Genomic DNA, 53,862 nt, shown 5'->3' on the forward strand with positions numbered 1-53,862 from the left:
GCCGACACCCCCGTCATCACCCTCGACGCCCGCCGCCGCGACAGCGCCAAGAGCGCCCTCATCACCCTCGTCGAACACGCCCTGCTCGCCCGGCTTCGGTGATCGCGCACGACCGTGGCCCGCGGGACTTCGTGCGAAGTCCCGCGGGCCACAGGCATGTCGGGCACCGGCCGGCCCGGGCCGGCTACTCGGTCGGCTCCAGGCCGGCCCGGATCAGGCCGTAGGTGTACGCGTCCTCCAGCGCCAGCCAGGAGGCGGCGACCACGTTGTCGGCCACGCCCACCGTCGACCAGGTGACGGAGCCGTCGGTGGACTCGATCAGCACCCGGGTCTTGGAACCGGTGCCGTGCTGGCCCTCCAGGATGCGGACCTTGTAGTCCACCAGCTCGAAGGTGGCCAGCGGCGGGTAGATGCCCTCCAGGGCCGCGCGCAGCGCCTGGTCCAGCGCGTTGACCGGGCCGTTGCCCTCGCCGGTGGCGATCCGGCGCTCGCCCTTGGCCCACAGCTTGACGGTGGCCTCGTTGCCCGTGAAGCCCTTCGGGCCCTGCTCGCTGATGGTCCGCCAGGACTCCAGGGTGTAGAAGCGGTCCCGGCTGCCGCGCGCCTCGTCGCGCAGCAGCAGCTCGAAGGAGGCGTCGGCGGACTCGTAGGTGTAGCCGAGGTTCTCCTGCTCCTTCACCTTGGCCACCACCCGGCCGGCCAGGTCCCGGTCGCTGGAGAGGTCGTAGCCGAGCTCCTTGCCCTTGAGCTCGACGGAGGCCCGCCCGGCCATGTCGGAGACCAGCATCCGCATGGTGTTGCCGACCCGCTCGGGGTCGATGTGCTGGTACAGGTCCGGGTCGACCTTGATCGCGGAGGCGTGCAGGCCCGCCTTGTGGGCGAACGCCGAGAAGCCCACGTACGGCTGGTGGGTGGAGGGGGTCAGGTTGACCAGCTCGGCGATCGCGTGCGAGATCCGGGTCATCTCGGCCAGCCGGCCCGCGGGCAGCACCCGGCGGTCGTACTTGATCTCCAGCGCGCCGACCACCGGGAACAGGTTGGCGTTGCCGACCCGCTCGCCGTAGCCGTTGGCGGTGCACTGCACGTGGGTCGCGCCGGCGTCCACCGCGGCCAGGGTGTTGGCCACCGCGCAGCCGGTGTCGTCCTGGGCGTGGATGCCGAGCCGGGCCCCCGTCCTGGCCAGCACGTCGGCGACGATCTCCCGGACGCCGCCCGGCAGCATCCCGCCGTTGGTGTCGCAGAGCACCACCACGTCCGCGCCGGCCTCGTGCGCGGTGCGGACCACCGACACGGCGTACTCGGGGTTCGCCCGGTAGCCGTCGAAGAAGTGCTCGCAGTCGATGAACACCCGCCGACCCTGCGAGTGCAGGAACTCGACGCTGTCCCGGACCATCTCCAGGTTCTCGTCCAGGGTGGTGCGCAGCGCGAGCTCCACGTGCCGGTCGTGCGCCTTGGCCACCAGGGTGATCACCGGGGCGCCGGAGGTGACCAGCGCGGCCAGCTGCGGGTCCTCGGACGCCTTGCCGCCGGCCCGGCGGGTGGCGCCGAAGGCGACCAGCCGGGCGTGCTCCAGCTCCAGCTCGACGGCGGCCCGGGCGAAGAACTCGGTGTCGCGCGGGTTCGCCCCGGGCCAGCCGCCCTCGATGAAACCGACCCCGAACTCGTCCAGGTGCCTGGCGATGGCCAGCTTGTCCGCCACCGTCAGGTTGATGCCCTCGCGCTGCGCTCCGTCGCGCAGCGTGGTGTCGAACACGTGGAAACTGTCGTCGGTACGGGTGACCTCGGTCATGACCCCTGGTTCTCCGTTTCGGGGAGGTTGGGTACTGCTCTGCCGGACGTTCTCGTCCCGGCTCCACTGTCCATGGTCCCGCGCGCGGTCCCGGTGTCCCCGGGCCCCTTGTGGGGGCCGTCGGCCGGTCCGGGAGAAACAAAAAGACCCCTCGCGGGTGCGAGAGGTCTGCGCGCGGGTCTGGACGCTAGTGGTCGCTCCGCATCGGGTCCAGCGGAAGCGGTCACTGCGGACCGGCGCGCCTGCTGCTAATAATCAGCGAAAGCGAGGACACGCTGGCAGTCTGGCACAGCTTCCGCGATCCGGCCCGCCCGTCTCGGGATGCGAAACGGGGCAGGCCGGCCGGGGTGCGGGATCAGACGATCCGGTGCAGCCAGTGGTGGGTGTCCGGGGTCTGGCCGCCCTGGATGGACAGCAGCGCCTTGCGGAGCTCCATGGTGACCGGGCCGGGCTCGCCGGCGCCGACGGTCCAGTCGGCGGCGGCGGACTTCACCGAGCCGACCGGGGTGATGACGGCGGCGGTGCCGCAGGCGAAGACCTCGGTGAGGGTGCCGTCGGCGTTGGCCTGCTGCCACTCGTCGGTGGAGATCCGGCGCTCCTCGACGGCGTAGCCGAGGTCCGAGGCCAGCTGGAGCAGCGAGTCGCGGGTGATGCCGGGCAGCAGGGCGCCGGACAGCTCCGGGGTGACGATCCTGGCGTCCTTGCCCTCGCCGAAGACGAAGTACAGGTTCATGCCGCCCATCTCCTCGACCCACCGGTGCTCGGCGGCGTCGAGCCAGACCACCTGGTCGCAGCCCTTCTCGGCGGCCTGGGCCTGGGCGACCAGCGAGGCCGCGTAGTTGCCCGCGCACTTGGCGGCGCCGGTGCCGCCGGGGGCGGCCCGGACGTACTCCTTGGACAGCCAGACCGAGACCGGCTTGATGCCGCCCTGGAAGTAGGCGCCGGCCGGCGAGGCGATGATCATGAAGAGGTAGGAGTTGGCCGGGCGGACGCCCAGGCCGACCTCGGTGGCGAACATGAACGGGCGCAGGTAGAGGCTCTGCTCCGGCTCGTTCGGCACCCAGTCCCGCTCCTGGCGGACCAGCAGCTCGACGGCCTCGACGAAGGCCTCCACCGGCAGCTCCGGCATCGCCAGGCGGCGGGCCGAGGCCTGGAAGCGGGCGGCGTTGGCCTCCGGGCGGAAGGTGGCGATGGAGCCGTCGGCCTGGCGGTAGGCCTTCAGGCCCTCGAAGATCGCCTGGCCGTAGTGGAGGGTCATGTTCGCCGGGTCGATCTCCAGCGGCGCGTACGGCACCAGCTGGGCGTCGTGCCAGCCCACGCCCTCGGTCCAGCGGATGGTGACCATGTGGTCGGTGAAGACCCGGCCGAACCCGGGGTTGGCCAGCCGGGCCTCGCGCTCCGCTGCGGGCAGCGGGTGGGCGGAGGGCTTGAGGTCGAACGTGATGGGCGCCTGGGTGGCCGTGCTCATGGCTGATTCCTTCACCGTGGGGTTGGTCCGGGCCGCCACCGCCGCAGATACGTTTCGGCAAACTACACCGGAATGGACGCACAACGGCACGGCCCACTGTCGATACTCGCATCCAGAGGGCCGTGCCGAACAGCTGCAAGCTGCGGTGATGTGCGGTCCGGCCCCGTCAGCCGGAACCGTGTGTTCGGATCCGGCCGGTCAGCCGGCTACTCGGGCGACGAGCGCGTCGCCGACCTGGGAGGTGCCGCGGGCGCCCGAGCGCTCGGCCAGGTCCGCCGCGACGGCGGCCTCGACCGTGGCGGCCTCGGCGGCGAAGCCGAGGTGCTCCAGCAGCATCGCGACCGACAGCACGGTGGCGGTCGGGTCGGCCTTGCCCTGGCCGGCGATGTCCGGCGCCGAGCCGTGCACCGGCTCGAACATGGACGGGAACTCGCCGCTCGGGTTGATGTTGCCGCTCGCGGCCAGGCCGATCCCGCCCGTGACGGCGGCGGCCAGGTCGGTCAGGATGTCGCCGAACAGGTTGTCGGTGACGATGACGTCGAACCGCTCCGGCTGGGTGACGAAGAAGATGGTCGCCGCGTCGACGTGCAGGTAGTCGGTGGTGACCTCGGGGAACTCCCGGCCGACCTCGGCGAAGATCCGCGTCCACAGGTGCCCGGCGTGCACCAGCACGTTGTTCTTGTGCACCAGGGTGAGCTTCTTGCGCGGCCGCGCCTGCGCCCGGCGGTAGGCGTCGCGCACCACGCGCTCGATGCCGTACGCGGTGTTCAGGCTGACCTCGGTGGCCACCTCCTGCGGCGTCCCGGTGCGCAGCGTGCCGCCGTTGCCGACGTACGGGCCCTCGGTGCCCTCGCGGACGACCACGAAGTCGATCTCCGGCTGGCCGGCCAACGGGGACGACACCCCGGGGAAGAGCCGGCCCGGGCGCAGGTTGATGTGGTGGTCGAAGGCGAACCGCAGCTTGAGCAGCAGCCCCCGCTCCAGCACGCCCGACGGCACGCTCGGGTCGCCGATGGCGCCCAGCAGGATCGCGTCGTGCGACTTCAGCTCGGCCAGGACGTCGTCCGGCAGCGTCTCCCCGGTCCGGTGGTAGCGCCGGGCCCCGAGGTCGTACTCGGTGGTCTCCAGCTTCACGTCGGCGGGAAGCGCGGCACCCAGGACCTTGAGGCCTTCGGCCACCACTTCCTGGCCGATGCCGTCACCGGGGACTACTGCGAGACGAATGGTGCGAGACATGCTCGGACCCTACTCCGCCGTCCCAGGTACTGACACCTGCCGTCCACGATGCGGACGGTCAAGTCGGTCCCCACCAGGGGCAGCCGCCCGGCGGAGCCGTTTGGGACGCCACTCCTTCGAGGGAGCGCGTGCGACGCGGGGGGCGCCCGGGGCGTGCTTAGGGCGTGTCTGACCATTGGCGTCGGATCAGGGCGCGGCGTTGGGGTGCGTGCATCGCAAGGCGGAGGAGGGAGTCCATGCGGAGCATCGGCGACCGACGACAACGCGGCGAGGTGCGTGCCCCGGCGTCGCGCACCCGGCGGGAATTGTCAGACACGCCCTAGGGTGGCGGGGTCCGGCGAGGCGTGTGGAACGGGGTGCGGATGGGCGAGCGGCGGCGGGAGGTGCTGGTCTGCGCGGGTGCGGCGGGGCTGGCGATGGGCGGGTACGGGCTGGCGGCGGCGGTGCGCGGGCGGTGGCCGGCCGGGGCGGAGGCGGTCGCCGTGCCGTACCACGCCCACCTGTGGGACCTGCTGCACGGGCAGGCCGCCGGGGACCTGCTGTTCAACTGGAACAGCGGCTACGGGGCCCCGTTCCTGGCGGACTTCTTCGCCTACCTGATGAACCCCTTCTCCTGGCCCACCGCGCTCCTCCCCCGCGACCAGGGCCGGCTCGCCGTCCTCCTGGTCACCCTGGCCACCATCGGCCTGGGCACCGCCCTGATGGCCCGGCTGCTCGGCCGGCTGCACCCCGGCCCCCGGTGGCTGCGGGTGTTCGCCGCCGTCGGGTACGGGCTGTGCGCCTGGGTGCTGGACGTCGGCGGGGCCGCCCCGATGTGGCTCTGGGGCCTGGTCTCGCTGCCCCTGCTCGGCCTGGCCGCCGACTGGTGCCTGCGCGAACGGCACTGGGTGGGCGGCGCGCTGTGCGTCGCGCTCGCCTGGACGGGCAACCTGTACACCGCCGCGCTGGCCACCCTGGCGGCCGGACTGCTGTTCGCCGTCCGGCTGTTCGCCGCCCCGCTCCCGTTGCGCCACCGGGTCCGGGCCACCGGCCGGGCCGTCACCACGGCCATCGCCGGGGTGCTGCTCGCCTCCCCCGTGCTGTTCGTCGCGGTGCTGGCCACCGGCCGGGCCCAGCCGGAGTCCCCGGTCGAGCCGCTGGGCCCGTCCGGTGTCGCCGCCCACCTCTCCCGGCTGCTGCCCGCGGCCCACGGCGGGCAGCAGCTGCCGGACGTGGCGATCGGCGTCTTCGGGCTGCTGGTGGTGTGCGGGCTGCCGTTCAACCGGCGGGTGCGGGCTCGGGAGCGCGCCCTGTGGTGCGCGGCGCTGGTGCTGGTGGCGGTCGGCTTCCTCTGGACCCCGACGGTGCTGGTCTGGCACGGCCTGGCGATCCCGGCCGGCGGGCCGTACCGGGTGGCCTTCGTGCTCAGCGGGCTGCTGGTGCTGGCGGGCTGGGTCTCGCTGGCGCACCGCCCGGACCGGCTCACCGTGCTGGGCGGCGCCGCCGTGGTGGCGGTGATCGCCGGCCTGGCGGCGGGCCGGCCCGCGGTGCGCCCGGCCACCTGGGTGCTGCTGGCCGTCGGCGGCGCCGTCCTGTCGGCCGCGCTGTGGCTGCTGGACCGCCGGCACTCCGACCGGCGGGCGACCGCCCTCGCCACCTGGGTGATCGGCGGGGCGGTGCTGGGCAACGCCGTCTGGTCCGGGTACGCGGCGCTCGGCGCGGTCCCTTCCTCCGGGGTCTCCCCGGCGGCCGTCCGGGCCGGGCACGCGGCCGTCCGGGCGGGCGCCGACTGGCCGCGCGGCCGCAGCGACCCCGGCCCGCACGCCTTCACCCCCAACGACCCGCTGCTGCTGAACGGCCAGGGCGGCGGCTACTTCAGCAGCTACCTGCCGACCGTCACCGCCCTGCTGCTGCACGACCTCGGCGCGGGCTGGACGGCCGGCGGACGGCAGACCGCGAGCGTCACCGACCCGGTCGGGCAGGCGCTGTTCGGCGTCCGCACCCACCTCGACGACGCCCCGCCGCCCGGCTTCACCCCGGTGCGGGCCGCCGCGCCGCCGCTGGTCACCGTGCTGCCGCCGGGCTCCCGGACGGAGACCTCCTCGGTCTGGTCCCGGCAGGAGTCGCTGCTCGGCAGCCAGGTGTACGACGCCCCGCTGCCCGTCCCGGCGGGCGGGCCGGCGCCGGCCCTGCACGGCACCAGCGGCTGGTCGGTGCCGGCCGGCGGGGAGGGCACGGTGTTCACGGCCGCCTGCACGCCGGGCGGGACGGCCTACTTCCACGGGGTCTGGTACCGGGGCGCGGTCAGCGGCCTGGGCACCGACTACCGCAGCGACGGCGAGCAGCCCACCACCGCCGTGCCGATCCACCGGCTGGGGACCGTCCCGGCGGACGGGGTGGTCCGGGTGACGCTGCGGTCGGACGTGGTGAGCCAGGTGCCCGCCCGCCCGATCGGCTGTCTGCGGGCCGGTGCGCTGGAGGCCGCCGTCGCCCGGCTCACCGCGACCGGCGCCACCCGGGTCGAGGCCGGCGGGCACACCCTCACCGCGACCCTCCCGGCGGGTTCCACCGGCACCGCGCTGCTCTCCGTGCCGGCCGCCGAGGGCTGGACCTGCGCGGTGGACGGCGGCCGACGTCTCACCCCCGTCCCGGTGCTCGGCATGATCGGCGTCCCGCTGGGCGACGGCGCCTCCCGCGTCGCCTGCGCCTTCCGCCCGCCCGGCCTCACCGAGGGGCTCATCGTCACCTCCGCCACCGCCGCCGCCCTCGCCCTGGTGGCGGTCTTCGCCCGGCTCTCCCGGCGCCCCACCCGCGTCCCGCGCCGTGACCGCCGCCGGGCGGCCCTGGGCGCCGACGCACAAGCCGGCACGGAAACCGGCCCACAAGCCGGCACATGACGGGGCGGCCCGCCGGAGTCCCGGTGGGCCGCCCCTTCCGCCCGACGGTCAGGGCAGGTCGAGCACCTGGGCCCGCCGCTCGGCCGGGTTGCGGTGGTACAGCAGCAGGAGCCGCGAGGTGTCGCCCGCCGCCCGCCGTACGGCGAGGACGGCGCCCGGGCCCGCCGGGGCCAGTACGGCGGCCGGCCCGGTGAGGCCGGCCCGCGCGGTGAGCGCCGGCCGCAGGACGTCCAGCGGGACGGACGGGCTGGTGCCGCTCAGCCCGATGGTGGAGAGCGCCTCGGCCACGTCCGGCGTCCCGCCCCCGGCGTAGCCGGTCCAGACGCCGTAGCGGACGGCGCTGTGCCCGGGCGCGACGCCGGGCAGGGCGCTCAGCCGGACGGGCAGCACCAGGACGTCGCTGTCCAGCAGCCCGGTGTCGGTGTCGCCCCAGTGGGCGTTGAGCGGCTGGACGTCCAGTTCGGCCCCGGTGCGGGCGTCCAGGGCGCGGGAGACCAGGACGTCGCTACCGCGCAGCCGGTCGGCCTTGAGGATGACGTCGGTGCTGCCGTCCCCGTCGGTGTCCAGCGCCACCCGCACCCCGTACAGCCCCACCGGGGTGGCCGCGGGCGCCCACAACTGCGCGCCCACGTACAGCAGTTCGGAGTCGACGGCGGCGCCGGCCGCGCGCAGGCCGGCGGCCCGCTCGCCGGGGTGCTCGACGCAGACCTCCTCCGCCGGGTCCGGCTCCTTCCCGGTGTCCTTCGGCCGCAGGCCCGCGCCGGGCGCGACCGTCGTGCCGCTGCCGCCAGGCGGGCAGTCGGGCCAGCGCTCACCCTCGCCGCCGAGGGCGAAGGCGCTGACCAGCCCGGGCTGTTCGCCGGGGGCGGCGCGGCCGCCGAGGGTGACCAGGGTGCCGTCCCGGGCGGTGCGGACGGTGGCCGCCGCCGTGAGGTCGCCGGTCGGGCGCGGGGCGGCCAGCACCGGGATCCGCAGCTGCGGGAGCGCGTCGCCACCGACCGGGGTGAGCAGCACCCGGCCGGAGAGCTCGCCCCGGTAGCTGCGGGCCCGGCCGCCCTGCACGGTGTCGATGGTCGGGTCGGGCGCGCGCCCCAGCTCCCCCGGCACGGCCAGGGTGACCCGCACCCGCGCGGTGCCGCCCGCCGGGACGTCCACCCGGGCCGGTGCCACCTGGTAGGAGGCGCCCGGCAGCAGGGTGGCGGCCGCGTACGAGGTGCGGTACGCCAGTGGCGCGTTCGAGGTGTTGCGCACCTCGATCTCCCGGGTCACCGCCGTCGGCCCGCCGACCTCGACCGGCCCGAAGGAGACCCCGACCCCGCCCTCCACGGCGCCCTCCCCCGCCGCGTAGGCGACGGCGGGCGTGCGGACCGCCCGGTCCACCCGGACCCTCCCGGCCCCGGTGCGCTCGGGCCCGTAGACCGGCCCGCTGTGCTCGTCGCCGAGGAAGGTGTCCTCGGTGGTGTTCATCAGCGCGGCCTTGACCTGCTCGACCGGCCAGTCCGGGTGCGCGGCGCGGACCAGTGCGGCGAGCCCGGCCACGTGCGGGGCGGCCATCGAGGTGCCGCTCTCGCGCTGGCCGCCGGTACCGCTGCCGACCAGGCTGGACCAGATGCCCTCGCCGGGGGCCGCCAGGTCGGGCTTGACCACGCCCGGCACGCCGATGCCGCGCGAGCTGAAGTCGGTCATGGTGTCGATCCGGGCCGGCTGGTCCTGGGCGACGGAGCCGTGCAGCGGGTTGCCGGGCGCGGCGAGCCGGACCGTCACCGGCCCGGCGGCCGCGGCCTGCCGCAGCCGCTCGCCGTCGGCGCGCCCCAGCAGTACGGCCGGGATCCGGTCGTCGCCGGAGATCTCGGCGAGGTGGTCGGAGTCGGCGGCGTACAGCGCGCCGATCGCGCCCGCGTCGGCGGCGTGGTCGGCGCGCGGGCCGGAGTTGCAGGCCCGGTCGGCTTCCCGGGTGTGCCAGGCGAGCAGCGCGATCCGCCCCTTCAGCCGCTGCCGGTCGGCCTCGCCGAACTCGGCGCAGCCGTCCGACTGGTCGGCGGGCAGGGCGAGTTCGCCGCTGACGTCGGCGGTGGACCAGCCCTGGTAGCGCTCGCTCCAGTGCCCCGGGACGACCCCGGCCTGGGCGGCGGGGGCGAGCACGGTGACGCCGTCCACGTCGGCGTGGCCGTGCACCGAGGCGGCGACGGTGATCGCCCGGGCGGCGGTGCCGGGGCTGCCGCCGATGCCGTACACGTCGCCGTCGTTGCCCGCCGCCGCGATCACGACGGTGCCGAGCTCGGCGAGCCGGTCGGCGGCCAGGGCATCGGTGTCGTCGGTGCTGCCGAAGTGGCTGCCGAGCGAGAGGTTGACGACGTCCAGCCGGTCGCTCAGGTCGCCGTCGCCGTTCGGGTCGGCGGCCAGGTCGAGCGCCTCGGTGACCCGGTCGGTGGAGCCGTCGCAGCCGAACACCCGGATCGCGTACAGCTGCGCGCCCGGGGCGGTGCCGGGGCCGATCCGGAAGCCGGCCGGGTCCAGCCCGGGCCCGTACGGACCGGTGTACGGGTGGCCGTCCGCGGTGACGCCGTACCCGGCCGCGGTGCCGGCCACGTGGGTGCCGTGCCCGTTGCGCACGCAGTCGATCGGGTTGTCGCCGGGGTGCGGCACCGGCTGGTAGTGCGGGGAGGCCGGGTCGGGGTCGTAGTCGTCGCCGACCAGGTCCTTGCCGCCGACCACCTTGGCGTTGGGGAACAGCGCGGGCGGCGCGGGCCTGCCGCGCTCGACCGAGCGGAACGCCTCCTCGGTGCCCGGGCCGCCGAAGTCGGCGTGGGTGTAGTCGATGCCGCTGTCGATGATCCCGATCCGGGTGCCCCGGCCGGTGCCGGCCGCCTGGTCGCCGGCCCAGACCTGCGGGGCGCCGGTCAGCGGGACGGAGTGGGCGTTGTCGCGCCGTTTGGCGACGATCGGGTGGACGGCCCGGACGCCCGGCAGCGCCCGCAGCGCGGGCAGCCGGTCGGCGGGCGCGCTGACCGCGAGGCCGGCGAGCACGGTGCGGGTGCGGTAGAGCTCGCGGGCGGCGGGTGCCGCCCGGTGGACGGCGCCGGCGAGCCGGTCGAGGGCGTCCCCGGCCCGGGCCCGCTGGGCGGCGCCGGCCCGCGCGGCCTCCCGGCGGACGGCCTCCGGGGGGCGCTGGGCGCGCCGGGCCCAGTCGGCGGCGCGCCGCCAGGCGGAGCCGGCCGCCTCGGTGGTGAGTTCGAGCAGGACGGAGGCCGTTCGGCCCGGCCCCGGCGGTCCGGCGGACGGCGGCCCCGCGGACGGTGGGCCGCCGGCCGCCGGGGTGGCGGCGAGGACGGCGCTTCCGGCCAGCAGGGCCAGGGTGAGGCCGATCCGGGCGGCGGGTCGGCGGACGGGTGGCAGACGCACTGGGCCCTCTCCCCCGGCAGGGGGACTGATCCGCACACCGTGTCGCTGACGCTCGCCCACGCGAACGTCGATCACCCCTCCGAGGGCCCCAAATTAGGATGATCGCGCCGACGGGGACGAGCAACTTCCCTCGGACGGACCGGGGTTGCACTCTACTGGGTGACATCCGGCGCACCCGTACGGCCCATTCGACGGATGAACGCCACCGCCGGGCGGCCCGGCCCGGAGGCGCCGGCCGCTCAGTGGTGGCCGGTCGCGCCGCCGTTGTCCCGGCGGTCCAGCGCACGCTGGAGGGCGGCGGCCGCGAAGGGGTTCCGCTCGACGGCCCGGCGGCGGCGCGGGGCGCGGACCGGGGCGGCGGCGGGGGCGGACGTGGCGTGACGGTCGGCGGTCGGCGACATACCGGGCTCCTTGGAAGCGGCGCTGCGGAGGGCGAGCGCGAAGAGGGGAAAGGGAGCGCGGGAGCAGGGATCGCCTGCTCGTGAAGGCGCACGCGTACACGGGCCGCGCGCCCTGGCTACAGGGGCGGCACACCGTACGGCCCTTCCACGGTACGACCACGCCCCGGCCGTGTCTGCACGAATACTTGGATTTCCTAGTATCTGAGACGGGTCTCACCCGGGAGAACGCAGCGGGGCCCGGACCACCGTCGAACGGTGGTCCGGGCCCTGCCGGGACGGCCCTGGGGCCGGAGGATCAGCCCAGGTCGACCGAGCGCGCGAAGCGGGCGCCGATCTCGGCGGCGATCGCCGAGAGCACCTCCTGCGGGATCTCGGTGTCCACGGTGATGGAGGCCAGCGCGCTGCCGCCGTCGCGGGCGACCTGCATGCCGGCGATGTTGATGCCCGCGTCGCCGAGGTGGCGGCCGAGCACGCCGACCACGCCGGGGCGGTCCTCGTACTTGAAGAAGGCCATGTGGTCGGTGAGCGCCACGTCCACGTCGAAGGCGTCCACGCCGACGATCTTCTGGGTCTGCTTGGGGCCGGCCAGCGTGCCGGAGATGGCGATCTCCTCGCCGTTCCCGAGCGTGCCGCGGACGGTGATCACGTTGCGGTGCTCGAGGCTCTCGCTGGAGGTGGTCAGACGGACCTCGACACCGCGCTCCTGGGCGAACAGCGGGGCGTTGACGTAGGACACCGTCTCCGCCACCACGTCCTCGAACACGCCCTTCAGCGCGGACAGTTCGAGCACCTTCACGTCGTGCTGGGTGATCTCGCCGCGGACCTCGACGTCGAGGCGGACGGCCACCTCGCCGGCCAGCGCGGTGAAGATCCGGCCGAGCTTCTCGGCCAGCGGCAGGCCCGGGCGGACGTCCTCGGCGATCACGCCGCCCTGGACGTTCACCGCGTCCGGCACCAGCTCGCCGGCCAGCGCGAGGCGCACCGAGCGGGCGACCGCGATGCCGGCCTTCTCCTGCGCCTCGTCGGTGGAGGCGCCCAGGTGCGGGGTGGCGACCACGTTGTCGAAGGCGAACAGCGGGGAGTCGGTGCACGGCTCCTTGGCGTACACGTCCAGGCCGGCGCCGGCCACCCGGCCCTCGCGCAGCGCGCTCGCCAGCGCCTCCTCGTCCACGATGCCACCGCGGGCGGCGTTCACGATGCGGACGGTCGGCTTGACCTTGTGCAGCGCCTCGTCGCCGATCAGGCCGATGGTCTCCGGGGTCTTGGGGAGGTGGACGGTGATGAAGTCCGACACCTCCAGCAGCTCCTCCAGCGTGACCAGCTTGACGCCCATCTGCGCGGCGCGGGCGGCCTGGATGTAGGGGTCGTACGCGACGATCTTCATGCCGAACGCGGACATCCGCTGGGCGACCAGGACGCCGATCCGGCCGAGGCCGACGACGCCGAGGGTCTTCTCGCTCAGCTCGACGCCGGTGTACTTGTTGCGCTTCCACTCGCCCTGCTTGAGCGCGGCGTTGGCCGGCGCGATGTTGCGGGCGACGGAGATCAGCAGGCCGCAGGCGAGCTCGGCGGCGGTGACGATGTTGGAGGTCGGCGCGTTGACGACCATCACGCCGGCCTTGGTGGCGGCGGCGACGTCCACGTTGTCCAGGCCGACGCCGGCCCGGGCGACCACCTTGAGCCTGCGGGCGGCGGCCAGCGCCTCGGCGTCGACCTTGGTGGCGGAGCGGATCAGGATCGCGTCGACGTCGGCGATCGCGGTGAGCAGCTCGGTGCGGTCGGCGCCGTTGCAGTGGCGGATCTCGAAGTCGGGGCCGAGGGCGTCGACGGTGGCGGGCGAGAGCTCTTCGGCGATCAGTACGACAGCGCTTTTGGAGGTCACAGTGCTCACGACAGTGGGTCCTTAACTGTCCGGTTCCCCCGGGCACGTAGGTGGCGTGGAGGGCGGGGGAAGGTGGCATGCCGCGTAGGTAGACGCACGACGCTGTGGGCCTGACGCGCACTCGGAGTGTATCGACGGGCTGGGTAGCGGGCTGCTCCCGTCCGGCGAAATCACCCGGACGAGAGCAGCCTACTTGTACAAGGACGTTACAAATTCGGGGCCGGGGAAACGGCCCGGAAGGGGTCAGGCGTTCTCGTTGACCCAGCTCATCAGCGAGCGCAGCTTCTTGCCGGTGGTCTCCAGCAGGTGGTCCTCGTCGGCCTTCTTGTACTCGTTGTACTTGGGCAGGCCCGCCTTGTACTCGGCGATCCAGGTGTTGGCGAAGGTGCCGTCCTGGATCTCGGCGAGGACCTGCTTCATCGCGGCCTTGGTGTCCGCGGTGATGATCCGCGGGCCGGTGACGTAGTCGCCCCACTCGGCGGTCTCGGAGACCGACCAGCGCATCTTCTCCAGGCCGCCCTCGTACATCAGGTCGACGATGAGCTTCAGCTCGTGCAGGCACTCGAAGTAGGCGATCTCCGGCTGGTAGCCGGCCTCGACCAGGGTCTCGAACCCGGCCTTCACCAGGGCGGCGGTGCCACCGCAGAGGACGGCCTGCTCACCGAACAGGTCGGTCTCGGTCTCCTCGGTGAAGGTGGTCTTGATGACGCCGGCCTTGGTGGCGCCCAGGCCCTTGGCGTAGGACAGCGCCAGCTCGAAGGCCTTGCCCGAGGCGTCCTGCTCGACCGCGACGATCGCGGGGACGCCGCGGCCCTCCTCGTACTGGCGGCGGACCAGGTGGCCCGGGCCCTTCGGGGCGACCATGCAGACGTCGACGTCCGCCGGGGGCTTGATGAAGCCGAAGCGGATGTTCAGGCCGTGGCCGAAGAACAGGGCGTCGCCGGCCTTCAGGTGCGGGGCGATGTCGGCCTCGTAGACGTCGGCCTGGATCGGGTCCGGGACCAGGATCATGATGACGTCGGCCTCGGCCGCGGCCTCGGCCGGGGTGACGACGCGCAGGCCGGCCTCCTCCGCCTTGGCACGGGACTTGGACTCCGGCTTCAGGCCGACCCGGACGTCGGCGCCGGAGTCGCGCAGCGACAGCGCGTGGGCGTGGCCCTGGCTGCCGTAGCCGATGACCGCGACCTTGCGGCCCTGGATGATGGACAGGTCGGCGTCGTCTTCGTAGAACAGCTCGGCCACGGGGGCACATCTCCTTGCGTGATGGGGTCCGGGTACGCGGTGTTCACCGTATGCGCACGCGGTGTGGTGTGGGTCTTTGCTTCAGGGATTGAGACGCGGAGGCGCGCTGTTCACGCGCTGCGGTCCAGGGCGCGCAGCGAGCGGTCCGTGATGGAGCGCGCGCCGCGGCCGATGGCGACCAGGCCGGACTGGACCAACTCCTTGATGCCGTAAGGCTCCAGCATCCGGAGCATGGCCTCCAGCTTGTCCGAGCTGCCGGTGGCCTCGATGGTCACCGCTTCCGGCGACACGTCGACGGTCTTGGCACGGAACAGCTGGACGATCTCGACGATCTGCGACCGGGTCTCGTTGTCGGCGCGGACCTTCACCAGGACCAGTTCCCGCTGGATCGCAGCGGACTGGTCGAGTTCGACGATCTTTATCACGTTCACGAGCTTGTTGAGCTGCTTGGTGACCTGTTCCAGCGGGAGGTCCTCGACGTTGACCACGATCGTCATCCGGGACACGTCCGGATGCTCGGTCGAGCCGACGGCGAGGGAGTCGATGTTGAAACCCCGACGGGAGAACAGGGCGGCGATGCGGGCGAGCACGCCGGGCTTGTTCTCGACCAGGACGGAGAGGGTGTGCTTGGACATGGGATTCCTCAGTCGTTCTGGAGAGGGGGACATCAGTCGAGGTCGTCGCCGAAGTCGGGGCGCACGCCCTTGGCGAACTGGATCTCGTCGTTGCTGGTGCCGGCCGCGACCATCGGCCAGACCATGGCGTCCTGGTGGACGATGAAGTCGATGACGACCGGGCGGTCGTTGATCTCCATCGCCTGCCGGATGACCGCGTCGAGGTCCTCGGGGCGCTCGCAGCGCAGGCCCACGCAGCCCATCGCCTCGGACAGCTTGACGAAGTCGGGGATCCGGGTGCCCTGGGCCGGCGGCTCGATGCCGTCGTGGCCGGGGCCGGAGTGCAGCACGGTGTTGGAGTAGCGCTGGTTGTAGAACAGCGTCTGCCACTGCCGGACCATGCCCAGCGAGCCGTTGTTGATGACCGCGACCTTGATCGGGATGTCGTTCAGGGCGCAGGTGACCAGTTCCTGGTTGGTCATCTGGAAGCAGCCGTCGCCGTCGATCGCCCAGACCGCGCTCTCCGGGCGGCCGGCCTTGGCGCCCATCGCCGCGGGGACGGCGTAGCCCATCGTCCCGGCGCCGCCCGAGTTGAGCCAGGTGCCCGGCTTCTCGAACCGGATGAACTGCGAGCTCCACATCTGGTGCTGGCCCACGCCCGCGGCGTAGATCGCCTCGGGGCCGACCAGCGTCCCGATCCGCTCGATGACCTGCTGCGGCGAGAGCCGCCCCTCCGGGGCCGGCTCGTAGCCGAGCGGGTAGGTCTTCTTCCACTCGTCGAGCCGCTCCCACCACTCGGTGTAGTCGCCCTTGTGGCCGGCGTCGAACTCGGCCTGGACGGCGACGATCAGGTCGGCGAGCACCTCGCGGGCGTCGCCGACGATCGGCACGTCCGCCGGGCGGTTCTTGCCGATCTCGGCCGGGTCGATGTCGGCGTGGACGACCTTGGCGTTGGGGGCGAAGCCGTCCAGCTTGCCGGTGACGCGGTCGTCGAAGCGGGCGCCGAGGGTGAACAGCAGGTCGGACTTCTGGAGCGCGGTGACGGCGGGGACGGAGCCGTGCATGCCGGGCATGCCCAGGTGCTGCGGGTGGCTGTCCGGGAACGCGCCGAGCGCCATCAGGGTGGTGACCACCGGGGCGCCGGTCAGCTCGGCGAGGATCCGCAGCTCGGCGGTGGCACGCGCCTTGAGCACGCCGCCGCCGACGTACAGCACCGGCCGCTTGGCGCCGACCAGCATCTTCGCGGCCTCGCGGATCTGCTTGGCGTGCGGCTTGGTCACCGGGCGGTAGCCGGGCAGCGCGGTCTCGACCGGCCAGCGGAAGGTGGTGGTCGCCTGGAGCGCGTCCTTGGCGATGTCGACCAGGACCGGGCCGGGGCGGCCGGTGGCGGCGATGTGGAAGGCCTCGGCGATCACCCGGGGGATCTCGGCCGGGTCGGTGACCAGGTAGTTGTGCTTGGTGATCGGCATCGTGATGCCGCAGATGTCCGCCTCCTGGAAGGCGTCGGTGCCGATCGCCTTGGAGGAGACCTGGCCGGTGATCGCGACGACGGGCACCGAGTCCATGTAGGCGTCGGCGATCGGGGTGACCAGGTTGGTCGCACCCGGACCGGAGGTCGCCATGCAGACCCCGACCCGGCCGGTGGCCTGGGCGTAGCCGGTGGCGGCGTGGCCGGCGCCCTGCTCGTGCCGGACCAGGATGTGGCGCACCTTGACGGAGTCCATCAGGGGGTCGTACGCGGGAAGGATGGCGCCGCCCGGGATGCCGAAGACGGTGTCCGCGCCCACGGCCTCGAGGGAGCGGATGAGCGACTGGGCGCCGGTCATGGTCTCGACGACGTGCTGGGGAGCGGGAGCGTTGGCGGCCGGGTTGTCCCCGCGGCGGGGGGATGCGGCGTGCTCGGTCATCTGCCTGTCTCTTCTCGGGTTTTGCCGACCCGGTGCTGCGGGCCCCGTGCTGCGAGGGTGGGGTCCCGGTCCGGGTCGAGCGCCGGCTCTGCCTCGATCGTCCCGCTCGGTCCGACGGATCGGACGGGCTCGGGCGGTCGAGGCCAGGGGTCTTGCGGAGGTGGAACAGCGTCAGTGCAACAAAAAACCCCTCGTGCCCAAGGGCATGCGAGGGGTGGCGCGTCGGTCTGTCACGAGCAGGGCGTACGAGCCCACTCAGCCGACGCGCCCGCCAAGTACGAGAATTCGGGTGCGCATGGCAACGACCTTCCTCCCGTGCGGGGCGGCGTGTCAAGCAGGTGGGACGACCGTCTCGCCATGCGGACCACCCGGCGGGCCAGTAACGGCACGGTGTTCGGGCAGGTCAGAGCCGCCATGGTGATGTGCGCCACGCCCCGGCGCGGCGTCCGTCCGGCCGCTGCCGCGGCCACTCGTCCGGGTGTCCTCGGGGACGGGCGGGCGGGTGTCGGCGGGCGGGTACGGACGGCGGGCCGACAGCGGTCCGGCCGGGCCCGCCGGGGTGGACACCGGGCCCGGCGGCGTGGCCAGCGGGCCCGGCGGCGTGGCCAGCGGGCCCGGCGGCGTGGCCAGGGGGCCGGTCGGGGTGGGCAGCGGGTAGCCGCGGCGGGCCAGCGCCCGGCGCAGCCGGGGCTCGTCCAACGGCGGGGCGAAGGCCGAACCCTGGGCCTGCCCGCAGCCCAGCTCCCGCAGCGCGGCGACCTGGCGGGGCAGGTCCACCCCCTCGGCGGCGGTGGTCATCCCGAGGTCGCGGCCGAGCCGCAGCGCGTGCCCGGCGAGGGTGCGGCTGAGCGGGGACTCGCCGAGGTCCTGGACGAGCGTGCGGTCCAGCTTGAGCCCGTCCAGCGGCAGCCGGGCGAGCGCGCCGAGCGAGCCGCCGCCCGCGCCGTACCCGGCCAGCCAGGTGGAGACGCCGAGCCCGCGCAGGGCGGAGAGCCGGCGGCCGAGTTCGTCGGCGAGCGAGTCCGGGCCCATCCGGGCCACCTCGATGACCAGTTCGTCAGCGGGCAGCCCGCTGTCGCGCAGCGCCGAGGCCACCGTCTCGTACAGGCCGGGCGAGCAGAGCCGCTCCACCGAGAGCCGGACGGCCACCGGGACGGGCTCCGGCGTGCCGCGGCCCCTGCCGCCGGGCAGGCCGCGCCGCTCGACGGCCGCGCTGACCGCCTCCAGGACCAGCCAGCGGGAGAACCGCGTGGCCGCGTCGCCGTGCTCGGCCGAGCGCAGGAACTCGGCCGGGGTGAGCAGCAGGCCGCCCACCGAACGCCAGCGGGCCTGCGCCTCGACGCCGGTCACCGCGCCGCTGCCGAGGTCCACCACGGGCTGGTGGAGCAGGGTGAAGCCGCCCTCCCGGACGGCCAGCCGCAGCCGCTCCTCCAGCTCCGTGCGGCGCTCCAGGTCGGCCCGCATCGCGGGGGTGTAGAGCACCACCCGGCCCTTGCCCTCGGACTTGGCCCGGTACATCGCCAGGTCGGCGTTGCGCATCAGCTCGTCGGCCGCGGTTCTGGGGTCGGCCGCCGGGCCGCGTTCGGGGGTGCCGAAGGCGATGCCGATGCTGGCGGCGACGCCGAGTTCGGCGCCGCCGATCCAGTACGGCTCGGAGAGGGCGAGGCGCAGCCGCTCGGCCAGCTCCTGGACCTGGAGGCGGCCGAGCGGGCCGCAGACCAGCGCGGCGAACTCGTCGCCGCCGAACCGGGCGACGGTGTCCCCGCAGCGGACGGCGCTCTGCAGCCGGCGGGCCGCCTGCACCAGCAGTTCGTCGCCGACCTGGTGCCCGGCGGTGTCGTTGACCGCCTTGAAGCCGTCCAGGTCGATGAAGAGCACCGCGATCCCGGCGCCCGTCCCGCCCTGCTGGCCGCGGGCGCCGAGGGCGGCCCGCAGCCGCTGGGTGAACAGCGCCCGGTTGGGCAGGTCGGTGAGCGGGTCGTGGAAGGCGTTGTGCTGCAACTGGGCCTGGAGCATGACGCGTTCGGTGACGTCCCGGCTGTTGAGCAGCAGGCCGTCGCGGTGTCTGCTGACGGTCGACTCGACGTACAGCCACTCGCCGGCGCCGGAGCTGATCCGGCACTCGACCCGGGCGGAGGGCTCGGCGGTGCCGGGGCTGCGGTGGGTGGTGAGCCGGACCCTGGCGAGGTAGCGGCGGACCTCGGAGAGCACCCGGCCGACGTCCTCGGGGTGGACCAGGTCCAGCAGGTTGCCGCCGACCAGCTCCTCCGGGTCCCGCCCGTAGACGCCGAGCGCGGCCGGGGAGACGTAGGAGAGCACGCCGTTGGCGCCGGCGATCATGATGACGTCGCTGGAGCCCTGCACCAGCGAGCGGAAGTGCGCCTCCTTGTGGGCGAGTTCCTGCGCCAGCGACAGGTTGTCGAGCAGCATGACGCCCTGCCGGAGGATCAGCGCCAGCCCGACGGTGCAGGCCGCCGCGGCCACCACACGGTCCAACTCCCGTCCGCCGAGGGCGTTGTAGAGAATGCCCGCGGTGCAGACCGCGGCGGCCGCGTACGGGGTCAGCGCGCTGAAGGTGGTCGCCACCCGGCGGTGCGGCAGGCCGCCGGCCGAGGGGTGGTCGCGCAGCGGACGGCGCCAGCGCGGCGACCACGGCGCCCAGCCCAGCAGCAGGCTGCCGGCGAACCAGCCGGCGTCCAGCAGTTCGCCCGAGTGGTAGCTGCTGCGCAGCTCCGGGGAGGTGAACAGGGCGTCGCAGGTGACGGTGACGGCGAGCGCCAGCATCGCGGTGTGCACCGCCGCCCGGTTGCCGTCCCGGCCGCCGAAGCGCAGCCCGACCACCAGGCTGACCAGCAGGATGTCCAGCACCGGGTAGGCCAGGTTGAGGGCCAGGCGCAGCGGTGAGCCGTCCTCGCCGGCCGCGATCCGGCCGAGCGCCAGGCTCCAGCTGAGGGTGAACAGCGAGCCGGCGATCAGCCAGCCGTCGAGCAGCAGGCAGAGCCAGCCGGCCGCCGTGCGCGGGTGCTGGGCGAGCACCAGGACGCCGGTGATGGCGAGCGGGGCGAACAGCAGGAAGGCGTACTCGGCGAGCGAGTCCCGGGGCAGCGGGGTGCGCACGACCAGCTCGTACCAGCCCCAGGTGCCGTTGCCGAAGGCGACCATGAGCGAGGAGAGGCCGAACAGCAGCCAGGCCGGGCGGGCGTGGCCGCCGACCGTGCAGCCGTACACCAGGCAGGACAGCGCGGCCGCCAGGGCCGCCGCGGCCAGCCCGAAGTCGCCCATGAAGACGGACAGTTGGTGCGATCCCCAGCCGGCGGCGGCGCCGGTGGCGTAGGCCACGCAGAGCGCGCCCAGGGCGAACCCGGGCAGCGTACGGCTCACCCCGGGCCGGTACAGCGGGCCGCGGCGGGCGGGTGCGGGCACGTCGGCGGCGGACGTGTCGGTGTGCGGTGCGTCCGGCCGTCCGGTTCCGGGCAGCACCGTTTCGGTGGAGCTCACTCGGCCTCTCCCCCTCCGGCCCGGGGCCTCGCGCCCCGGCCACGGGCCACCGGCCGCGCACCTGTCGGACGTACGCGGTGGCCTGGCGCCCCGTCAGGACGGTGGCCCAGGGGGTGGGCGGCCTGCCGGCCGCCGCACCGTACCGATGCTCCCAAAATGGACCCTACACCAATCCCGTCACTCAATGACACGCACACTCAACTTAGAGTAATGGCGAAAGGGTGGGGAAATGCCCCTGATTCCTACGGATCGGCCCGATTGGCGGCGGCGCGCGGGCAGGGGCTCACGCGGCGCGCACGGGAGCACGCGGCGGCGCCCGAACACCGGTGCCAGGGTGGACGATCCGTGCTGCCGGGGCGGACGGACAGCGGACCCGGACCGGCCGGGGCCGGTCCGGGTCCGTCGTGGCGCCCAGTTCAGTGGGGCCCTGCTCAGCGGGGCCCTGTCCAGTGGAGTCCTGTCCAGTGGAGTCCTGTTCAGCGGGGCCCTGTTCAGCGGCCCGAGGGGGCCAGGTCCTCCGGGAACAGCCGCAGCCGGTGCGCCAGTGCGGCCGCCTCGCCCCGGCCGCCGACCCCGAGCTTGCCGAGGATGTTGGAGACGTGCACGCTCGCGGTCTTCGGAGAGATGTACAACTCCTCGGCGATCTGCCGGTTGGTCCAGCCGCGCGCGAGCAGCCGGAGCACGTCCCGCTCCCGGGGGGTGAGGTTGAAGGAGTCCCCCGCGGCCTGGGCCGGCACCGCGGCCGTCCCCCCGCCCGCCCGGCCGGCCGTCCGCCCGGCCGGGGCGAGGCTCAGCCCGGCCCGCTCGGCCAGCGCGGCGATCTGCCCGCCGAGCAGCCGGTCGCCCCGGGCGGCCGCCAGTTCGGCCGCCTCGCGCAGCAGTTCGGCGGCGGCCTCACGCCGGCCGGCCTGCACCTCGGCCTCGCCGGCCCGCAGCAGGGCGAGCGCCAGCGGGAACGGCAGGCCGGTCGGCCGCAGCGCCTCGACGGCGGCGGCCCACCCCTGCGGGGTGTCCGCGCCCTCGGCGCGGGCCAGTTCGGCCTCCAGCAGCCGGGCCCAGCCGTGGTGCAGCGGTGCCCGGGGCCGCAGTGCGGCGGCGGCCGCGGCGATCGCGGCCAGCGCCCCGGCCCGGCCCGCCTCGGCCTGCGGCAGGCCCCGGCTGTCCGCCTCCACCGCGGCGGCCTCGGCCAGCAGCGGGTAGACGTCGGACTCGTGGCCGAGCCGGCCGTCCTCCTCCAGCGCGGCGAGCAGTTCGGCGCGGGCCTCCAGCGGCCGGCCGCCGAGCGCCGCGAGCCGCACCGCCAGCCGGCTGATCGGCACGCTGTGCTGGACCTGGCCGACCCGGTTGGCCGACCGGGCCTGCGCCAGCATCGTCCCCGCGGTGGCCAGGTCCCCCTTGAGCAGGGCGAGTTCGCCGCGCATCCGGTCCAGGAACTCGGCATGGGTGCCGGTCGGGCTGGCCGCCTCGTAGCCGACCAGCACCTCGGTGGCCTCCCGGGCCCGCCCGAGGTCGGCGAGCGCCTCGACCAGGTTGCCGGTCAGGATGGCGCCGATGTTGCGCAGCAGGCCGTTGCCGTTCGCGTACTCCAGGCCCTCCCGGGCCAGTCGGACCGCGTCCTCGGGGTGCCCGAGTCCGCGCTGCATGCTGGCCAGGTTGTTGATGCCGCGCAGCAGCAGGTCGGGCACGCCCAGCCGGCGGGCCCGTTCGACCGCCCCGGCGAGCTCGGCCAGCCCGCCCTCGGCGTCGCCCTGGACGTCGTAGCGCAGGCCGCCGAGGGTCATCCGGGCGTGCACCTCGACCGAGTGCGCGCCCACCTCCTCGGCGATCCGGATCGCCCGCTCGGCCAGCTCGATCGCCGCCGGGGTGGGCTTCTTGAGCATCGCCGTCCCGGCGCCGAGCGCGAGCACCTCGGCCTGGACCGCGGTCGGCGGCAGGTGCTCCACCAGCCGCAGCGCGTTCGCGATCTCCTCCTCGTCGCCGGAGCGGCGCAGACTGCCCAGCATCCGGGCCCGGTTGATCCGGAACCAGGCCGCGCGCACCGGGTGCTCGGCCTCGTCGACCAGCCGCAGCCCGCGCTTGGCCAGGCTCAGGCCGCGCTCGCGGTCGCCGCAGCGCCGGGCCGCGACCACCGCCTCGGCCAGCACGTCGACCAGCTGGATCCGGTCGCAGTCCCCGTCCGCGGTGCTGTGGTCGCAGGAGCCGGGCGGGTAGGTCTCGGCCCAGTCGTACGGGCGCAGGGTGTGCGCCAGCACCTCCTCGGAGACCAGGTCCCACAGCTCCAGGGCGCGTTCCAGCATGCCGAGCTGCTCGGCGAAGGCGTTGCGGCGGCGGGCCGCGCGGGCGGCGTCCAGGGCCGTCGGCAGGGCGCGGGCCGGATCGTGCGCGTGGTACCAGTAGTTGGCCAGCCGGGCGGCCAGCGCGTCACCGGGGACCAGCTGCGGCTGGGCCTCCACCGCGAGCGCGAACCTGCGGTTGATCCGGTGCCGTTCGCCGGGCAGCAGGTCGTCCGAGACCGCCTCGCGGACCAGCGCGTGGCGGAACCGGTAGCCCTCGCCCTCGCTGTCCGGGCGCAGGATGTTGGCGCCGACGGCCGCCCGCAGCGCCTCGATCAGCGCCTCCTCGTCGTCGTCCAGGACGGCGGCCAGCAGGGCGTGTTCGACGTGCGAGCCGCCCTCGGCGGCGATCCGCACCACCCGCTGGGCCTCCTCGTCCAGGCCCTCGACCCGTACCAGCAGGATGTCCCGCAGCGAGTCGGTCAGCCCGGCGCCGAAGCCGTCCTCGAAGGCGGTGGCCAGCTCCTCGACGAAGAACGGGTTCCCCTCCGAACGGCGGTGGATGCGGTCCACCAGCTGGCGGTCGGGGACGGTGGTGCCGAGGATGCCGGCCAGCTGGGCGGCCACCTCGCGGCGGTCGAACCTCGCCAGCTCCAGCCGCTGGACGGTGCGCAGCCGTTCGAGCTCGGCCAGGAAGGGGCGCAGCGGGTGCCGGCGGTGCAGGTCGTCGGTGCGGTAGGTGGCGACCAGCAGCACCCGGGAGCGGTGCAGGGTGCGCACCAGGAAGGCGAGCAGCTCGCGGGTGGAGCGGTCGGACCAGTGCAGGTCCTCGACGGCGAGGACGAGGGTACGCTCCGCGCCGAGCCGTTCGAACAACCTCGCGGTGTGCTCGAACAGCCGGGCCCGGCTGTACTCGTCGTTGGGTTCGCCGTCCACCTCGCCGAACTCGGAGAGCAGCAGGGCGAGATGGCTCTCGCTGCCGGCCGCGGCGGCCTCCAGTTCGGCGCCCAGCGAGCGGTGCAGCCGGCGCAGCGCGGCGGCCAGCGGCGCGTACGGCAGGCCCTCGGCGCCGACCTCCAGACAGCTGCCGAGCGAGGTGACCGCCCCCTGGGCGGCGGCCCGCTCCAGGAACTCCTCCAGCAGCCGGGTCTTGCCGACCCCCGCCTCGCCGCCGATCAGGACGGACTGCGGGCTGCCGGTGCCCGCGCGGCGCAGCGCGTCGGTCAGCTCGGTGATCTCGCTTCCGCGGCCGACGAAGACGGGGCTGACCGATGTGTGCTGCATGGAGGCGAGCATGCCATAGCCGGTGGGGCCCGGCCGAGGGGTTATCTCCCCTGGCGAACGGCTCGAAGGGCCCGAACGCCCGGAGGGGGAGACGCTCACTCGCAGCGTCTCCCCCTCCGGAGTTCCTTCGGCACCGTCGTGGTGCCGCACCGTCAGCATTCGGGCCGACGCACGGGGCGCCGCTGGAAGCGGGCGGCCACCGGGCGCTGCCGCAGGCGGCGGGCCTCCTTGGCCTCGCGCACCAGGCGCTCGTGCTCGGCGCGGGCCACGAGCTCGTGGGCCTGTTGCTGGAAGGTCTGGTACTCGATCATTTCCGGTTCCCCCTCGGGTTTTCCACTGCGTCCTGCTGACAGGTAAGAGCTTCCTCCGCCAGTGGGGGGTGCCGCATCGGGAGCCTGCCGCATCTTCCGGGGCCCGGATGCCTTAGATCGGGCGCAGATCGGGCGCCAGAAAAGGTTTAAGGCCCCGCCTCACCCAGATACATAGGTGAGGCGGGGCCTTAGGCCTTACTTAGAGGGCCTTAGATGCCTTAGACGCCTTAGGAAGGAAGGGCTGACGACCTAGGCTGCGCCCAGCCGCTCCAGGATCAGGTCCTTCACGCGGGCGGCGTCGGCCTGGCCGCGGGTGGCCTTCATGACCGCGCCGACCAGCGCGCCCACGGCCTGGACCTTGCCGTCGCGGATCTTGGCGGCGATCCCCTCGTTCTCGGCGATGGCCTGGTCGACGGCGGCACCCAGCGCGGAGTCGTCCGAGACCACGGCCAGGCCGCGCTTCTCGACGATCGCGTCCGGCTCGCCCTCGCCGGCCAGCACGGCCTCGATGACCTGGCGGGCCAGCTTGTCGTTCAGCTTGCCCTCGGCGACCAGCGCGGCGACCCGGGCGACCTGCGCCGGGGTGATCGGCTGCTCGCTCAGCTCGGTGCCGGTCTCGTTGGCGCGGCGCGCCAGCTCGCCCATCCACCACTTGCGAGCCTGGTCGGCCGGGGCACCGGCCGCGATGGTCTCCTGGATCGGGCCCACCGCACCGGCGTTGAGCACCGACTGCATGTCCTTGTCGGACAGGTCCCACTCGGCCTGGAGCCGGGCGCGGCGCACCCGCGGCAGCTCGGGCAGGGCGGCGCGCAGCTCCTCGACCCACGCGCGGGCGGGGGCCACCGGCACCAGGTCCGGCTCGGGGAAGTAGCGGTAGTCCTCGGCGTTGTCCTTGATCCGGCCCGAGGTGGTGGAGCCGTCCTCCTCGTGGAAGTGGCGGGTCTCCTGGACGATGGTGCCGCCGTCGGTCAGCACGGTGGCGTGGCGCTGGATCTCGAACCGGGCGGCCCGCTCCACGCTGCGCAGCGAGTTGACGTTCTTGGTCTCCGAGCGGGTGCCGAAGGCCTCGGTGCCGTTCGGGCGCAGCGACAGGTTGACGTCGCAGCGCATCTGGCCCTTGTCCATCCGGGCCTCGGAGACGTCGAGCGAGCGGATCACCTCGCGCAGCTCGGCGACGTACGCCTTGGCGACCTCGGGGGCGCGCTCGCCGGCGCCCTCGATCGGCTTGGTGACGATCTCGATCAGCGGGATGCCGGCCCGGTTGTAGTCGAGCAGCGAGTGGGTGGCGCCGTGGATGCGGCCGGTGGCCCCGCCGACGTGGCTGGACTTGCCGGTGTCCTCCTCCATGTGGGCGCGCTCGATCTCCACCCGGAAGGTCGAGCCGTCCTCCAGCTGCACGTCGAGGTAGCCGTTGAAGGCGATCGGCTCGTCGTACTGCGAGGTCTGGAAGTTCTTGGGCATGTCCGGGTAGAAGTAGTTCTTCCGCGCGAACCGGCACCACTCGGCGATCTCGCAGTTCAGCGCCAGGCCGATCTTGACCGCCGACTCCACGCCGACCGCGTTGACCACCGGCAGCGAGCCCGGCAGGCCCAGGCAGGTCGGGCAGGTCTGGCTGTTCGGCTCGGCACCCAGCTCGGTCGAGCAACCGCAGAACATCTTGGTCTTGGTACCCAGCTCGACGTGGACCTCAAGGCCCATCACCGGGTCGTACGACGCGAGAGCGTCCTCGTAGGAGACCAGGTTCATGACGCTCACAGCGTCCCTTCTCACTTGAAGCTTGGGAGGTACGGGCCCGGCCGCCGCGTCGCGCGGGGCCGGGCCTGGGCGCTTGACTCAGCTCAGCCCAGCAGCACGTCGTCGGAGCCCAGCTGACGCAGCTCGCGCACCAGCAGGGCGGTGCCGGTGACCAGCGCGGCCGCGCCGACCAGGGCGTTGACCAGCTTGAGGGTGTCGCTCTCCTCGCGGGCCTTGCGGACGTCCTTGACGACGGAGATCGCGCCGAACGCGCTGGTGCCGATGGACAGCCACAGGCCGGGCTTGGAGTGCTTGAAGCCCTTCAGCGAGCCGGAGCCCTTGGCCTTCTCGATCTTGCTCACAGTGCCGGTGCCTCCTCCAGCAGGGTGTGCCCCCACTTGTCGTTGAGTGCGGCCTCGACGGCGCCGCCCACGCGGTACAGGCGGTCGTCCGCCATCGCGGGTGCGATGATCTGGAGGCCGACCGGGAGATTGTCCTCCGGGGCCAGGCCGACCGGCAGCGACATGGCCGCGTTGCCCGCCAGGTTCGACGGAATCGTGCACAGGTCGGCCAGGTACATCGCCATCGGGTCGTCGGCGCGCTCGCCGATCGGGAAGGCGGTGGTCGGCGTGGTCGGCGAGACCAGGACGTCCACGCCCGCGAAGGCCGCGTCGAAGTCGCGCGAGATGAGCGTGCGGACCTTCTGGGCCGAGCCGTAGTAGGCGTCGTAGTAGCCCGAGGACAGCGCGTAGGTGCCCAGGATGATGCGGCGCTTGACCTCGGGGCCGAAGCCGGCCTCGCGGGTCAGGGCGGTGACCTCCTCGGCCGAGCGGCTGCCGTCGTCGCCGACCCGCAGGCCGTAGCGCATCGCGTCGAAGCGGGCCAGGTTGGAGGAGCACTCGCTGGGCGCGATCAGGTAGTACGCCGGCAGCGCCAGGGTGAACGACGGGCAGGAGACCTCGACGACCTCGGCGCCCAGCTCGCGCAGCAGCTCCACCGACTCGTCGAAGCGCTGCATCACGCCGGCCTGGTAGCCCTCGCCGGCGAACTCCTTGACGACGCCGATCCGCATGCCGCGGATGTCGCGCATCTTGGCGGCCTCGACGACGGCCGGGACGGGCGCGTCGATCGAGGTGGAGTCCAGCGGGTCGTGGCCGGCGATGGCCTCGTGCAGCAGGGCCGCGTCCAGCACGGTGCGGGCGCACGGGCCGCCTTGGTCCAGGCTGCTGGAGAAGGCGACCAGGCCGTAGCGGGACACCGAGCCGTAGGTCGGCTTGACGCCGACGGTGCCGGTGACGGCGCCGGGCTGGCGGATCGAGCCGCCGGTGTCGGTGCCGATCGCCAGCGGGGCCTCGAAGGCGGCCAGCGCGGCGGCCGAACCGCCGCCGGAGCCGCCGGGGATGCGGGAGAGGTCCCACGGGTTGCCGGTCGCGCCGTACGCGGAGTTCTCGGTGGAGGAGCCCATCGCGAACTCGTCCATGTTGGTCTTGCCGAGGATGACCACGTCAGCGTCCTTGAGACGGCTGGTCAGCGTGGCGTCGTACGGCGGGATCCAGCCCTCGAGCATCTTCGAACCACAGGTGGTCGGGATGCCCTTGGTGGTGAAGACGTCCTTGAGCGCGAGCGGGACGCCGGCCAGCGGGCCCAGCTCCTCGCCCTTGGCGCGCTTGTCGTCCACGGCCTTGGCCGCGGCCAGCGCGCCCTCGGTGTCGACGTGCAGGAAGGCGTTGACCTTCTTGTCGACGGCTCCGATGCGGTCCAGGTGGGCCTGCGCGACCTCGACGGCGGACACCTCGCCCTTGGCGATGGCGCTCGCGGTCTCGGCGGCGGTGTAGCGGATCAGCTCGGTCATATCGGTCAGTCCTCCCCGAGGATCTGCGGCACACGGAAACGCTGCTCCTCGGAGGCGGGGGCGCCGGACAGCGCCTGCTCCGGGGTGAGCGACGGCCGCACCTCGTCCGCGCGCATGACGTTGGTCAGCGGCAGCGGGTGGGAGGTCGGCGGGACGTCCTGTCCGGCGACCTCGGAAACGCGGGCGACCGCGCCGATGATCACGTCGAGCTGCTCGGCGAAGTGGTCCAGCTCTTCGGGCTTCAGCTCAAGACGCGACAGCCGGGCGAGGTGGGCGACCTCCTCGCGCGTGATGCCAGGCATGCAGCGATCCTCAGGGTGAGTTCTGGTGAGACCCGGCGGTGCCTTGCGGGCGGAGCCGGGCCCGGGCAGGAGCAGCCGGGTTCGGCGCTCCGTCCTCGTGGTCTTTGGACCCCATCCTATGGGGCCCGTCCCCTACCCCGGCCAACGAGTGATCCGCGGCGGCCGTCGCCGACACCTGTCACGCGGGTCGCCGACACCTGTCGCGGCCGTCGCCGGTACCCGTCACGGCCCGACGGCGGCTCCCGTCGCGGCCCGGCGGCGGCGTCCGGCGGGCTACTGCGGCCGGGTGCGGGCCCAGCCCTGCGGCTTGATCTCCCGGTGCGCGGCCTGCACCACCTGGGCCACCGGCGGCAGCGTGGGCGGGATGACCGGCGGCCGGACCGGCGGGAGCGTCGTCGGCGGCAGTGCCGGCGGCCTGGCCGCCGGGCCGATCGGCTTGGCGCCCTGGGCCGGCTGGAAGCCGGCGTGCAGCTGGGGCGGCAGGCCGAGCCGCTCCACCGGCGGGGCGCCGGTGCGGTGCACCCGCAGCCAGGCGGTGGCCTGCTCGGCCGGCAGCGCGGCCGACACCAGCCAGCCCTGGACTGCGTCCACGCCCATGCAGTGCAGCCGCTCCCAGGTCTCGTCGTCCTCGACGCCCTCGGCGACCACGGTCAGGCCCAGCGAGTGGGCGAGCTCCACCGAGCAGCGGACCACCGCCGCGTCGTGGTCGTCGGCGACCATCCGGGAGACGAAGGAGCGGTCGATCTTCAGCTCGCCGACCGGCAGGCTGCGCAGCCGCACCAGCGAGGAGTGCCCGGTGCCGAAGTCGTCCAGGGACATCCCGACGCCGTAGCCGCGCAGTTCGGCCAGGGTGTCGGCGGCCCGCCGGGAGTCGTCCAGCAGCAGCCGCTCGGTGATCTCCAGCTGGAGCGCGTGGGCCGGCACCTGGTGGCGGACGAGGTGGCCGGCCACCCGCTGGGCGAAGCCGGGGTTGAGCACGTCGCGCGGCGAGACGTTGACCGCGACCTGCACCTGGAGGCCCTGCTCGCGCCAGTAGGCGAGCTGGCCGACGGCCGCCTCCAGCACGTAGTCGGTGAGCCGCGGCATCAGGCCGCTGGACTCGGCGAGCCCGACGAACTCGTCCGGCGAGACCTTCCCCTGGCCGGGCCGCTCCCAGCGCAGCAGCGCCTCCAGGCCGACCACCCGGCCGTCGAAGGCCACCTTCGGCTGGTAGTGCAGCTGCACCTCACCGGTCTCCAGCGCCCGGCGCAGGTCCCCCAACAGCCCGATCCGGTACGGCGTGTCGGCGTCCTGGGTCTCGTCGTACTGGGCGACGCCGCAGCAGCCGCGCTGGGCGTGGCCCATCGCGACGTCGGCCCGGCGCAGCAGCGACTCGGCGTCCTGGGCGTGCTGCGGGTAGACGCAGACGCCGCCGCTGGCCTCCAGGACGAGCAGCAGCCCGTCCAGCCGGATCGGGGCGGCCAGTTCGGCGATCAGCGCCTTGGCGACCCGCTCCAGGCTGTCCGGGCAGTTGATGCCGGGCAGCAGGACGGCGAACTCGTCGCCGCCCATCCGGGCCACCATCGGGCGGCCGCGGCGGTAGTGCCGGGGCAGGCCGGCGAAGACGTCGTCGATGGACTCCCGGGTGGCGCTGCCGGCCGGGCCGCCGGAGCGCAGGGCCCGGTGCAGCCGGCGGGCGATGTGAACCAGCAGCCGGTCGCCGGCCGTATGACCGAGTGTGTCGTTGAGCGATCGGAAGCGATCGAGGTCGAGCAGGATGAGACCGACGCTGTACCCCTGCTCACACTCCGCAATCGCCTCCTGGGCGGCCAGCAGCAGGGCCTGACGGTTCGGCAGATCCGTCAGCGGGTCGGTCAGTTGGTCGCGGGCGCGGTCCCGGGCGATCCGCCAGGCCGCCACCAGCACCGCCAGGGGCACGGCGAACAGCGGCAGCAACTCGGGTTCGTACCGGTAGACCAGGACGGCCAGCGGGATGAGCGGCGCGGCTCCGGCCAGCAGCACGCCGAGCAGCAGGACCGCACCCGCCACCCCCTGCGGCGGGCGTGTGGGCGCACCGCCGGTCGTACGATCCATAAGCCCTGTCCTCCGTCGGGCCCGCCCCGTCAGGCCGCCTTACGGTGAGGCACCGTGCCGGTACCGACAGCTGCCGGGCATGGAGCGACCCCGTGGAACTCCGGTCCAGCCGGCGCCCCCACCCCTGCTGACACTCTGTTGCGCTCCAGGGTATGCCGGGGTCCACCCGGTGGGCAGACTTTCGGACAACCGGAAACGCGCCACCGCGCCCGGGTGCCGCACAGTGACACAATGCCCGCTTTCACGGTGCGGCACCCGGTGACGTTGCATCAGGACGATAACAACACCGATCCGGTCATCAGCCGATCGGGGCGGCTCCGGATCAGTCCTCGACGGGCTCCCCCGCCGCCTCTCCGGCCTCCTCGGGCTCCGGAAGCCCCAGGTGGGCACGGGCGGCGGACGGTCCGTCGGCGAGCAGGACGGTGAACCCGGCGTCGTCCAGGACCGGCAGGCCGAGCTGAACAGCCTTGTCGTACTTGGACCCTGGATTGTCACCAGCGACCACAAAATCGGTCTTTTTCGAAACCGAACCGGTCACCTTCGCTCCGCGCGAGGTCAGCGCCTCCTTGGCGCCGTCCCGGGTGTGGCCGGCCAGCGTGCCCGTCACCACCACGGTCAGCCCCTCCAGCGGGCGCTCCGCCTCCTCCTCGTCCGCGAACTCCTCGGTGAAGCGGACGCCGTCCGCCTCCCAGTTCCGGAGGACCTCCTTGTGCCACTCCTCCGCGTACCACTCCTGGATCGAGCGGGCGATCGTCGGACCGACCCCCTCGACGGCCGCCAGCTGCTCCTCGCTCGCCTCGAAGATCTTCGTCAGGTCGCGGAACTCCCGGGCCAGCGCCTGCGCGGCGACCGGGCCGACGTGCCGGATCGACAGGCCGTTGACGAACCGCCACAGCGGCCGCTGCTTCGCCGCCTCCAGGTTGTCGATCAGGGCCTGCAGCGACTTCTTCGGCTCGCCCTTGGTGGTGGCGAAGAAGAAGACCTCCTTCTCCTTGCCCGTCTTGTCGTCCAGCTTCGGCATGCCCGTCTTCGGGTCCCGGACCAGCACCTTGATCGGCAGCAGCTTCTCCCGCGTCAGCCGGAAGATGTCGGCCTCGTTGCGCACCGGCGCCTCGGCCGGCTCCAGCGGCTGGGTCAGCGCGGTGGCCGCGACGTAGCCCAGCCCCTCCACGTCCAGGCACTGCCGCCCGCCGAGGAAGGCGATCCGCTCCCGGATCTGGGCCGGGCAGCGCTCCGCGTTCGGGCAGCGCAGATCGATGTCCCCCTCGGCCATCGGCCGCAGCTCACTGCCGCACTCCGGGCAGTGCGAGGGCATCACGAAGGCCTGCTCGGTGCCCTCCCGCAGGTCGTACACCGGGCCGAGGATCTCCGGGATGACGTCGCCCGCCTTGCGCAGCACCACGGTGTCCCCGAGCAGCACGTCCTTGGCCTTGACGATCTCCTGGTTGTGCAGCGTCGCGTACTGCACCATCGAGCCGGCCACCTTCACCGGCTCGGCCAGCACCGCGTACGGGGTGGCCCGGCCGGTGCGGCCGATGCCGACCTTGATCTCCGCCAGCCGACCGGTGACCTCCTCCGGCGGGTACTTCCAGGCGATCGCCCAGCGCGGCGACTTGGAGGTGGCGCCGAGCCGGCCCTGCAGGGCGATCTCGTCCACCTTCACCACGACGCCGTCGATCTCGTGCTCGACCGAGTGCCGCTGCTCGCCGAAGTGCTTGATGAACGCCCGCACCTCGGCGAGCGTCCCCACCACCCTGTTGTGCCGGGCCGTGGGCAGGCCCCAGTCGTGCAGCAGCCGGTAGGCGTGCGACTGGTTGTCGATGTCGAAGCCGACCCGGGCGCCGATGCCGTGCACCACCATGTGCAGCGGGCGGGAGGCGGTGACGTGCGGGTCCTTCTGGCGCAGCGAACCGGCGGCGGCGTTGCGGGGGTTCATGAACAGCCGGATCATCGCCCGGGGCCGCTTGCCCTCCCTGGCGCGCTCCTCGTTCTCCTGCCGGCGCCGCTCGTTCTCCTCCGCGAAGGAGGCGTTGAGCGCGTCGAACTCCTCCGTCGGGAAGTAGACCTCGCCGCGGATCTCCACCAGCTCCGGGACGTTCTCGCCCTTGAGCCGGTGCGGGATCTCCTTGATGGTGCGGACGTTCGCGGTGATGTCCTCGCCGACCCGGCCGTCGCCGCGCGTCGCCGCCTGCGTCAACTGCCCGTTCTCGTAGGTGAGGTTGACGGCCAGGCCGTCCACCTTCAGCTCGCACAGGTAGTGGTAGTCGATGCCGTGCAGCTCGGTGGCGACCCGCTCCGCCCAGGCCGCCAGCTCCTCGTCGTCCATCGCGTTGTCCAGGCTGAGCAGCCGCTCACGGTGCTCGACCTCGGCGAACAGCACGGTGGGGGCCCCGCCGACCCGCTGCGTCGGCGAGTCCGGGGTGACCAGGGCCGGGTGCTCGGCCTCGATCCCCTCCAGCTCCCGCATCAGCACGTCGAACTCGGCGTCGCTGACGACCGGCGCGTCCTGCTCGTAGTACCGGGCCCGGTGGTCGGTGATCTCCGCCGCCAGCTCGGCGTGCCGCCTGCGCACCTCCGCCGGGACGTCCTCCCAGCCCTCGACAGCCGTCACCGCAAGCCCTCCTACGTTCTCATTCCGGGTTGTCCACCAGGCTCTGTGCCGCCCGCGCCGCGGACGACAGCGCCCTGCGCGCGTACGCCGGGGAGGCCCCGGCCAGCCCGCAGGTCGGCGTCACCAGCACGCGACGGCCCAGCAGCTCCGGGGCGAACCCGAGCCTGCGCCACAAGGTCCTGACACCCTGGACACTACCGGCAGGGTCGGACACTGCCTGGTCAGTGGCGGGGACGACACCAGCGAGGATCATCGTGCCGCCCTCCACCGCCTCGCCGAGATCGTCGTCCTGGCGCTCGGTGAGGAGGGAGAAGTCCAGCGAGATCCCGGCGACCCCGGCCCGGCGCAGCAGCGGGACCGGGACGTCCGGCGCGCAGGAGTGCACGACGACCGGCGCGTCCAGGCCCCCGACCACCTCGCGCAGCACCTCCTCGGCGACCTGCCGGTCGACCGAGCGCAGCCGCTGGAAACCGCTCGCGGTCTTCACCGACCCCGACAGCACGGCCGGCAGCGAGGGCTCGTCGAGCTGGAGGACCACCTCCGCGCCGGGCACCCGCCTGCGGACGTCCGCGAGGTGGCGGCGCAGGCCCTCGGTCAGCGAGCCGGCGATGTCCCGGCAGGCACCGGGGTCGGAGAGCGCCTTCTCCCCGTGCTTGAGCTCGATGCTCGCCGCCAGCGTCCAGGGGCCGACGGCCTGGACCTTGACCGCCCCCTGGTAGCCCTGGGTGAACTCCTCCAGCGCGTCCAGGTCCTCGCCGAGCCAGGAATGGGCGCGCCGGGTGTCCCGGCCCGGACGGTCGGTGAACCGCCAGCCACTCGGCTCGGTCTGCGCGAACAGCTCGACCAGCAGGCCGGCGCCGCGGCCGATCATGTCCGCGCCCGGCCCGCGCGCGGGCAGCTCGGGCAGGAACGGCAGGTGCTCCAGTGCCCCGGTGGAGGTCTTGGCGGCCTCCCGGGCGTCGGTACCGGGCAGCGAACCGACACCGGTGGCGGCGCCACGCAGGTCGGGGAAGGGATGTGGGGTGCTCACCCGCCCGAGCCTACTCAGCCGGACGGCCCCGGCGCCGAGCACGGGGCTCGGCGCCGGGGCCGTCGGGGTGGGGCGGGGGTGTCAGTACGACTGGTAGCCGAACAGGTCGACGACCAGGTGCACCGGGGCGCCGCTCGCGTTGTAGAAGGAGACCCTGCCGTCCTTGACCGGGACGACCACCTGGTTGGCGATGGTCTCGCCGGGCAGGAAGTTCAGGTTCGAGGCGTTCGGCGCCACGTCACCGTGCGGGTAGACGGTGAGGTGCCCGTCGGTGCCCGGCTCGGTGACCGTCACGTTCAGGGTCAGCGCGGTGACGTTCGACATGTAGGAGAGCGGGATGTCCAGTGTGCCCCACGCCGGGACGGTACCCGCAGGACGATCGCTCTCCTCCCAGTGGGTGTTCTCCCGGGTGTCGACCAGTCGCTGGGGACCGACAGCGCGGTAGCTGACCTTGCCCTCAGCGGTGTAGTAGCCCGCGAGGTCGGCGATCAGGTGCACGGTGCCGCCGGAGGCGTTGTAGAACGAGACCTTGCCGTCCTTCACCGGCACCGTCACCAGATTCGGGATCGTGCGCCCGGCCGTCCAGTTGAGGTTGGAGGCGCCCGGCGCCTTGTCCCCGTGCGGGTAGACGGTCAGGTGCCCGTCCTGCTCCGGGTCGGTGACCGTCACGTTCATCGTGACGGCGGTGACACCGGTCGCCGGGACGCCCGCGACGGCGGTGACCGGCAGGTCCACGGTGCCCCAGGCCGGAACCGCCTGGGCCGACGGGACGCCGATCGGCGCACGAGTGTCCAGCAGCCGGTTCGGGCCCTCGGCGTGGAACAGCGAACCCTTGGTGCCGTAGTAGCCCGCGAGGTCCGCGATCAGGTGCACCGTGCCACCGGAGACATTCTGGAACGACACCTTGCCGTCCTTCACCGGCACCGTCACCAGGTTCGGAATCGTCCTCCCCGCAGCCCAGTTCAGGTTCGACGAGTTCGGCGCCGCGTCACCGTGCGGGTAGACGGTCAGGTGCCCGGCCTCCTGCGGGTCGGTCACCGTCACGTTCATCGTCACCGCCGTCACCCCTGACGCCGGAACCCCTGCCACACCCGCGACCTGCAGGTCCACCGTTCCACCAGCCGGCACGGCCTGTGCCGCCGGGACGCCGATCGGCTGGCGGGTGTCCAGCAGCCGGGTCGGACCAGCCGGGGTGAAGGCACTACCCACGTCCAGGTTCTCGTAGGCGCCACGGTCCCGGATCCCGCTGCCGGTACCGGTGTTGGCCACCGTCACGTCGTCCACCGCGGAGTAGCCCGCACTGTCGGTCGGCAGCATGCCGGGAGCGTTCTCGTCCGCCGAGTCGACCGTGTGGTCCAGCGGCGCGTCCGGGCCCTTCTGGATCCCGAACGACTGGGCCACGAAGTCGTGCACACCCTGGCTCGTAGCGGCAGTGAACGCCTGCTGGGTGACATAGGCAGTACCGGCCCAGCTGTAGGCCGCACCATCGCTGCGAGAGTCGACCACGTTGTAGTCGACCTTCGTCCCGGCGGTCGCCGCCTGCGCGACGGAGATCCCCGTGGCGTTGGTGGCACTGGCCCCGCAGGACTTTTCGCCATCTGCGGAGGTATCCACCACGTTGTTCTCGACCACCGCACCCGTCGAGGTGCCGTCCAGCACGATCCCGGCGAAGCAGCTCGTGGCCACCGTGTTGCTCACCACGACAGTGTTCGGCGCGTCCTTGACCAGGATGCCGCTCCTGTTGTCCGGGACGTTGGGCGACAGCACGTTGGTAGTCAGCACCGTTCCGGTGGAACCTCCGTCCACCAGAATCGCTGGGCCTGCCGTCATGACGTGGGCGCGCCCGACCACCACCTTGTCGGACCCACCGGTGATCCGAACGCCGGTGCCGCCGGAGATGGTCACGTTGTCGAACACCACGTCCCGGGCGCCGTCCACCACGATCGACGGCTTCTGTTGGCCTGGCATCATCAGCAGGTTCTCAAAGCGGACGTGCTGGGCACCTGTGACGAAGAAGCCGTTGATCGGCTTGGCCCACGTGCCGATCTGGACGCCGACGCCTGGGCTGAGGTCGTTCTTCATCTCTCGGAAGGTGATCGGCGCCTCTGCGGTGCCCGACCGGGTGACGGTCAGGTCCTCGTTGTAGATGCCGTCCGCGATAGCCACCGTCTGGCCCGGCTGGACGGCGGCCGCCGCCGCGCCGATGGTGCAGTACGGGGCCGACTGGGTGCCGCTGCCGCCGTCGGTGCAGTTCGCGCCCGCGGCGTTGTTGACGTAGAGCGTGCTGCCGGCCGCGGCCGCGCCGCTCGCGGAGACGGCCGGCAGGCCGACCGCCCCGAGCAGCGTCACGCCGGCGGCGAGAGCTGTACGGAATCTGGAAATGGGAACCCCCCAGGGCACTTTGAAACACTTGTGACGCATTTCGACCCCCCGGCGTCGGGAATAGATCGTCCGGAGAGCGTCCGGATCATTCCACGGCGCGGGAACCGGCGCCAAGGAGGTTTCCGCGAACCTCCGGACCGGACGGCGACGGCCCCCGGGACCGGGCACGGGGCCTGGTTCCGGGGGCCGTTCGTACGGAGCGGGGTCAGTACGCCTGGTAGCCGAACCTGTCGACCACGAGGTGCAGCGGGGCGCCGCTGGCGTTGTGGAAGGAGACCTTGCCCTTGCTGACCGGGACGACCACCTGGTTGGCGACGGTCTCCCCGGGCAGGAAGTTGAGGTTGGAGGCGTTGGGCACCGTGTCGCCCTGGGGGTAGACGGTGAGGTGGCCCTCGGCGCCGGGCTCGACGGCCGTGACGTTCAGGGTCATTCCGGCGAGGTAGGGGTAGTTCACGAGGTCGAGGGTGAGGGTGCCCCAGGCCGGGACGGGTGCGCTGCCGCCCGGCTGGACGCGGGTGTCCAGGAGCCGCTCGGGGCCATCGGGGTGGTAGCTGATCCTGCCCTCGGCGGTGTGGTAGCCGGCCAGGTCGGCGATCAGGTGCACGGTGCCGCCGGAGGCGTTGTAGAAGGACACCCTGCCGTCCTTCACCGGGACGGTCACCAGGTTCGGGGTGGTCCGGCCGGCCGTCCAGTTGAGGTTGGAGGCGTTCGGGCGCTGGTCGCCGTGCGGGTGGACGGTGAGGTGGCCGTCGGCCTGCGGCTCGGTGACCGTGACGTTCATCGTCACGGCGGTGACGCCTTCGGCCGGGACGCCCGCGAGGCCCGCGACCGGGAGGTCGACGGTGCCCCAGGCGGGCACGGCCGCCGCCGACGGCACGCCGATCGGCGCCCGGGTGTCCAGCAGCCGGGTCGGGCCCTGCGGGTGGAACAGCGAGCCCTTGGGGCTGTAGTAGCCGGCGAGGTCGGCGATCAGGTGCACGGTGCCGCCGGAGGAGTTGTAGAACGACACCGTGCCGTCCTTCACCGGCACCGTCACCAGGTTGGCGACGGTGCGCCCGGCCGTCCAGTTCAGGGCGGAGGTGTCCCACGGGCGGCTGCCGTGCGGGTAGACCCGCAGGTGGCCGTCGACGCCCGGCTCGGTGACCGTGACGTTCATCGTCACGGCGGTGACGCCCTCGGCCGGGACGCCCGCGAGGCCCGCGACCGGGAGGTCGACGGTGCCCCAGGCGGGCACGGCCGCCGCCGACGGCACGCCGATCGGCGCCCGGGTGTCCAGCAGCCGGGTCGGGCCGGCCGGGGTGAACGCGCTGCCGACGAAGGAGCGTTCGGTCGCGCCGCGGTCGCGGGTGCCGCTGCCCGTACCGGTGTTGGGCACCGTCGGGTCGTCGACGGGCGCCCTGCCCTCGGAGTCGGTCGGGAGCATGCCCGGGGCGTTCTCGTCCGCCGAGTCGACCTTGGGGTCCGCCGGCGCGTCCGGGCCCCGGTCCACCAGGCTGGGCGCCACGATGTCGTGCTCCCCCTGGCCGGTGGCCGCGGTGAAGGCCTCCTGCGAGGTGTACGGGCCGCCGGCCCAGCTGTAGGCCGGGCCGCCGCTGCGCGGGTCGACCACGTTGTAGTCGACCTTGCTGCCTGCGGTGGCGTCCGGCCCGACGGTGATGCCGATGGCCTCGGCGGACCTGGCGCCGCAGGCCCGCGGGCCGTTCGCGCTGTTCACCACGTTGTTCTCGACCACCGCGCCTGCCGAGCCGCCGTCCAGCACGATGCCCCGGGAGCAGGGCGCGTTGACGGTGTTGGCCACCACCACGGTGTTCGGGGCGTCCTTCACCACGATGCCGGGCACGGTCCCGGGTCCGGACCCGGGCTTGTACACCTGGTTGGTGGTCACGACCGTGCCGGTGGAGCCGCCGTCCACGGTGACCGCCGGGTCCTGGTAGGAGCCGATCCTGCCGCGTGCGAAGCGCACGTCGGCGGAGCCGTTGGTGACGTGCAGGGTGGCGCCCTCGGCGATGGTCACCTGGTCGAAGGAGACGTCGCGGGCCCCGTCCACCAGGAGGGTGCTCTTCGGGGCCGCGGTGAGGTAGAGGTTCTCGAAGCGCAGGTGGTCGGCGCCCCGGACGGCGAACCCGTTGACGGGAGTCTTCTGGTCGCCGATCATCGGGCCCGAGCCCCCTGGGCCGGTGACGCCGCGGACGGTGATCGGCGCCCCGGCGGTGCCCGACCGGGTGAAGGTCAGGTCCTCGGGGTACGTGCCCTCGCCGATCTCGACCGTCTGGCCGGGCTGGACGGCGGCCAGCGCCGGACCGATGGTGCAGTACGGCGCCGACTCGGTGCCGGTGCCGCTGTTGGTGCAGCCGGTCGTGCGGTGGACGTGGAGGGTGGTGCCCGCCGCGGCCGCGCCGCTCGCGGAGACGGCCGGCAGGCCGACCGTCCCGAGCAGCGTCGCACCGACGACGAGAGCCGTGCGGATTCTGGACAAGAGGAGCCCCCCTGGGCGCTGTTGAGCTTTGGTGACGCTTTTGCCCTCGCTTGATCCGTCCTTGATCGACTTGAGGGCGGAGCGGATCATTCCACAGTCGAACGGTCGTGTCAGTACGTCGCACGGGCCGCCGCCGTACGCGAACGGCCCCCGGAACCGAGCGCGGGGCTCGGTTCCGGGGGCCGTTTTCCTACGGGACGGGGTCAGTACGCCTGGTAGCCGAACTCGTCGACCACGAGGTGCAGCGGAGCACCGCTCGCGTTGTAGAACGACACCCTGCCGTCCTTGACCGGGACGACCACCTGGTTGGGGATCGTCTCGCCGGGCAGGAAGTTCAGGTTCGAGGCGTTCGGCGCCGCGTCACCGTGCGGGTAGACGGTCAGGTGCCCGTCGGTGCCCGGCTCGGTGACGGTCACGTTCAGGGTCACCGCCGCGACGGCCGGACCGTACGGGATCGGCAGGTCGAGGGTGCCCCAGGCCGGGACGGCCGGTGTCCGGAAGCCCGGGTCGCGGGTGTCCATCCAGCGCTGGGGGCCGTCGGGGTGGTAGCTGACCCTGCCCTCGGCGGTGTAGTAGCCGGCGAGGTCGGCGATCAGGTGCACGGTGCCGCCCGAGGCGTTCTGGAAGGACACCTTGCCGTCCTTCACCGGCACCGTGACCAGGTTCGGAATCGTCCTCCCGGCAGGCCAGTTGAGGTTGGAGGCGGTCGGCGTCGCGTCCCCGTGCGGATAGACGGTGAGGTGGCCGTCGGCCTGCGGCTCGGTCACCGTCACGTTCATCGTCACCGCCGTCACCCCGGACGCCGGGACCCCGGCCACGCCCGCCACCGGGAGGTCGACGGTGCCCCAGGCCGGAACGGCCTGCGCCGCCGGGACGCCGATCGGTGCGCGGGTGTCCAGCAGCCGGGTCGGGCCCTGGGCGTGGAACAGCGAACCCTTCGGGCTGTAGTAGCCCGCCAGGTCGGCGATCAGGTGCACGGTGCCGCCCGAGGCGTTCTGGAAGGACACCTTGCCGTCCTTGACCGGCACCGTCACCAGGTTCGGAATCGTCCTCCCGGCCGTCCAGTTGAGGTTCGACGAGCTCGGCGCCGCGTCCCCGTGCGGATAGACGGTGAGGTGCCCGTCGGCCTGCGGCTCGGTCACCGTCACGTTCATCGTCACCGCCGTCACCCCGGACGCCGGAACCCCGGCCACCCCGGTGACGGGCAGGTCCACGGTCCCCCCGGCGGGGACGGGCTGCGCCGCCGGCACGCCGATCGGCTGGCGGGTGTCGAGCAGCCGGGTCGGGCCCGCCGGGGTGAAGGCGCTGCCGACGTCCGCGTTCTCGTAGGCGCCGCGGTCGCGGAAGCCGCTGCCCGTACCGGTGTTGGGGACCTTGGGGTCGTCCACCGCGGCGACGCCGCCGATGGCGGTCGGCAGCATGCCCGGGGCGGTCTCGTCCGCCGAGTCGGTCACGTGGTCCGGCGGCGCGTCCGGACCCTTCTGGATCGACGACGGCGCGACGAAGTCGTGTACGCCCTGGCCGGTGGCCGCGGTGAAGGACGGCTGGTCGCCGTACGCCGTCCCGGCCCAGCTGTAGGCCGCGCCGCCGCTGCGCGGGTCGACCACGTTGTAGTCGACCTTGGTGCCCGCGACGGCGTTCGGCCCGACGGTGATCCCGGTCGCGCGGGCGGTCTGGTCGCGGCACGGGTTCATGCCGTACAGGGCGGTGTTCACCAGGTTGTTCTCGACCACCGCGCCGGTCGAGCCGCCGTCCAGCACGATCCCGGCGAAGCAGGACGAGTTGACGTTGTTGGCCACCACGACGGTGTTCGGCGCGTCCTTGACCAGGACCCCGGTCATGTCGGGCCCGGCGTAGGGCATGAGCGCGTTGGTGGTGACGACCGTCCCGGTGGAGCCGCCGTCCACGGTGACCGCCGGGCCCTGCACCCTTCCGACGTCGCCGTGTCCGAGGAGCACCCGCTCGGAGCCGTTGGTGACGTGGATGCCGGTTCCACCGGTGAGGTAGGCGTTGTCGAAGGAGACGTCACGGGCGCCGTCCACCAGCACGGCCGCCTTCTGGGGGACCGCCGCGACGGTCAGGTTCTCGAACCGGACGTGCTCGGCGCCCCGGACGACGAACCCGTTGACGGGCCTGTCCCCCGTGCCGATCTTGGTGAGGCCGCCGCCGTTGTTCTCGTCGGGCGTCCTGCTGGCGCGGAAGGTGATCGGCGCCTCGGCCTTACCCGACCGGGTGACGGTCACGTCCTCGATGTACGTACCGTCCGCGATGTCGACGGTCTGGCCCGGCTGGACGGCGGCCGCCGCCGCGCCGATGGTGCAGTACGGCGCCGACTGGGCGCCGCTGCCGCTGTCGGTGCAGTTCGCACCCGCGGCGTTGTCGACGTGGAGCGTGCCGCCCGCCGCGACCGCACTGCCCGCGGAGACGGCCGGCAGACCGACCGCCCCGAGCAGCGTCACGCCGACGACCAGCGCTGTACGGAATCTGGACACAGGAGCCCCCCGTGGGCAACTTGAAGCGTGGATGACGCTTTCGACCCCCCGCCGTCCGGAGCCGGTCGGCTGGAAGGCGGAGCGGATCCTGCCACGGCCCGGGGCCCGTGCCAAGACGGATTTCACAGCTCGCGGAAACACGCGAACGGCCCCGGCGCCGAGCGGGGTGCTCGGCGCCGGGGCCGTCGGGGCGGGCGCGGGTGCGCGTACGGGTCAGTACGCCTGGTAGCCGAACAGGTCGACGATCAGGTGCAGCGGAGCACCGCTCGCGTTGTAGAACGAGACCTTGCCGTCCTTGACCGGGACGACCACCTGGTTGGGGATCGTCTCGCCCGGCAGGAAGTTCAGGTTCGAGGCGTTCGGCGCCGCGTCACCGTGCGGGAAGACGGTCAGGTGCCCGTCGGTGCCCGGCTCGGTGACCGTCACGTTCAGGGTCACCGCCGCGGCGTTCGGGATCTCGCCGACCGGAACGTCCACCGTGCCCCAGGCCGGGACGGTGGCCGCCGGGCGGACGCCCGACTCCCAGTAGGTGTCCTGGCGGGTGTCGAGGACCCGGATCGGGCCGGCCGGGCGGTAGCTGACCTTGCCCTCGGTGGCGTAGTAGCCGGCCAGGTCGGCGATCAGGTGCACGGTACCGCCGGAGACGTTCTGGAAGGACACCTTGCCGTCCTTCACCGGCACCGTCACCAGGTTCGGAATCGTCCGCCCGGCCGTCCAGTTGAGGTTCGACGCGTTCGGTGCCTTGTCACCGTGCGGGAAGACGGTGAGGTGGCCGTCGGTCTGCGGCTCGGTCACCGTCACGTTCATCGTGACGGCGGTGACGCCGGTCGCCGGCACGCCCGCGACACCGGCCACCGGGAGGTCGACGGTGCCCCCGGCCGGAACCGCCTGCGCCGCCGGGACGCCGATGGGCGCCCGGGTGTCCAGCAGCCGGGTCGGGCCCTGGGCGTGGAACAGCGAACCCTTGGGGCTGTAGTAGCCCGCGAGGTCGGCGATCAGCTGCACCGTGCCGCCGGAGGCGTTGTAGAACGACACCTTGCCGTCCGTCACCGGAACCGTGACCAGGTTCGGAATCGTCCGCCCGGCGGGCCAGTTCAGGTTCGACGAGTTGGGCGCCGCGTCCCCGTGCGGGTACACGGTGAGGTGCCCGGCCTCCTGCGGGTCGGTGACCGTCACGTTCATCGTCACGGCGGTGACACCGGTCGCCGGGACCCCGGCCACGCCGGCCACCTGGAGGTCGACGGTGCCCCAGGCCGGTACGGGCTGCGCCGTCGGCACGCCGATCGGCTGACGGGTGTCCAGCAGCCGGGTCGGACCGGCCGGGGTGAACGCGCTGCCGATGTCGAGCATCTCGTAGGCACCGCGGTCGCGGAAGCCGCTGCCCGTACCGGTGTTGGCGACCGTCGGGTCGTCCACCGGGGCCTGGCCGCCGCGGTCGGTCGGCAGCATGCCCGGGGCGGTCTCGTCCGCCGAGTCGATCCGGTGGTCGACCGGGGCGTCCGGGCCCTTCGGCACGTAGGTCAGGGCGACGAAGTCGTGCACGCCCTGGCCGGTGTTCGCGGTGAGCTGGTCCTGGGTGCCGAAGGCGGCGCCGGCCCAGCTGTAGGGCGCGCCGCCGCTGCGCGGGTCGATCAGGTTGTAGTCGACCTTGGTGCCCGCGGTGGCGTTCGCCCCGACGGTGATCCCGGTGGCGGCGGCCGGGGTGGCACAGGCCGCGTTCTGGTTCTTCGCGGTGTTCACCACGTTGTTCTCGACCACCGCGCCGGTCGAGCCGCCGTCCAGCACGATCCCGGCGAAGCAGGACGAGGTGACGGTGTTGGCCACCACGACGGTGTTCGGCGCGTCCTTGACCAGGATCCCGGTCATGTCGGACACGTAGTTGGCCTGGACCACGTTGGTGGTCAGGACGGTCCCGGTGGAGCCGCCGTCGACCTGGAGCAGCGGGCCGGGCGCGTAGCTGAAGTCGCCGCGGGCCCAGGTGACCTTGTCGGAGGCGTCGGTGATCCGGACGCCGCCGCCCGAGGCCGCGATGTTCGTGAAGGAGACGTCGTGCCCGCCGTCGACCACGACGGCCGGACGCTGGTTGCTCAGCACCGTCAGGTTCTCGAAGCGCAGGTGGTCGGCGCCCTTGACCACGATGGCGCTGTCCGGGTGGTTCGGCGCCCCGCCGCTGAGCGAGGCGACGCCGCCCGACGAGTACTGCTGGGCCTGGCTGCGGAAGGTGATCGGGGCGTCGGCGGTGCCGGAGCGGGTCACGGTCACCGCGGTGTCGACGTAGGACCCGGCCGCGATCTCGACGGTCTGCCCCGGCTGGACGACCGCCGCGGCGGCCGCGACGTGGCAGAACGGCGCCGACTGGGCGCCGCTGCCGCTGTCGGTGCAGTTCGCACCCGCGGCGTTGTCGACGTAGAGCATGCCGCCCGCCGCGGCCGCGCCGCTCGCGGAGACGGCCGGCAGACCGACCGCCCCGAGCAGCGTCACGCCGGCGGCGAGGGCCGTACGGAGTCTGGAAATGGGAACCCCCCTGGGCATTGTGCAGCGCTGATGACGCTTTCCGGCCCCCCTGTGTCCTGAACTGATCGGCTGGAGGGCGGAGCGGATCATTCCACAGCGGAAGGGGCCGCGCCAACGACAAATCCGCAGGCCACCGCACCGCACGCGAACGGCCCCGGAGTCGAGCGCGGGGGCTCGGCTCCGGGGCCGTCGGGGCGGGCGCGGTGCGCGTACGGGTCAGTACGCCTGGTAGCCGAACAGGTCGACGATCAGGTGCAGCGGAGCACCGCTCGCGTTGTAGAACGAGACCCTGCCGTCCTTGACCGGGACGACCACCTGGTTGGGGATGGTCTCGCCCGGCAGGAAGTTCAGGTTCGAGGCGTTCGGCGCCGCGTCACCGTGCGGGTAGACGGTCAGGTGCCCGTCGGTGCCCGGCTCGGTGACCGTCACGTTCAGGGTCAGCGCGGTGACGTTCGGGATCTCGCCGACCGGGATCTCCACCGTGCCCCAGGCCGGGACGGTGCCCGCGGGGCGGGCCTCCGAGTCCCAGTTGGCGTCCTGGCGGGTGTCGAGGAGCCGGTACGGGCCGGCCGGGCGGTAGCTGACCTTGCCCTCGGCGCTGTAGTAGCCGGCGAGGTCGGCGATCAGGTGCACGGTGCCGCCGGAGGCGTTGTAGAACGAGACCTTGCCGTCCTTCACCGGCACCGTCACCAGGTTCGGGATCGTGCGCCCGGCCGTCCAGTTGAGGTTGGAGGCGTCCGGTGCCTTGTCCCCGTGCGGGTAGACGGTCAGGTGCCCGTCCTGCTCCGGGTCGGTGACCGTCACGTTCATCGTGACGGCGGTGACACCGGTCGCCGGGACGCCCGCGACGGCGGTGACCGGCAGGTCCACGGTGCCCCAGGCCGGGACCGCCTGCGCCGACGGGACGCCGATCGGCGCCCGGGTGTCCAGCAGCCGCGTCGGGCCCTGGGCGTGGAACAGCGAACCCTTGGTGCCGTAGTAGCCGGCGAGGTCCGCGATCAGGTGCACCGTGCCGCCGGAGGCGTTGTAGAACGACACCTTCCCGTCCGTCACCGGAACGGTCACCAGGTTCGGGATCGTCCGGCCGGCGACCCAGTTCAGGTTCGACGAGTTCGGCGCGGCGTCACCGTGCGGGTAGACGGTCAGGTGGCCGTCGGCGCCCGGCTCGGTCACCGTCACGTTCAGCGTCACGGCCGTCACGCCCTCCGCCGGAACGCCCGCGACACCGGTCACCGGGAGGTCGACGGTCCCCCAGGCCGGAACCGCCTGGGCCGACGGGACGCCGATCGGCTGACGGGTGTCCAGCAGCCGGGTCGGACCGGCCGGGGTGAACGCGCTGCCGATGTCGAGCATCTCGTAGGCACCGCGGTCGCGGAAGCCGCTGCCCGTACCGGTGTTGGCGACCGTCACGTCGTCCACCGGGGCCCAGCCGCCGCGGTCGGTCGGCAGCATGCCCGGGGCGTTCTCGTCCGCCGAGTCGACGGTGACGTCCAGCGGCGCGTTCGGCCCCTTCTGGACCCACGACGGGGCGAAGAAGTCGTGCGCGCCCTGGCCGGTGGCGGCGGTGAACGCCTGCTGGACGGCGTACGGGGTACCGCCCCAGTGGTAGGCCGCGGCGTCGCTGCGCGAGTCGACCACGTTGTAGTCGGCCTTGAGGCCCGGGACGGAGTTCACCGCGACGGTGATCCCGGTGGCGCCGGTGGCCTTGGCCCCGCAGGACTTCTCGAGGTTGGCCGCCGTGTTCACCACGTTGTTCTCGACCACCGCACCGGTCGAGGTGCCGTCCAGCACGATCCCGCCGAAGCAGTTCGTGTTCAGCGAGTTGCTCACCACGACGGTGTCCGGCGAGTCCTGCACCACGATGCCGGTCGAGTTGTAGCCGGAGTTGGGCTGCACCACGTTGGTGGTCAGAACGGTTCCGGTGGAGCCGCGGTCGACGGTGATCCCCGGCCCCGCCGAGCCGATGCTGCCGCGTCCGAACACCACCTTGTCGGACGCGCCGGTGATCCGGACACCGGTGCCGCCGAGGACGGAGGTGTTGTCGAACACCACGTCCCGGGCGCCGCTCACCACGATCGACGGCTTCAGGTAGCCCGCGTCGAACGTCAGGTTCTCGAAGCGGACGTGCTGGGCGCCCGTGACGAGGAAACCGTTGGTCTGCTGGTTCCACCCGCCGATGCGGGCACCGCCGCCCGGGCTGTTCTCGTTCTTCGTCGCCCGGAAGGTGATCGGCGCCTCGGCCGTGCCCGACTTCGTGACGGTCAGGTCCTCGGGGTACGCCCCGTCGGCGATGTCCACCGTCTGCCCCGGCCGGACGACGGCCGCGGCCGCGCCGATGGTGCAGAACGGCGCCGACTGGGCGCCCGTGCCGCCGTCGGTGCAGTGCGCGCCCGCGGCGTTGTCGACGTAGAGCGTGCTGTCGGCCGCGGCCGCGCCGCCCGCGGAGACGGCCGGCAGACCGACCGCCCCGAGCAGCGTCACACCGGCGGCGAGGGCCGTACGGAATCTGGAAATGGGAACCCCCCTGGGCACTTTGAAGCGCGAATGACGCCTTTACCCTCCGTTGGTCCGTCCTTGATCGACTGGAGGGCGGAGCGGATCATTCCACAACCGGTGGGGGCGCGCCAACGACAAATCCGCAGGCCGCCGCACCCCGCGCGAACGGCCCCGGCGCCGAGCGGAGGGCTCGGTGCCGGGGCCGTCGGGCACGCGGACGTGGTGTCGAACTCCGGTGGGCGCGCGGGGCATCGGCCGTCGCCGGTGTCCCGCGCGGCGCGTCAGCGCCCCGGGCGGACGGTGATGTCGGTGATCTCCGCGTCGCGGGAGGCGTCGAGGGCGGCGAGGACCGCCTTGGCGACGGACTCCGGCTCGATCCAGCGGTCGGCGTCGTACTCCTTGCCCTCCTGCTGGTGCACCTTGACCTGCATCGCGGTGGCGGTGCGGCCGGGGTAGACGGAGGTGACCCGGACGCCGTTGGCGTGCTCCTCGTGGCGCAGCGCGTCGGCGAGCGCCTTGAGGCCGTGCTTGCTGGCCGCGTACGCCGACCACTCGGCGTGGGCGTTCAGGCCGGCGCCGGAGTTCACGAAGAGCACGTGGCCCTTGACCAGCCGGATCGACGGCAGCAGGAGGCGGGTCAGCTCGGCGGGGGCGACGAGGTTGACGTTGAGCGTCTCCTGCCAGGCCTTGGGGGTCAGGTCGCCGACCGGGCCGAGCTCGACGACGCCCGCGACGTGCAGGAGGGAGTCGAGCTCGACGGGCAGCTGCTGGTGGCCGAAGGCCCAGGAGAGCTTGCCCGGGTCGCCGAGGTCCCCGACGAGGGTGCGGGCCCCGGGGAAGCGCTCGCGCAGCTCGGCGGCCCGGCGGGCGTCGCGGGCGAGCAGCCAGAGCTCGTCCCCGCGCTCGGCGAGTCGCTCGGCGAGGACGGCGCCGATGCCGGAGCCGGCGCCGGTGATCAGATGTGCAGCCATGGACCCGATCCTCTCAGGCCTTGAGCTGGGCGAAGACCTCGGCGGGGGTGTCCGCGAAGGTGATCAGCTCGGCGAGCGGGCGCGGCAGGAAGCCCTCGGCGTCCATCCGCTCCATCTGGGTGCGCAGGCCGGAGTAGAAGCCCTCGGTGTCCAGCACGACCACCGGCTTGTCGAACATCCCGTGCTTCTTGAGCTCCAGCACCTCGGTCACCTCGTCCAGGGTGCCCAGCCCGCCCACCAGGACGACGATCGCGTCGGCCCGGGCCGCCAGCTCCGCCTTCCGCTCGGGGAGGTCGGCGGTCCACACCAGCTCGTCGGCGCCGACGTACGCCTTGTGCCGCAGCATCTCGACCATCACGCCGACCAGTCGGCCGCCGGCCGCCTTGACCTCGTCGGCGAGCAGCCCCATCAGCCCGGCGTTCGAGCCGCCCCACACCAGGGTGTGCCCGCCCTCCCCCAGGAGCCGGGCGAACTCGGCGGCGGGGGCGGAGTAGCGGTCGTCGAGCGAGTACGCGGAGCAGAAGACAGAAATGTTCATAGTGTCGTCTGGTCTATCACGCCCCCTGCCCACCGCTCACCGCCATTACTCGGTGTACGGCACGAGCTTCGACAGGCTCAGGCTGAAGCCGAAGGGCTCCGGGATGGTGATCGCGTCGCCGAACTTCCGGTCGCTGCGGGTGTGGTAGCGGTCGTGGTTCGGCTCGGAGAACAGCGTCACCGTCTGCTGGCGCGGGTCCACGATCAGGTACAGCGGGATGCGCATCACGGCGTAGTCGTGCAGCTTGTCCATCCAGTCGTTGCCCGGGTTGGACGGCGAGACGATCTCCACGGCGATCAGGGCTTCGGCGGCAGGGGCTTTGTTACCCGGCTGGGAGAGGACGTCGAGGGGGAGGTAGGTCAGGTCCGGCTCACGCCCCTTGGAGACGTCCGGGCTGACGATCTCGCTCCGCTCGCTGGGAAGGTAGCCGTCAGGAGCGTGCTGCTCGAACTGCCTGCGCACCTGGGCCACGTTGAGCTGATGGATGTTGGACGGCGACGCCTGCATGATCAGCGTGTCTCCGGACCATTCGATCCGGACGCCTTCCGGGGTGATCCGCTCCAGCTCCTCGATGAACTCGCGGTGCTGCTCGTAGAAGGTCATGCCGTCCACTATGGCCGACCGGGCCGACATCTCACCCGCTGCCGGTCGGCCTGCCGACACCGGGATCCAGCCGGGCCTCTGCGTGGACAGGAGGCCCGGCCGCCGGCCGCGGCCGCTCAGGCGGTGACGGCCGGGCGCTCGGTGGTGGCGATGGTGGCGGAGCCGACGACGCGGGTGCCGTCGTAGAGGACCACGGCCTGGCCGGGGGCGATGCCGCGCACCGGGGTGTCCAGCCGCACCCGCAGTTCGCCGTCGACGACCGAGGCGCTCACCGGCACCTCCTCGCCGTGGGCGCGGAGCTGGGCGGTGTAGCGCCCGTCGGCGAGGGGCTCGGTGCCGCACCAGCGGGGGCGGATGGCGGTCAGCCCGGTGACGTCGAGGCCCTCGACCGGGCCGACCGTCACGGTGTTGTTCACCGGGGAGATGTCCAGGACGTAGCGCGGCTTGCCGTCGGCGGCCGGGCGGCCGATCCGCAGGCCCTTGCGCTGGCCGATGGTGAAGCCGTACGCGCCGTCGTGCTCGCCGAGCTTGGTGCCGTCGGCGTCGAGGATGTCGCCGGGCGCGGTGCCGAGGTGCTTGGCGAGGAAGCCCTGGGTGTCGCCGTCGGCGATGAAGCAGATGTCGTGGCTGTCGGGCTTCTTGGCGACGGCCAGGCCGCGGCGCTCGGCCTCGGCCCGGATCTCCTCCTTGGTGGTGTCACCGAGCGGGAAGAGCGAGTGGGCGAGCTGGTCGGCGTCGAGGACGCCGAGGACGTAGGACTGGTCCTTGGCGGAGTCGACGGCCCGGTGCAGTTCGCGGGCACCGGAGGGCAGGTCGACGATCCGGGCGTAGTGGCCGGTGCAGACGGCGTCGAAGCCGAGGGCGACGGCCTTGTCCAGCAGCGCCGCGAACTTGATCTTCTCGTTGCAGCGCAGGCACGGGTTGGGCGTGCGCCCGGCCGCGTACTCGGCGACGAAGTCGTCGATGACGTCCTCGCGGAAGCGCTCGGCGAGGTCCCAGACGTAGAAGGGGATGCCGATCACGTCGGCCGCCCGCCAGGCGTCCCGGGAGTCCTCGATGGTGCAGCAGCCGCGCGCGCCGGTCCGGAAGGACTGCGGGTTGCTGGACAGCGCCAGGTGGACGCCGGTCACCTCGTGTCCGGCTTCGACGGCGCGGGCGGCGGCGACGGCGGAGTCGACTCCGCCGGACATCGCCGCGAGCACGCGCAGACGGCCGGTGGACGGAGTGGTCGGGGCACCCGGGAAGTCAGTCATGATGGCAACAAGGGTACGGGGTGGCCCGGCTGTTCCCGGAAGACGGGATCAGCGCCGGACGGCCGGGAACGGCGCCGCACGGCCGGGATCAGCGCCGGACGGCCAGGACCGGCGCCGTACGGCCGGGATTCAGCGCCGGACGGAGGCCAGCCCGGCGTTGCGCGCCCGCTGCACCGCCGGCCCGATGGCCGCCGCCAGCGCCGTCACGTCCTCCCGCACCGAGGTGTGGCCGAGCGAGAACCGCAGCGACGCGCGCGCCAGCAGCGGGTCGACGCCCATCGCGAGCAGCACGTGGCTGGGTTGCGGCACCCCGGCGGAGCAGGCGGAGCCGGTCGAGCACTCGATGCCCTGGGCGTCCAGCAGCATCAGCAGGGCGTCGCCCTCGCAGCCGGGGAAGGAGAAGTGCGCGTTGGCGGGCAGCCGCCCGGCCGCGGACGGGTCGCCGTTGAGGATCGCGTCGGGGACGGCGTCCAGCACCGAGGCCACCAGTTCGTCCCGCAGCGCGCCCAGCGTGACGGTGTGCTCGGCCCGCCGTTCGACGGCGATCGCGGCGGCGGCCGCGAAGCCGGCCGCGCCGGGGGCGTCCAGGGTGCCGGAGCGCACGTCGCGCTCCTGCCCGCCGCCGTGCAGCAGCGGTACGGGCGCGGCGCCCCGGGAGAGCAGCAGCGCGCCGATGCCGAACGGGCCGCCGATCTTGTGTCCGGTGACGGTGAGCGCGGTGAGGCCGGATTCGGCGAAGGAGACCGGGACCTGACCGAGTGCCTGCACCGCGTCGGCGTGCACGGGGATGCCGTACTCGGCCGCCACGGCGGTCAGTTCGCGGACCGGCTGGACGGTGCCGACCTCGTTGTTGGCCCACATCACGGTGACCAGCGCCACCGACGCCGGGTCGCGTTCGATCGCGGACCGCAGCGCCTCGGGGTGCACCCGGCCGTGCTCGTCGACCGGCAGGTACTCGACGGCGGCGCCCTCGTGCTCGGAGAGCCAGTGCACCGCGTCGAGCACCGCGTGGTGCTCGACCGGGCTGCACAGCACCCGGGTGCGGGCCGGGTCGGCGTCCCGGCGGGCCCAGTACAGGCCCTTGACCGCGAGGTTGTCGGACTCGGTGCCGCCGCCGGTGAGCACGATCTCGCTGGGGCGGGCGCCCAGGGACTCGGCCAGCGACTCCCGGGACTCCTCGACCACCCGGCGGGCCCGGCGGCCGGCCGCGTGCAGGGCCGAGGCGTTGCCGACCACCCCCAGGTGCGCCGTCATCGCGGCGATCGCCTCGGGCAGCATCGGCGTGGTCGCCGCATGGTCCAGGTATGGCATAACCATCCGATTGTAGAGCGCCGCACGGGGCGGGGTTCCGGCCCGGGGCACCGATCCAGCCACCGCCCGCACGGGCCGGACGCACCACGGCCGGACGGCCGCGTCCGGTACTGGTTTGTACCACTGAGCCACCCAGCGGTTAGCCTGACGCCACCAGTCAGCCGGATCCACGGGGAACGCCATGTCGCAGTCGGTCGACCGCGCGCTGACCCTGCTCGACGCGCTCGGCGACGCACCGCTCTCGCTGGAGCAGGCCGCCAGCAGCCTCGGGGTGCACAAGTCCACCGCCCTGCGGCTGCTGCGCACCCTGGAGGAGCACGGCTTCGCCCGCCGCCAGCCGGACCTGCGCTACCGGATCGGCGGCCGGGTGCTCTCGCTGGCCCACCGCGCGCTGGAGGACTTCGACGTCCGGCAGGTCGCCGCGCCGTACCTGGCCGCGCTCAACGCCCGCTGCGGCTACACCGTCCGGCTCGCCGTGCTGCACGACGGCGAGGTGCTCTACCTGGACGAGGTGGCCGGGCCGCCGGGCGCGGAGCCGTCCCGGATCGGGCGCCGGGCCCCGGTCGACGGGACGGCGGTCGGCCGGGTGCTGCTCGCCGGGCTGTCCGCGGACGACGCCCGCGCGGAGCCCGAGCTGGCGGCGGTGCGCCGCCGGGGCTGGGCGGCCGAGTCGCGCGAGCACCGGGAGCCGGTGACCTGCGTGGCCGCGCCGGTCGCGGGCAGCGGCGGGCGGACGGTCGCGGCCTGCGCGCTGAGCGCCCCGGCGAGCGAGGTTCCGCCGGCCGAACTGGCCAGGATGGTGCCGGAACTGCTCTGCACGGCCGAGGCGATCTCGCTCGCGTACGGCGGCTCGCCTACTCCTCGCTGGTGCGAGAACCGTTGCGGTGCCAGGCCCGCGGGGCACGCCAGCCGTACTTCAGGGCGAGCATCCGCAGCCCGAAGGCGGTGAGCGCGGCGGCGGTGCCGGTCACGCCGGTGAGCCGGTCGGTGGCGATCAGCAGGGCGACGACGGTGGCGCCGACCAGGGCGGGGACGGCGTAGATCTCCCGGTCCCAGCGCAGCAGCGAGGGGATCTCCCCGGCGAGTATGTCGCGGATCACGCCGCCGCCGGCCGCGGTCACCATGCCGAGCGCGATCGCGGCGACGGCGCCGAGTCCGAAGTCGTGGGCCTTGGCGGTGCCGGTCACGCAGAACAGCCCGAGCCCGAGGGCGTCCAGGGTCTGCACCGCCCGGTTGATCCGCTCGACCTCCGGGTGCAGGAAGAACACCACCAGGGCGGCGCCCAGCGGGGTCACGAAGTAGCCGAGGTTGGTGAACGCGGCGACCGGCGTCGCGCCGATCACCAGGTCGCGCATCACGCCGCCGCCGAGGGCGGTGACCTCCGCCAGCACACAGATGCCGAAGATGTCCATGTTCTTGCGGACGGCGAGCAGGCCCCCGGAGAGGGCGAAGACGAAGATGCCGACGAGGTCCAGCGACTGCTGGACGTCGGTCGGGAAGAGCTGGGATGTCACCGTCCATGTGTACCCGATGTGCACGGATGTGCCGGTGAACGTCCGTTCTCCGGATGCGAACGCACCGCCGGAAGGGTGCCGGACGGCTTGCGCGCCGTCCGGCCGGACCTGCTCGGCTAGCCTCCGCCTGTGAAGCTCGTGAAGCCCAGGTCGGCCCCGGCGTCACCGCCGGAGCCGTCGAAGTCGCCGCCGGAACCGCCCGCCTCCGCCAGGCTCGGCTGGCTCGACGCGCTGCGCGGCGTCGCCGCCCTCGCCGTCGCCATGCACCACTTCGGACTGCTCGGCAAGATCCCCCACGCGGACCGGGTGCCGCGCCAGCTGGACCTCGGCTTCTTCGGCGTGATGCTGTTCTTCCTGGTCAGCGGGTACATCATCCCGGCGTCGCTGGAACGGCGCGGCGACGTCCGGGCGTTCTGGACCGGACGGCTCTTCCGCATCTACCCCGCGGTGGCCGTCACGATCGTGGTGAGCCTGCTGGTGCTGCCCCGCGGCGGCCAGATCGTCCAGAGCTTCCCCTTCGACCACCCGGTGCTGTCGCTCGCCGCCAACGGCCTGCTGCTCCAGGACCTGGTGGGGGTGCCCAGCGCCATCGGCGTGATGTGGTCGCTCACCTACGAGATGGTCTTCTACTACTTCGTGTGCGCGCTGTTCGTGCGGGGGTGGCACCGGAACAGCGCGCCGATCGCGGTCGGCTTCGCGTCCGTCGCCCTGGTGCTCGGCACCTGGCTGCCGATCGGCGGGATCTCGGTGGACCTGGCGGCCACCAGGCACCTGGTGGCGGTGGCCGGGATCGTGGTGCTGATGGCGATGGCGTGCATCGCCACCGCCCGCCCGGACCTGACCCGTTGGGGCGCGCTGCTGCTCGGCGGCCTGGGCCTGGTCCTGATCACGGTGAACAACCGGAGCACCGGCTTCGAGACCATGCTGATCTTCGCGACGATGTTCGCCGGCACCGTGCTGTACCGGCTGGAGCACGGCCTGCTCGACCGGCTCCCGGCCCTGCTCTGCTGCGCCTTCGTGGTCGTCGCCGGCGTCACGGTCGGCTACCTGTACAACCGGGACACCGCGCTCTGGCACACCTGGACCCCTTCGTGGCAGTCCTTCTCCCTCGCCTACCTGGCCGCCTGGGCCCTGTTCGCGACGGCCATGCTGCTGCGCCGCCGCCGCTTCCCGCGCTGGCTGAGCGGGCTCGGCACGATCAGCTTCTCGGTCTACCTGCTGCACGGGCCGCTGATGTACTTCGTCGGCTGGAGGCTCCAGGGCTACCCGCCGATCGTCGGGCCGACGGGGCAGGCCGCGCTCACCCTCGGCTACCTGGGGGCGCTCGTGGTGCTCTCCTACCTGTCGTACCGGCTGGTCGAGATCCCGTTCCAGCGCCTCGGCCGCCGGGTGGTCCGGGCGCTGGACCGCCGCTTCCCGGCCCCCGCCCCGGGCCCGCGCGAACCGGCGCCGAGGCCCGAACCGGTGTCGGCCGCGGGCGTCTGAGGCACGGACGCGAGAGGCCGCCCGCCCCCGGAAGTCCGGGGC

At 73.3% G+C, this 53,862-nt stretch carries 33 protein-coding genes and 1 pseudogene; 4 read left to right on the forward strand and 30 right to left on the reverse strand.

Annotation, left to right across the window (positions count from 1 at the left end; genetic code table 11):
• Positions 1-102, forward strand: a pseudogene (locus tag ACFCY1_RS34590) (ATP-binding protein); the annotation flags it as partial.
• A gap of 82 nt (positions 103-184) precedes the next feature.
• On the opposite strand, the gene cimA reads toward ACFCY1_RS34590, so the two are convergent.
• From cimA to ACFCY1_RS34605, 3 genes are all read right to left on the reverse strand, one after another.
• The gene (gene cimA, locus ACFCY1_RS34595) at positions 185-1,789 is read right to left on the reverse strand and encodes a citramalate synthase (RefSeq protein ID WP_375877154.1); all 1,605 of its coding nucleotides are present in this window, start codon (positions 1,787-1,789) and stop codon (positions 185-187) included.
• Positions 1,790-2,144: 355 nt separating this feature from the next.
• The gene (locus ACFCY1_RS34600; RefSeq protein WP_049656394.1) at positions 2,145-3,257 is read right to left on the reverse strand and encodes a branched-chain amino acid aminotransferase; all 1,113 of its coding nucleotides are present in this window, start codon (positions 3,255-3,257) and stop codon (positions 2,145-2,147) included.
• 198 nt (positions 3,258-3,455) lie between these two features.
• The gene (locus ACFCY1_RS34605; RefSeq protein WP_375877155.1) at positions 3,456-4,493 is read right to left on the reverse strand and encodes a 3-isopropylmalate dehydrogenase; all 1,038 of its coding nucleotides are present in this window, start codon (positions 4,491-4,493) and stop codon (positions 3,456-3,458) included.
• A gap of 362 nt (positions 4,494-4,855) precedes the next feature.
• Between ACFCY1_RS34605 and ACFCY1_RS34610 the strand changes: the two genes are divergently transcribed.
• A complete protein-coding gene (locus ACFCY1_RS34610) occupies positions 4,856-7,369 on the forward strand; it encodes a YfhO family protein (protein WP_375877156.1) in 2,514 nt (837 codons plus the stop codon).
• Between the two features lie 48 nt (positions 7,370-7,417).
• Here ACFCY1_RS34610 and ACFCY1_RS34615 read toward each other — a convergent pair whose 3' ends face one another.
• The 26 genes from ACFCY1_RS34615 to ACFCY1_RS34740 all read right to left on the reverse strand — a co-directional run bounded on the left by ACFCY1_RS34615 (position 7,418) and on the right by ACFCY1_RS34740 (position 50,821).
• A complete protein-coding gene (locus tag ACFCY1_RS34615; protein WP_375877157.1) occupies positions 7,418-10,771 on the reverse strand; it encodes a S8 family serine peptidase in 3,354 nt (1,117 codons plus the stop codon).
• A 239-nt stretch (positions 10,772-11,010) separates the two neighbouring features.
• The gene (locus ACFCY1_RS34620) at positions 11,011-11,172 is read right to left on the reverse strand and encodes a hypothetical protein (protein ID WP_181970683.1); all 162 of its coding nucleotides are present in this window, start codon (positions 11,170-11,172) and stop codon (positions 11,011-11,013) included.
• Between the two features lie 295 nt (positions 11,173-11,467).
• Positions 11,468-13,054 (reverse strand): phosphoglycerate dehydrogenase, encoded by a 1,587-nt coding sequence (gene serA, locus ACFCY1_RS34625; RefSeq protein WP_375877168.1) that lies wholly within the window; start codon positions 13,052-13,054, stop codon positions 11,468-11,470.
• A gap of 243 nt (positions 13,055-13,297) precedes the next feature.
• A complete protein-coding gene (ilvC, locus tag ACFCY1_RS34630; RefSeq protein WP_049657948.1) occupies positions 13,298-14,296 on the reverse strand; it encodes a ketol-acid reductoisomerase in 999 nt (332 codons plus the stop codon).
• A 110-nt stretch (positions 14,297-14,406) separates the two neighbouring features.
• Positions 14,407-14,931 carry an acetolactate synthase small subunit gene (gene ilvN, locus ACFCY1_RS34635; RefSeq protein WP_049657946.1) on the reverse strand — a complete coding sequence of 175 codons (525 nt, stop codon included), beginning with the start codon at positions 14,929-14,931 and terminating at the stop codon, positions 14,407-14,409.
• A gap of 32 nt (positions 14,932-14,963) precedes the next feature.
• The gene (locus ACFCY1_RS34640) at positions 14,964-16,817 is read right to left on the reverse strand and encodes an acetolactate synthase large subunit (protein ID WP_049657944.1); all 1,854 of its coding nucleotides are present in this window, start codon (positions 16,815-16,817) and stop codon (positions 14,964-14,966) included.
• 330 nt (positions 16,818-17,147) lie between these two features.
• Positions 17,148-20,198 carry an EAL domain-containing protein gene (locus ACFCY1_RS34645; RefSeq protein WP_375877169.1) on the reverse strand — a complete coding sequence of 1,017 codons (3,051 nt, stop codon included), beginning with the start codon at positions 20,196-20,198 and terminating at the stop codon, positions 17,148-17,150.
• Between the two features lie 608 nt (positions 20,199-20,806).
• The gene (locus ACFCY1_RS34650; protein WP_375877158.1) at positions 20,807-23,872 is read right to left on the reverse strand and encodes an AAA family ATPase; all 3,066 of its coding nucleotides are present in this window, start codon (positions 23,870-23,872) and stop codon (positions 20,807-20,809) included.
• A gap of 152 nt (positions 23,873-24,024) precedes the next feature.
• The gene (locus ACFCY1_RS34655) at positions 24,025-24,183 is read right to left on the reverse strand and encodes a hypothetical protein (RefSeq protein WP_158077676.1); all 159 of its coding nucleotides are present in this window, start codon (positions 24,181-24,183) and stop codon (positions 24,025-24,027) included.
• Positions 24,184-24,432: 249 nt separating this feature from the next.
• The gene (gene gatB, locus ACFCY1_RS34660; protein WP_375877159.1) at positions 24,433-25,938 is read right to left on the reverse strand and encodes an Asp-tRNA(Asn)/Glu-tRNA(Gln) amidotransferase subunit GatB; all 1,506 of its coding nucleotides are present in this window, start codon (positions 25,936-25,938) and stop codon (positions 24,433-24,435) included.
• 83 nt (positions 25,939-26,021) lie between these two features.
• Positions 26,022-26,279, reverse strand: coding sequence for a hypothetical protein (locus ACFCY1_RS34665; protein ID WP_049657770.1), 258 nt, complete (start codon positions 26,277-26,279; stop codon positions 26,022-26,024).
• Positions 26,276-27,769, reverse strand: a complete 1,494-nt coding sequence (gene gatA / locus ACFCY1_RS34670; protein ID WP_375877160.1) for an Asp-tRNA(Asn)/Glu-tRNA(Gln) amidotransferase subunit GatA — start codon at positions 27,767-27,769, stop codon at positions 26,276-26,278. The genes ACFCY1_RS34665 and gatA overlap by 4 nt, the downstream gene beginning before the upstream one ends.
• Positions 27,770-27,774: 5 nt before the next feature.
• Positions 27,775-28,071, reverse strand: coding sequence for an Asp-tRNA(Asn)/Glu-tRNA(Gln) amidotransferase subunit GatC (gene gatC / locus ACFCY1_RS34675; RefSeq protein WP_049657766.1), 297 nt, complete (start codon positions 28,069-28,071; stop codon positions 27,775-27,777).
• A 273-nt stretch (positions 28,072-28,344) separates the two neighbouring features.
• The gene (locus ACFCY1_RS34680) at positions 28,345-30,144 is read right to left on the reverse strand and encodes a bifunctional diguanylate cyclase/phosphodiesterase (RefSeq protein WP_079271897.1); all 1,800 of its coding nucleotides are present in this window, start codon (positions 30,142-30,144) and stop codon (positions 28,345-28,347) included.
• A gap of 322 nt (positions 30,145-30,466) precedes the next feature.
• Positions 30,467-32,755, reverse strand: a complete 2,289-nt coding sequence (ligA, locus tag ACFCY1_RS34685) for an NAD-dependent DNA ligase LigA (protein WP_375877161.1) — start codon at positions 32,753-32,755, stop codon at positions 30,467-30,469.
• A gap of 19 nt (positions 32,756-32,774) precedes the next feature.
• Positions 32,775-33,785: a methionine synthase gene (locus tag ACFCY1_RS34690; RefSeq protein ID WP_234348454.1), complete on the reverse strand. Its 1,011-nt coding sequence runs from the start codon at positions 33,783-33,785 to the stop codon at positions 32,775-32,777.
• 81 nt (positions 33,786-33,866) lie between these two features.
• Positions 33,867-36,134 carry a right-handed parallel beta-helix repeat-containing protein gene (locus ACFCY1_RS34695; RefSeq protein WP_375877162.1) on the reverse strand — a complete coding sequence of 756 codons (2,268 nt, stop codon included), beginning with the start codon at positions 36,132-36,134 and terminating at the stop codon, positions 33,867-33,869.
• A gap of 238 nt (positions 36,135-36,372) precedes the next feature.
• Complete coding sequence (locus ACFCY1_RS34700; protein ID WP_375877163.1) at positions 36,373-38,643, reverse strand: right-handed parallel beta-helix repeat-containing protein; 2,271 nt, start codon at positions 38,641-38,643, stop codon at positions 36,373-36,375.
• A gap of 203 nt (positions 38,644-38,846) precedes the next feature.
• On the reverse strand, positions 38,847-41,135 hold the full coding sequence (locus ACFCY1_RS34705) for a right-handed parallel beta-helix repeat-containing protein (protein WP_375877164.1): 2,289 nt from the start codon (positions 41,133-41,135) through the stop codon (positions 38,847-38,849).
• A gap of 213 nt (positions 41,136-41,348) precedes the next feature.
• Positions 41,349-43,616 carry a right-handed parallel beta-helix repeat-containing protein gene (locus ACFCY1_RS34710; RefSeq protein ID WP_375877165.1) on the reverse strand — a complete coding sequence of 756 codons (2,268 nt, stop codon included), beginning with the start codon at positions 43,614-43,616 and terminating at the stop codon, positions 41,349-41,351.
• A 249-nt stretch (positions 43,617-43,865) separates the two neighbouring features.
• Positions 43,866-46,130, reverse strand: coding sequence for a right-handed parallel beta-helix repeat-containing protein (locus ACFCY1_RS34715; protein WP_375877166.1), 2,265 nt, complete (start codon positions 46,128-46,130; stop codon positions 43,866-43,868).
• A gap of 296 nt (positions 46,131-46,426) precedes the next feature.
• Positions 46,427-47,116, reverse strand: a complete 690-nt coding sequence (locus ACFCY1_RS34720) for an SDR family oxidoreductase (protein ID WP_049658860.1) — start codon at positions 47,114-47,116, stop codon at positions 46,427-46,429.
• A 13-nt stretch (positions 47,117-47,129) separates the two neighbouring features.
• Positions 47,130-47,654, reverse strand: a complete 525-nt coding sequence (locus tag ACFCY1_RS34725; RefSeq protein ID WP_074001491.1) for a TIGR00730 family Rossman fold protein — start codon at positions 47,652-47,654, stop codon at positions 47,130-47,132.
• A gap of 45 nt (positions 47,655-47,699) precedes the next feature.
• A complete protein-coding gene (locus ACFCY1_RS34730) occupies positions 47,700-48,257 on the reverse strand; it encodes a Uma2 family endonuclease (RefSeq protein WP_049658858.1) in 558 nt (185 codons plus the stop codon).
• A gap of 116 nt (positions 48,258-48,373) precedes the next feature.
• Complete coding sequence (gene mnmA, locus ACFCY1_RS34735; protein WP_049658857.1) at positions 48,374-49,510, reverse strand: tRNA 2-thiouridine(34) synthase MnmA; 1,137 nt, start codon at positions 49,508-49,510, stop codon at positions 48,374-48,376.
• Positions 49,511-49,639: 129 nt separating this feature from the next.
• A complete protein-coding gene (locus tag ACFCY1_RS34740; RefSeq protein ID WP_074001490.1) occupies positions 49,640-50,821 on the reverse strand; it encodes a cysteine desulfurase family protein in 1,182 nt (393 codons plus the stop codon).
• 181 nt (positions 50,822-51,002) lie between these two features.
• Between ACFCY1_RS34740 and ACFCY1_RS34745 the strand changes: the two genes are divergently transcribed.
• Positions 51,003-51,770: an IclR family transcriptional regulator gene (locus ACFCY1_RS34745; protein ID WP_074001489.1), complete on the forward strand. Its 768-nt coding sequence runs from the start codon at positions 51,003-51,005 to the stop codon at positions 51,768-51,770.
• On the opposite strand, the gene ACFCY1_RS34750 is transcribed toward ACFCY1_RS34745, so the two are convergent.
• Positions 51,676-52,335 carry a trimeric intracellular cation channel family protein gene (locus tag ACFCY1_RS34750; RefSeq protein WP_049660599.1) on the reverse strand — a complete coding sequence of 220 codons (660 nt, stop codon included), beginning with the start codon at positions 52,333-52,335 and terminating at the stop codon, positions 51,676-51,678. The two genes, ACFCY1_RS34745 and ACFCY1_RS34750, sit on opposite strands and share 95 nt — an antisense overlap.
• A 129-nt stretch (positions 52,336-52,464) precedes the next feature.
• Here ACFCY1_RS34750 and ACFCY1_RS34755 point away from each other — a divergent pair, with 129 nt between their 5' ends.
• Positions 52,465-53,820, forward strand: a complete 1,356-nt coding sequence (locus ACFCY1_RS34755; protein WP_375877167.1) for an acyltransferase family protein — start codon at positions 52,465-52,467, stop codon at positions 53,818-53,820.
• The last annotated feature ends 42 nt before the right edge of the window (positions 53,821-53,862 follow it).

The organism is Kitasatospora sp. NPDC056273 (assembly GCF_042268845.1).
Taxonomy (GTDB): domain Bacteria; phylum Actinomycetota; class Actinomycetes; order Streptomycetales; family Streptomycetaceae; genus Kitasatospora.

Bases quoted from the DNA above. Each gene is read 5' to 3' on its own strand.
- cimA (WP_375877154.1), bottom strand. From the start codon at position 1,789: ATGACCGAGGTCACCCGTACCGACGACAGTTTCCACGTGTTCGACACC.
- ACFCY1_RS34600 (WP_049656394.1), bottom strand. From the start codon at position 3,257: ATGAGCACGGCCACCCAGGCGCCCATCACGTTCGACCTCAAGCCCTCC.
- ACFCY1_RS34605 (WP_375877155.1), bottom strand. From the start codon at position 4,493: ATGTCTCGCACCATTCGTCTCGCAGTAGTCCCCGGTGACGGCATCGGC.
- ACFCY1_RS34610 (WP_375877156.1), top strand. From the start codon at position 4,856: ATGGGCGAGCGGCGGCGGGAGGTGCTGGTCTGCGCGGGTGCGGCGGGG.
- ACFCY1_RS34620 (WP_181970683.1), bottom strand. From the start codon at position 11,172: ATGTCGCCGACCGCCGACCGTCACGCCACGTCCGCCCCCGCCGCCGCC.
- ilvN (WP_049657946.1), bottom strand. From the start codon at position 14,931: ATGTCCAAGCACACCCTCTCCGTCCTGGTCGAGAACAAGCCCGGCGTG.
- ACFCY1_RS34640 (WP_049657944.1), bottom strand. From the start codon at position 16,817: ATGACCGAGCACGCCGCATCCCCCCGCCGCGGGGACAACCCGGCCGCC.
- ACFCY1_RS34650 (WP_375877158.1), bottom strand. From the start codon at position 23,872: ATGCAGCACACATCGGTCAGCCCCGTCTTCGTCGGCCGCGGAAGCGAG.
- ACFCY1_RS34655 (WP_158077676.1), bottom strand. From the start codon at position 24,183: ATGATCGAGTACCAGACCTTCCAGCAACAGGCCCACGAGCTCGTGGCC.
- gatA (WP_375877160.1), bottom strand. From the start codon at position 27,769: ATGACCGAGCTGATCCGCTACACCGCCGCCGAGACCGCGAGCGCCATC.
- gatC (WP_049657766.1), bottom strand. From the start codon at position 28,071: ATGCCTGGCATCACGCGCGAGGAGGTCGCCCACCTCGCCCGGCTGTCG.
- ACFCY1_RS34680 (WP_079271897.1), bottom strand. From the start codon at position 30,144: ATGGATCGTACGACCGGCGGTGCGCCCACACGCCCGCCGCAGGGGGTG.
- ACFCY1_RS34720 (WP_049658860.1), bottom strand. From the start codon at position 47,116: ATGGCTGCACATCTGATCACCGGCGCCGGCTCCGGCATCGGCGCCGTC.
- ACFCY1_RS34725 (WP_074001491.1), bottom strand. From the start codon at position 47,654: ATGAACATTTCTGTCTTCTGCTCCGCGTACTCGCTCGACGACCGCTAC.
- ACFCY1_RS34730 (WP_049658858.1), bottom strand. From the start codon at position 48,257: ATGACCTTCTACGAGCAGCACCGCGAGTTCATCGAGGAGCTGGAGCGG.
- mnmA (WP_049658857.1), bottom strand. From the start codon at position 49,510: ATGACTGACTTCCCGGGTGCCCCGACCACTCCGTCCACCGGCCGTCTG.
- ACFCY1_RS34740 (WP_074001490.1), bottom strand. From the start codon at position 50,821: ATGCCATACCTGGACCATGCGGCGACCACGCCGATGCTGCCCGAGGCG.
- ACFCY1_RS34745 (WP_074001489.1), top strand. From the start codon at position 51,003: ATGTCGCAGTCGGTCGACCGCGCGCTGACCCTGCTCGACGCGCTCGGC.